The organism is Acinetobacter sp. F9, from assembly GCF_019195275.1.
GTDB lineage: Bacteria > Pseudomonadota > Gammaproteobacteria > Pseudomonadales > Moraxellaceae > Acinetobacter > Acinetobacter pseudolwoffii.
In genome coordinates, this window is the sequence record NZ_CP078068.1 from 2626393 (window position 1) to 2672399 (window position 46007).

The window sequence follows — 46007 nt, forward strand, 5'->3', positions numbered from 1 at the left end:
CTTGCTCTTCGTCAGAAACAAGCTACCAGGCAACTCACACAATAACCTAACTCAATCAGCTAAGTTCGTTTTGCTGTATCGCCTTGATGCAGCGTATTCTATACACTTTAGAAACAAGCGCAAGGGCTTTTCTCAAAAAGATTCAAAAAAGTGACTTGTACGTTTATTTTTTAATCTAAAATGTTATTTTTAGCCTTTTCTGAGAGATTTTCCAGATTTTTTGCATTAAAAGTATAACCAAATATAAATCTCTGCACTCTACCTATTAAAAAAGCATCAATACCATTTGATCCTTCATACTTTATCTTTTAATTCGTCTGTTCAGCCAACCAAGTCATAAATTTTTGACGTTCAGCTTTGGAGGCCTTTTGCCATAATTGAATGAGTTGTTGATCATTCTGCCCGACGAATTGAGTTTGAGGAGTGGCGACCGTAGCTACACTAGCTGCCTGAGCATATACAGGTGCTGGTTGATTAAGTGATGTTGCTGACTTGCTACTCATCTCGACTGTTTTGGTCAATACATTATTTGCAAACCATGTTCTCGCTGTATCTTTAGCGCCCGCTTGCTGAACAAGCAGCTGATTTTTTGCATCATATAAGCCAATGATGGGCTGATCCTGGTACTTTTTAGCTTCGTCAAAATTCTGAGGTGCATTAATTAACGCTAAACGATAGGTTTCACCATCTTTAAGCTCTGGAGTTTTTACAGTAAGCACTCCCGACTTTAAAATGTCATGTGAATTATCAGAGTGCTGAAAAAACTCATTATAGCGGACGCTGATATTATTCATTCCAGCATCCAGTTTATAAGTTGAATTAGAACGTAATAGACTTGATTTTATTTCCTGATTATTTACCGCAACGATCTTAATTTCTTCAGGTACTGTAATAGTCACCGCTGAAAAAACCGAGGTACTAAACAACAGTGCCGCTACAGTTGCCGCAATACGAAAATCCATATCATCTACTCATTTCAAGTTAATTATTAAAGTTGAGCTGCACTATGCCGCGTCGAAATGACAATTTTATGACAAAAACTTCTCTTATTTCACCTGAACTTTTAGCATTTATTTGACTAGCAATTTTAAATTATCTGCTATTAGCCAGTACAAATAAAAAAAGAAGCACAAAAGCACTTCTTTTTAGCTGAAACCCGATTTATGCAAAGGTTTTAAAACGCTCCGCATCATCCATAAAGGTTTTTTCGCCTGCAGGTGCTTCAATAGAACCAAAGACCAATTGCGCGCGAAGCTTCCAGTGCGATGGGACTTCAAAAGTTTGTGCAACTTCTTCATCAATAATTGGATTGTAATGCTGCAACGAGGCACCGATATTTTTCTCTGCCAAAGCTGTCCAGGTTGCAAACTGCGCAATGGCTGAAGAATGCTCTGACCAGACCGGGAAGTTATCGGCATAGAGTGCAAACTGTTCTTGCATCGATTTCACCACATTCTGGTCTTCATAAAACAATGCGGTGCCATAACCTGCTGCAAAACCATTAATTTTATTATTGGTTGCTTCAAATGCATCTGTCGAAACAAGATCACGCAAGGTTTCACGCACAATATGCCAGAAAGTATCATGTGATTGACCAAATAAAATTACCACACGAGAAGTTTGCGAGTTAAAAGATGATGGGCTGTGTTTAACTGCATCTTTAATGAGATTTTCAATTTCAGCCTGCTCCAGGCTCACATTTTTCCCAATGGTATAAATGCTTCGGCGCTGTTTGATTTGATCTAAAAATGCCATAAATTCACCTCTATGTATTTTGATTATTAAAAACTGATAAAGTCATACTACGTGTTTTGAGCACTTAAAACAGGTGCATTCCCATAACAATGTGTTTTATTTATAGAACAATCAGACTTAGATCTGAATAGAATATTTGTATTAGATTTCATTCGCAGCATCCATGCTGCTATACCGTCCTTCATCGGTTTTTAACTCAATACTTTAAAAAAGTGCTGATCTTGCTGTTCTAATTTTTCTTTTGCTGCCTGCTCAATCGAGCCAAAGCAAAGTTGGGCACGTAACAACCAGCTCTTTTCAATGTCAAAATGCTCGGCGACTAAAGTGTCGATCTGCGGATTATAATGCTGTAAAGATGCACCTAAACCCGAATCTGCCAATGCAGTCCATACGGCAAATTGCGCCATTCCTGATGTCTGTTCAGACCAGATCGGGAAATCTTCTGCATTGAGTGGCATTTTCTTTTGTAGTTGCTGAATCACGGCTTGATCTTCGTAAAATAAAATCGTGCCATATGCCGCGGCACACTGATTCAACTTGATCTCTGCACCTTCGTAAATATGTGTGGGCACATGCTGGCGTTGAACCTGTTTGACAAGCTCCCAAAACTTATAATGAGAATCCGCAAATAACACTACAATCCGCGTACTTTGGGAATTATAGGCTGAAGGACAACTGCGGACTGCTGCCTGAAGCATTTCACTCAGATACGCCTGACTATAATGTACGCGCTTGCCAAGTTCATAAATACTACGGCGCTTTTTCAACTGATCAACAAAAGTCAGTTTCAAATCATCATCGGATTTGTTTTTTTTCGAAAATTTAAAGTCCTTGGTTATATCACTTGTTAATACCTGACCAATTTTATTTAGCAATGCCATTTCTTCCCCCCACAAAACCCAGCTAAAACAGCTCGAATAATCCCATACAAGTATAATGGCTTTATTACGGTAGATAGATCTGGTTCATATTTTCTAGCTGATTTTTAAAGCATTCAAACCCCTCAAAAACAACAAACTCCGCACTTAGCGGAGTTTGTGTGAATTATCACGCATTATTTATTTTCAGTTTCAAACAATGCAGCAACAAAAGATTTGGCAGAGAAAGGACGCAAGTCATCAATTTTCTCACCCACACCAATAAAGCGAATCGGCACATGAGTACGACTGGCAATATTAAACAGTACGCCACCTTTGGCAGTCCCATCGAGCTTGGTAATGGTCAAACCGGTTAGGCCTACCGCCTCATCAAACATTTCGACCTGGTTAATGGCATTCTGACCTGTTCCGGCATCGACAACCAACATCACTTCATGTGGTGCAGTCGCATCAATTTTCTGCATGACACGTTTTACTTTGGTCAACTCTTGCATCAAATGACCTTTGTTATGCAAACGACCAGCTGTATCAGCAATTAATACATCTACGCCTTTGGCACGCGCACTTTCAAAAGCATCGAAAATGACTGAAGCCGAGTCTGCACCATTGCCTTGAGCCACGACCGCAATATTATTACGCTCACCCCAGATTTGCAGCTGCTCCGTTGCAGCTGCACGGAAAGTATCACCTGCCGCCAGCATGACAGTCTTGCCTTCACCTTGCAGACGTTTGGCCAGTTTGCCAATCGTGGTGGTTTTACCTACACCATTTACACCGACCACTAAAATCACATAAGGCGATTTATTCGGATCAATGTGCAGCGGTTTTACCCGGGGTGCCAATAAAGCCACCAGTTCTTCCTGAAGCGCCTTATACAGTGAATGCGAGTAGATCAAGTCACCACGTTCGGTACGCTCAGTCAGGTTAGCAATGATGGTCTTGGTGGCTTCCACACCAATATCGGCCACCAGCAGCTGCTCTTCGACTTCTTCTAATAATTCATCATCAATTTCTTTACCACCGATCAGGATATTGACCATCCCATCGGCAAGGTTTTTACGGGTTTTGGTTAAACCCTCTTTCATACGGCTAAAGAAGCCACCTTTCGCCGCAGAATCTTCATTTTCAGTTTCTGTTACGACAGGTGCAGAAACTACAGCTGCTTCGCTTGGCGTTTCTACGATAGGCACATTGACCGCAGGTAAGCTCGGTAATGTGACATCATCATCTCCGATATCAGCATCAATCAAAAATTTGTTTTGCCCATTAGATTGCTGTTGCATGCCGAATCCTTGAAAAGCATTGCGTTAAAAACCCAGATTCTACCATAACTTGCCTGCTTTGCAGCTAGCAATGCAAATGCTGGACAAACATACCAAAAAGCTACAGCTCTTGGTTGCTTTCATCTCCGCATTTATTAAAAATAACCCTAAATACAAATGCCTATTTTTGGGAGATCTAGTGTCCGCCACCTTTTTGACTGTCTCCTCTTTTTCCAGAATGATTAAACAAACACTTTATCCACTTGGTGTCCTATTGCTGGGATTAAGTATTAATCAGGCCCAAGCCCAGACTCGTAGTGAATTATCACGCACCACTTTTGAAACGACTTTAAGTAATGGATTAAAAGTCATTATTCGGGAAGACCATCGTGCGCCCATGGTGATGACCCAGATCTGGTACAAAGTCGGCAGCAGTGATGAATCTGGCAATATTCTGGGGGTCTCGCATGCACTTGAACACATGATGTTCAAAGGTACGCATAAAGTTCCAAATGACGAATTTACCCGTCTGAGCCGGATTTATGGCGGTAGCATCAACGCCGCCACCTTTACCAATTACACCAATTATTATCAGCTCTATCCTAAAGCTTATTTTCCCATGGCGCTGGAACTTGAATCTGACCGCATGAGCAATTTATTACTGCGGCAGCAGGACTTTGAGCCAGAAATTAAAGTGGTGATGGAAGAACGGCGCCAGCGTACCGATGACAACCCGCGCGCTCAGGCCTTTGAACGCTTTAAATGGATCAGTTATCCGACCAGCCATTATCGCCAACCGGTGATTGGACATATGAAAACCCTGAACAATATTCAGTTAAATGATGTCAAAAAATGGTATCGGGACTGGTATAGCCCCAATAATGCCATTCTGGTAATTGTCGGAAATGTGGAATCGGAAGCGGCTTTAGCGCAAGTGCAAAAATATTTTGGAGATATTCCTGCGCGTCCAACACCGCCACGTAATGATGTACTGGAGTTTGAGCGCTTAGGCTATCGGCATATGGAAATTAACAGCAATGTTCAGGTGCCCAATCTGTACATGACCTGGAATGTAAAATCCCTCAGTACTGCCAAAAACCCACAAGATGCGTATGCCTTGACCATTATTCGTAGCCTTTTGGACAGCGGTATATCTTCACGCCTGCAAGACCGTCTGGTGCGTGATCGTAAAATTCTGACCTCTGTCAGCGCTTCTTATGATCCTTATAATCGTGGTGACAGCCTGTTTGGCATTTCTGCCTTACCTGCGCCAGGCGTATCTTTGCAAGAGGCACAACAAGCGATTCAGGATGAAGTGGATGTACTCAAAACCACCGCCATGACCCAACAGGAAGTAGATCGTATCAGCACCCGCTTTATCTCCAGTTTGATTTATAGTCAGGATGATATTGCCGGCCAGGCCAAAATGATTGGCAATATGGAAGTCAATGGACTGAGTTATCGGCTGATGGATGAACTACCCAAGCATTTTGAAAGTGTCAGCGTTCAGGATATCCAGCGTGTCGCTAATGCCTATTTCGTCCGAGACAATCTCAGCACACTTTATCTCTCACCTGAACAAAAAGCCCAATAATGGGGATTGCAATGCGTCATCATCTTCGTCCTTTTTTACTTATTTTTATTTTAAGTTTTACTTCTGCTGTCGATGCAGAAAATTATCTGGATCCTCAACCCGATCAAAACGATAATCCGAGTCAGTTACAGTCTATCCCTCTGTTGCAAAGCCTGAAAAATCTCAATCCGCAGCGTGAATTTCAGGCACCGTATATTCACGACCTGAACAATCGCTATCAGGTACGTACGCTATTTGTTGAAACCCAAGATCTTCCAATGGTGGATATCCAGCTGACTTTTAATGCCGGCTCGGCGCGTGATCAGGAAATTACTAAAGGACTCTATGGCCTGTCCAGTATGGCAGCCAAGTTGATGCGTGAAGGCACAGACAGATATAGTGCGAATCAGGTCGCGGCAATTTTTGACCAGACTGGAGCACAATTTAGCGTACAGGCCTATCGGGACATGTTTGTGGTTCGGCTGCGTACGCTTTCAGATCCAAATAAATTGGAACCGGCACTCGGAATGATGATGGAAGTTCTAAAGAATGCGTCATTTAAACCCGCCAGTATTAATCTGGCTTTAAGCAATACCCAAGTGGGACAAAAGCAATTACAGGAAAATCCAAGCCGGCTGATGGATATTCGTTTTTATCGTACTCTATATGGTCAGCATCCTTATGCAGAGCCAATTAGTGGCACCCAAGGCAGTACCAAGAAAATTAATGCCGAATTATTAAAACAATTCCGTGATCAGTTTCTGGTGGCGCAAAATATGAATATTGCTATTACCGGTAAACTCAGCCCCAAACAGGCGCTGGAACTGTCAGAACGGATTGCCGGCAATTTAACTCAAGGTCAAAAAGCAGCTGCATTACCACCGCCTGAAATTAAATATGGTTTTGAAGTGGTGCATTTACCTTATAACTCGTCTCAGGCGCATATCACCTTTGGACATATAGGGCCATCACGCTTTACTGAAGACCGACTGGCCCTAGAAGTCGCCAACCGCATGTTTGGCGGGAGTGGATTTAATGCGGTACTGATGCAGGAACTGCGGGTCAAACGTGGTTTTAGCTACGGCGCTTATAGCTCATTCAGCTTTAGTCAGGCACCCGGAGTATTCAGCTTTAAATATTCTACACGGCAGGATCAGCTACTAGAGAGTATTCAGATTGCACATCAGGCATTTATCAATTTTGTCAGCCAACCGATTGACACTCAACGTCTGGAAGAAACCAAAGCAGGCATGCTGCGCGCCTTCCCTAACAATTACAGCAGCAATGCCACCATTAATGCCCAGTTAGGCAATATGGGCTTTTATAGTGAGCAAAATGATTATTTATCCAGTTATCCGGAACGTCTAGCCAGAATTAGCGCAAAGGATGTGCAAAATGCAATACGCAAACATTTACATCCAGACCGCCTAACGCTGGTCGTGGTCAATAAAGAACTGGATAAAGATGCCTTGAAAATGCGTTTGGAGCAGAATTTAATGGATGCCAATTTCAATTTGCCAGCAAACCCTGTGCCTAAGGCATCTCCACCGAGAGCGGTGGCAGCTGACGCGCCCGCAGAGACTCCTGCTGATAGGCCTGCATCAATTTAAGATACTGCCCACGACGGATATGCTGCTGCTCTAATAGAGCCAGTGCCAGATCCTGAGTTTGGGGCAAATTTTGCTGTTCAGAAAGTTGCCGAATCTGGGTGATTTGAGAGATGCTAAGCGGACGATAGAGAGCCAATGCGGCTAAAAATAAAATTACCACAACCATAAAAATGACAACAATATTATAAATCTGTTCCAGCTTGATTCTGCTGAACCATTGAATTAACTTTTCTGTATCTATAGACATACACTACCTCAAGTTAAAGGTAGTGTATGGTTAGGCTTATATAAGTTCAAGTCAGTAGCGCCATATTTAGCAGGGCTAAAATCCACGACTCTGCGGATTAGCTCATCATTCTGCTCAGAATAGTGGAATAGAGCACCAATGCTACAATCACCAATACCAGTGCAACAGCAAATTTACTTAACCCCGCTTCTGCTTCAGGGGGATGCAGGCGATCTTCATCTGCAATTCGAACCAACTCGCCATTATAGAGTTTATAGAACTGCTCACGCTGATTGACGTCCAGAGCACGGGTAAAGTCATACACCTCTTTACGTTGTGCCAGTCCATAATTACCTAGATGCGTATATTTACTAAATATAGCGTCATCCAGTTTCTTGCGATGCAAATGTGCAAGTTCAAGGATTTGCCCAGCAGTTGGTGGCATATCAAAATTTACACCATCTAAAGTTCTTGTCATCATGGCTTTCTCCTTATTGTTTGATCTCTATTTACAATTTATCTTAATAATATTTATAAGTGTGTATAGTTTAGTCATGTAAACTATAACTAAAGTAAACGAATAAAATCGAATGGTTGACTTTTCCATTATTTTGTAATATTAGTTTAACAATACTAAGTTATATTTGTATTTAGACTGATTAGTCTGTCCTGTAATCATAATTAAAATTAAGGAGTTTTTATATGATACAACAACTCTCTCAACACGATCTGGAACATCTGTATGCAGATGCCGTGAATACCATCCAATCCCAAATGAACTTTGTGGATGCGGTAAAACAGCTTGAAGATGCAGCTCGTGCAGGTCATGGTAAAGCAGCGCTTTTTTTAGCAGAACTTTATTATCAAGGTTTCCGTGTAGAACGGGATTCACTCAAAGCGCAGTACTGGCAGAACATGGCCACCCTGCAAGCATAATGAAACGTCACCTAGGTGGCGTTTTTTTCAGCCCTTTTTTTCGATAAATAGCAATAAATACATATTTTCTTACCAATCCTTGCAAAGCTGAAACAGTAATTACTTATAAAGTTCCTAGAATAAGGTCTGACATCCAATAGCACTTTATTCTAATGAAACCACGAAAAATTATTCAAATTGATCCGATCTGTAAAGAATCCCTTTTCAAGATCACCATGCTGAAATCTTTAAGGAATTGTGGCGAGCTATGGGGCGCATATCATAAAGGCTGGGCAATGATGCGTGATCAGGAAGACTGTATTTTCCCGTTTTGGCTAAATCCTCTCGATGCCAAAAATTATGCCCAGCAACATTGGCCTGATTATGCTCCGCGTAAAATCAATTCTGAAGATTTTGAAAATGCATTATTGCCGACCTTGTCGCGCCTGAATGTCACCCCAGCCCTGTGCAATACCAATGGCACCAGACTTAAACTGAGCACTGCACAGATGCGTCACCTATTTTTTTCACAACAAAGACTGCACATTGCGTAAATAACATGCTATTTATAAAGACTAAAACCTAAACACTTAGAGATGTTCAGGTTGAAGGCATACTCTAGGATTAATAATAAATTGACCAGTAAGGATGATGAAGCATGACCAATGTGGCACAGGTGCTGAATGAAAAAATGCATCAAGCTATTTATACCATCCGTCCAGATTCTACTGTTTTAGAGGCCATCACCTTGATGGCTGATAAAGGAATCGGGGCACTTGTGGTAACGCATGAAGATAACGTGGTAGGGATTTTGTCGGAGCGGGATTACACCCGTAAAATCGCCCTGATGCAAAGAACCTCTTTCGATACCACAGTCAATGAAATCATGACCTCTAAAGTGATTACCGTAAATACCTCGACGACTGTAGAAGACTGTTTAGCCTTAATGACTGAGCGCCATCTACGGCATCTGCCAGTGGTAGAAGATGAAAAACTGCTTGGTCTGATTTCAATCGGAGATTTGGTCAAAGCAGCAATGGATGACCAACGCAAACTGATTGATCAATTACAGCAATATATTTCAGGTTAAAAGCAGTTTAGTGTTTTTAAAAGATCTGAAACATGGCAAAAATCAAGTTTAAAGGCCCTTAATTTAAATAATAAAGTCATGACAAAGACGCAGATTTCACCTATAAAAAATCCCGGTACATGACCGGGATTTTTATATCAATATTGTCAGCGAACTTAATTTAAACCCAGTTTCTCTGCCACATAATCTGAGTCTTTATCACCACGCCCAGAAAGATTGACCACGATTTTGACTTCTTTTGGCAACTTACCCGCCTCACGAATCGCCCAAGCGACTGCATGTGAACTTTCTAATGCCGGCACAATACCTTCGACACGTGACAAGGTCATGAAAGCATCCAGACATTCCTGATCGGTCGCTGTGGTGTATTCAACCCGACCTAAGTCTTTAAGCAAACTATGCTGCGGACCCACCCCTGGATAATCCAGACCTGATGCGATCGAATGAACCGGCAAAGGTTCGCCCTGTTCATCTTCCAGAACATAACAGGCCATACCATGTAATTGACTTGGTTTACCCAAAGTTAAAGTCGCCGAATGCATATCAGTGTCCAAACCATGACCTGCCGGCTCTACACCGACCAATTTCACATCTGGTTCATTCAAAAATGCCGTGAATGCCCCCACTGCATTTGAACCACCACCCACACAGGCAACGACATAGTCAGGATTTGCACCAAAACGCTCATTGGTTTGAACCTTGATTTCATCACCAATAATGGACTGGAAATCACGCACCATCATTGGAAATGGATGTGGACCGACCACTGAACCAATCGCATAGATAAAGTTTTTTGGATCTTTTAAATATTCTTCGAAGGCACTGTCAACTGCATCTTTCAACGTTGCCGTTCCACGCGTAACGGAAATCAGCTTAGCACCCAGAATCTTCATTTTCACGACATTTGGATGTTCTTTTTCGATATCCACCTGGCCCATATGAATTTCACAGGGAATACCAACCAAGGCACAGGCCGTTGCCAATGCTACTCCATGCTGCCCCGCACCCGTTTCTGCAATGACTTTGGTTTTGCCCATGTATTTGGCCAGCAAAGCTTCACCGAGACAGTGATTGATCTTGTGTGCACCGGTATGGTTCAGATCTTCACGTTTTAAGTAAATCTGTGCGCCGCCCAATTTTTCAGACAGACGTTTGGCATGAAATAGTGGACTCGGGCGACCGACATAGTGGGCAAACAAGTCTTTCAGCTCGTTTTGAAATTCCGGAGTATGGCGAATTTCCTGATATGCAACATTAATATCATCCATCGCCTGTTTAAGATCAGGCGGAATGAACTGACCGCCATAATTACCAAAGAAACCTGCTTCATTCGGTAATGCAATACCATTAATTTGATGATCCATAGCGATCCCTGAAAACTGGATTTAAAATAGAAATTGTGACTTCATCTTAAAGCGATTTTCATTAAAGCACTAATAACAATAGATAAAGTCACTGATAGAAAAATGGAATTAACGTGCCAAATATTTGGTCATATCCTCTATGCCTTTTAAGGTCATTGGAAACATATGGTTCTCAAAGATTTGCTTAATCAAACCAATGCTATGCGTGTAATGCCAATAATTTTCTTCTTCGGGATTGAGCCATGCGGTTTTATCAAAATGCTGACGTAGACGCTGCAACCAGACCTGTCCTGCTTCATCATTCATATATTCAACCGAACCACCGACCGAGGTGATTTCATAAGGCGCCATACTGGCATCACCAACCACAATCACCCGGTAATCACGGCCATAGGTATTGAATAAATCCCAGGTATTCATGCGCGAGCTGGAACGGCGGATATTGTCTTTCCAGACATAGTCATACAGGCAGTTATGGAAATAAAAATAGTCCAGGGTTTTAAATTCGGTTTTGGCTGCGCTAAACAGCTTTTCACACTGGGCAATATGCGAGTCCATCGAACCGCCGACATCAAACAGCATCAAGACTTTAATGCGGTTACGGCGTTCAGGCACCAGCTGTACGTCTAAAATACCCTGCTTGGCGGTTTCACGAATCGTGCCATCGATATCCAGCTCTTCGGCTGCACCCTGACGCGCGAATTTACGCAAACGGCGCAGTGCCATTTGCATCTGGCGACTTCCCAGAATCTGCTCATCATCGAGGTTGCGATATTGACGCTGCTCCCAGACTTTTACCGCAGAGCGTTTCCGTCCCGGCCCACCAATACGCACCCCTTCCGGATGATCGCCATAAGCACCGAAAGGCGAAGTGCCGCCGGTACCAATCATCTTGTTGCCACCCTGATGTTTTTTATGCTGTTCGCGCAAGCGCTCTTCCAGCATTTTCATCAGTTCTTCTAATGATCCGGCTTTTTTCAGCTCTTCGCGCTGTTCAGGAGTCAAATGCTTTTCAAGCAGTTCAAGATCGAACCAGTCTTTGGGCAGCTTATGCACTTGATTCAGCAGTTCATCCAGATCAAAGCTCTGAATACCATCAAAATAGTCCTTCATGGCACGATCGAATTTGTCGAAATAGCGCTCATCCTTAACCATTACAGTTTTGGCCAGCTGATAGAACTCATCCTGATCGGCAAAGACCAGTCCAGCCGCAACCGCCTGATTCAAATCGATCAGCTCACGGGTTGAGACCGGTACGCCGTATTTGCGTAAGGTATAAAACAGTCGCACAAACATGCGTGTTTCTCCCTTAACGACGTGACATAAAGGCTAGACGTTCAAGCAACTGTACATCTTGCTCATTTTTGATCAAGGCGCCGTACAAGGGTGGAATCGCTTTGGATTTATCAGTATTGCGCAAAATATCTTCCGGCATGTCGTCAGCCATGAGCAGGCTGAGCCAGTCAATCAGCTCAGATGTTGATGGTGGTTTTTTCAAACCCGGAATCTGGCGCAATTTAAAGAAAACCTGCAAGGCTTCATTGACCAATGTGGCAGAGATATTCTCGAAATGTACATTGATGATTTCGCGCATGGTCGCTTCATCCGGAAATTCGATATAGTGGAAGAAACAACGGCGCAGGAATGCATCGGGCAATTCTTTTTCATTATTTGAGGTAATGATGACGATTGGACGCTGGGTTGCGGTAATGGTTTCCCCGGTCTCGTACACATAGAACGACATTTTATCGAGTTCATGTAGCAAGTCATTCGGAAACTCGATGTCTGCCTTATCAATTTCATCAATCAGCAAGACACAACGTTCTTCGCTGGTAAATGCTTCCCACAGTTTACCCGGCTTGATGTAGTTCTTGATGTCATAGACACGGTCATCACCAAGCTGACTATCACGCAGGCGCGACACCGCATCGTATTCATACAGGCCTTGCTGTGCTTTGGTGGTGGACTTGATATGCCAGGTGATCAGTTTTAGGCCCAGGCTTTCTGCTACCTGCTCAGCCAATAAAGTTTTCCCTGTACCAGGCTCACCTTTGACCAATAACGGCTTTTGTAAACTACGGGCAGCTTTAACCGCCAACTTTAAACTGTCAGTCGCAATGTACTGAGCTGTACCTGAAAATTGTTGATGATCAGCAGACATGATTTAACCTTATTTTTTTACTTACAACGGTGAACTTTTCTTGTGAACACGAAGATTGCCCTTGTTCGACACATAGGTCGACCAGCAATAGCCAATCACAGATCCAATCCCAATGACAAATAAAATAAGTGACGCATTAATCCAAATCAGAGCTTGCTCTTTGGTCAACACACCAAACAGCAAGCCAAAGATTGCAGGTGCGATAGAGGCATTCGGCCCCTCGGATACCGTCGGTGTCAATAGAATGGCAAAGCCTAAAATCCACAAAAAACCACCAAGCGGCTTAGGCAGCCGCTTGGTTACGCCATACCAGCACCATAAAGCAATCAGGCTGCCCAGCAGATAAACCGCAACAGCAATGCTCTGTTCAGGAATTGAGTCTAAGACAGCAACATAACCATTCATTTCACAACTCCTGAATTAACATTAAGCGCCACGCAATCCTTCTGGAGCGACTGCATTCGGATCAATCAAGCCTTCTGGCGGCATTTGCAAAAAGAAACCACGTGTAGCAATAGAATCCATCACATGCAATACATTGGCACGTGCCAGTTTACGCGATTCGCTCAGTTCAAGATGCATGACAAAAGTCGCACGTCCAAATGCGGCTTGTACGGGCTCAGACAATACGCTGAGTGGCTCGAATGTTTCAGCTTCGCTTTCATCCGCAGGACGCGCCACATACAGATACATTTCACTTTTTTTGCTGGATTTGTAGATAGACACTTGCATGTTTCAAACGACTTTTCTGGAAAAACATCCGCAAGGATACATCAAAAAAAAGACAGAAACATTAGCCACGTCTCATGCATCAGTCGTGATTTTGTATAATTGCTCTATCTTTAACCAATCCTGCAAGCGATCACTCGCTGACTTTCATCTGGGTCGATAAATAAGATTCATCCTGATGCAGCACCTGAATCAGTGGCTGGGTTAACAGTTCATAGCGCCAGCCCAGCAGATAATCCGGCAGATCCTGCTCATCCTTATGAAAGACCACATGCTGATACAAGGCATTCAGCCATTTTTTACGCATCAGCACTTCTTTTGGAATTGAGGTTTCATCGACTATATTTTGAATGATGTTATCGATCTTTTCGCCGATATCTTTGGAGGAATGACGGATTGGACGCGCCAGACGTAACGGCCAGCTTTCCGGTTCCGGCAAGAATTTCAGCAGATCCAGAATGGTTTTACCATGTTCACGAACCACATTTGAACGGATATCTTTGACTTGACTCAGCTGGAAGTTATTGCGCGGGAACTTCTCGACCAGATCAATCATACTGACATTCTTTAAGATAAAACTACGTGGCTGATTCAGTGCTTTGGCAATCTGATCGCGCCAGACCATCAATTGCTGTAATTGCATCAGCTGACGGCGTGAATGGCGATAATTCCCCACATCCTGATATAACAAGGCCGTTGGTGTATCTTCACCAATTTCCTGAGTCAAGAAACGACAGTCTTGCAAGGCAAAATCCAGTAGGTATTTCGTATCTAGCTCTTGTTTGATTTTGTCAGACAGCTTGACCAGATAATGCACATCATTGGCCGCATAAAGTAATTGTTCTGAACTTAAAGGACGTGCCAGCCAGTTAGAACGGGTCTGGTCTTTTTCGATATCGACTTCCAGCATCTGTTTGAGCGCATTCTGATAGCTGACTTGCAGACCATGCCCCAGAAAAGACATGCCGACCTGGGTATCAAACACATTGGTCAGTGATTTCTTTTGGGTATAGTGATAAAGCAGATCAATATCTTCGCTACAAGCATGAAAAATATTCTGCTGGGCGTTAAAAACTTTATTGAAGAACTCAGTCAGATCCAGGGTGGTTCCATCCAGCAAATAGACCTTGTTGTCTACATTGATCTGAAACACACCCAGTTTCGGCCACAAAGTATCGACCTTGATAAATTCGGTATCCAGCCCGTAAACAGAACTCTGATCCATCAGGTTCAGCACAGGGTATAAATCGTTTTGATGTTGAATAAATTGAAACATAAAGACTGAGTCTAAAATTAGATTCTCGATAGATCCATATTAACTGATCTATAGAATTTTTGTATAAAAAATAACGCTGATTCTGCTCTATCTAGCAAAAATACCCCTTATTTATTAGGCTCTAGATTTTAAATAATATCTTTTTTATATTAAAACTAACAAGATTTTTAAGTCTATCTTACTTCATGCGCATCCGGTTATGTACGGCCTGACTCAAGGTATGACTATCGACATATTCCAGTTCACCGCCCTGTGGTACACCTTGGGCAATTCGAGTCATCTGGATCGGCAAATGCTTGCTGGCTTCCACCAGATAATGTGCCGTGGCCTGACCTTCTACCGTCGCATTAGTAGCGAGAATGACTTCCTTCACCTGACCATTGGCCAAACGGTGCAACAAATACGGAATGCCAATTTCTTCAGGACCAATCCCATCGAGCGGTGACAAATGCCCGCCCAGTACATGGTATTTCCCTCTAAAGCTGCCACTTTGCTCAATCGCCATAACATCTGCAGGTGATTCCACCACACAGAGCAATTCATCATCACGATCTAGCGACGTACAGATATTGCACACTTCATCTTCAGTCAATGAATGACAGACTGAGCATTCATGAATGTAGTTGGTCGCCTCAGTCAACGCATGCGCCAGACCAATTGCACCTTCACGATTTTTCATGATCATATGCAATGCCATACGTTGAGCCGATTTCGGCCCAACGCTTGGCAAAATGCGTAATGCTTGAACCAGTTGATCAAAACGATCACTAAACATTGCGCATTCTTCCTTAGAACATACCTGCCAGACCCGGTGGTAAACCCATACCCGAGTTTGCTGCTTTCATTCTTTCATCAGAGACCAATTCTGCCTGACGCGCAGCATCATTCATTGCAGCAGCAATCAGATCTTCGATCATGTCTGGATCATCCTGAAGTAATTCAGGGTTGATTTCGATACGCTTCACCACATTGCGGCAAGTCATGGTGACTTTGACCAAACCACCGCCCGCTTCGGCATGCACTTCAGTTTGTGCCAGCTCTTCTTTGGCTTTTTTTACATTGTTTTCAACTTCTTTTTGCATGCGCTGAGCTTGCTGCATCAACATATTAATGTTCATAAATATCTCCGAACATAAATTTATAAAATTAGATAAGATCTAAACCACGAGTAATATCACGAATAATATCACCAATCTCTTCTAAACCAACAGAAACACGAATTAAACCTTCGCGAATACCTGCTGCTTCTTTGGCTTCAGGCGATAATTTACCGTGTGTAGTGGTTGCCGGATGGGTAATGGTTGATTTCGCATCCCCCAGGTTACCGGTGATCGAGATAAACCGGGTATTGTCAATGACTGTCCAAGCGGCTTCACGACCGCCTTTCACCTCAAAAGACACAATGCCACCAAAACCCGTCTGCTGTTTCACTGCCAGCGCATGACCGATATGCGCAGGCAGACCGGCATAATAAACCTTCTCTACCTTTGGATGCTGATCCAGAAATTCAGCCAGTTGCTGCGCACTTGCTGAATGCTCACGCATACGTAAACGTAACGTTTCTAAGCCTTTCAGGAATACCCATGCATTAAACGGGCTCATTGAAGGACCTGTGGTACGCACATAACCAAAGATTTCTTCCAGCAGTTTATGGTTTCCAACCACAGCTCCACCTAAGGCACGGCCCTGACCATCCAGATATTTAGTCGCAGAATACACCACCAGGTCTGCACCAAATTTGAGGGGTTGTTGTAACACTGGTGTACAGAAGCTATTGTCGATTGCCAGTAAAGCATCATTGGCATGGGCAATATCAGCCAATGCCTGAATGTCAGCCACTTCTGCAAGCGGGTTTGATGGAGATTCAACAAACAGTAATTTGGTTTCAGGCTGGATGGCATTTTTCCATGCATCAAGATCGGTCAAATCTACAAAATCGACACTAACCCCAAATTTTGCGACATATTTTTCAAATAGCGAAACAGTCGAACCAAAGACTGCACGTGAGCAGATGACGTGATCACCTGCTTTCAAAAAAGCCATGGTCACTGCCATAATGGCAGCCATACCTGAACTGGTAGCAACGGCGCGCTCTGCACCTTCGAGTGCCGCCAGACGTTTTTCAAACATGGCAACGGTTGGGTTGGTAAAGCGAGAATAGATATTGCCCGGTTCCTGACCTGAAAATTTCGCAGCAGCTTCGGCGGCATTTTCATAAACAAATGACGATGTTAGAAAAATGGGTTCAGCATGTTCACCCTCAAAGCTACGGGTATGACCTGTACGGATGGCTAAAGTTTCTAATTGATATGAAATATCGTCTTGCTGGCTCATCGCTCTACCTCAGCCCTAAGGCTGCCTTTTGTAAAAAATTGCCAACATTTTGAGCGCCTATGCTATTTCAGGTCAAGGCATAATAAGCAATTATTGCTTAGACTTCGATCAATCCTTCCCCGGATACGGATATTTTATTTACATGATTCAGTTAAAACAAAACTTTCAGCGCCAGCAAAAAAAATTGAAACATTTCAGTGCCCGGATGTTTAATGCCTCCTCTCTGATTCTGTCGCAAAAAACGCCTTTTGAATATATTGCCAGCACCGAGTTTTGCAAGATTCGCTATTACGCCTCACCCGAGAAGAAATATAGGGAGCCGCTGGTATTTGTCGCCCCTCTCGCCATCAATATGGATATCTATGATCTGTATCCCTATCGTTCGCTGGTCAAACATTTTCAGCATAGCGGTTTTGATGTCTATCTGGTGGAATGGAAACGTTTTAACTTTAAGCATCGTCATTTAAACTTTTTGTCTTTTATTGATGCAGCCATTCCTCAATCTATTGAAACCATCTGCAAGCATTCGGACAGTCAGTTCATTTCCCTACACGGCTGGAGTATGGCTGGGGTATTTGTCACGCTTTATACCGCCTTGCATTCGCCTGAACATGTCAAAAATTTGATGGTCGTTGGCAGCCCCATCGACAGTTATGCATCAGGACGGGTCGGCAAACTGTTTTCGACCACCAATAAACTGATTTCTAAAAATAAAAATCTGCAACAGGCCATTCATCAGGGTCATATTCCAAAGCAATATATTCATACACCCGGCATTGTAAATGCCTTGGGCTTTAAGTTACTGGATCCCATCGGCTGGCTGAAAAGCCAGAAGCAGTTTTTGCTGAATCTGGATCATGTCGAAAATGTCTATGAACATGCCACCATGGGAAATTTTCTGAATAAGATGATTGATTATCCGGGCGGGATTAATCAGGACATGGTCTTACATCTGTGGCTGCAAAATCCTTTAAAACAAGGTTCAATCACCTTAAATGGTCGTACTGTTGACCTTAAGAATATCAGCTGCTCGCTGTTGGTCGGTGCCGGCCAAACCGATCAGATTGTCACAGAACAGTCAGCTAAGCCTTTGATAGAATTGACAAGTAGCCAGGATAAGACGTTTACTCTGATTCCGGGTGGTCATCTGGGCCTGATGTCCAACCAGAAAACAGCCAATACGTTCTGGCCCAAAATGATGACCTGGCTGGCGCAGCGCTCTACACGTCTTGATGCTTAGCGCATCTGCGTCAGCATCGCCAAAAAACATTAAAATTTATTTACATATTCAGAGGATACAGCATGATTCAGTCAGTAGCATTTATCGGCTTAGGTGCCATGGGTTATCGTATGGCAGCACATTTACCCAAGCAGTTTGATACCGTCTATGTCTGGAACCGCAATTTTGACAAAGCAGAGCAACATGCTGCTGAATATGGCACCCAAGCCGTTACGCTAGAACAGGCCGTTCAGGCAGATATTATCTTTTCATGTTTGCCGACCAGTGCCGATGTAGCACAACTTCTGGAAAATTTGTCGCTTAAATCCGGCTCAGTCTGGGTCGACTGTACTAGTGGTGTACCGGATTCCGCGCAAAAACTGGCAGCACAACTGGCTGAACGTGGGGCGATCTTTCTGGATGCACCGGTCAGCGGTCAAACCATTGGCGCTGAAAATGGCACCTTGACAGTGATGGTAGGCGGCGATGTCCAAGGTTTTGAAAAAGCCCTTCCTGCGATGCAGGCTTTTGGCACACTGATTAAGCATGTCGGTGAATCTGGCGCAGGTTTTGCAGTGAAAGCTGTGAATAATATGTTAATGGCTGTAAACCTGTGTGCGGTCGCAGAAGGCTTTACTACGCTGAAAGCACATGGAGTCAACCTGAATGAAGCACTGGATTGTATTAATGCTTCAAGTGGTAAAAGCATGGTGACCGAAACCGTATTGCCGCAGCGTATTTTAAATCGCAGTTTTCCTGTAACCTTTGCCCTGCCACTCTTGGCCAAAGATACCGGCATCGCAATCGACCTGGCGCGTGAGGCTAAACTGTCTGCGCCTGTGCTATCATTAACCCAGAATCTAATTCAGGCGGCCAGTGATCTATCGGATAAAAACAGTGATTTTTCCAGTGCCGTGAAAATGTATGAATCATGGAGTAATATTACCATCGAGTAATATCTCGCCATTGAATAATGATAACAAAACCTCATATTGTGACTAGTAGGCAGGCACATATAGTGGATAACCCAGAGGAAACTCGCATGAAGAAATTTTCTGTTGCAGCATTAGTTGGCTTTGCAACTTTGTTCGGGGCTTCAACATCGGTTCTTGCATCTGAACAGGAATGCAAAAAATTGAAAAATGATCATGACGTGATTTATGCGTCTAAAGGATTCTGTTTTAAAGATCCAGAAGCAAAAGCGAAGTTCGGCAATGACAATTGCTATACAACCAAGCCAAAATTCTCGGAAAAAGAGCAACAGCGTCTTGACGTGATCAAAGATCGTCAGAAAGAATTGAACTGTAAATAATTCAATTCAATAACGCTCAAGGAATGTACTTATGACTTATGATGATCAGAATATTTTTGCACGAATTCTACGCGGTGAACTTCCTGCGATTAAAGTGTATGAAGATGACCAGGTTCTTGCATTTATGGACATCATGCCGCAAGCAGATGGTCATACTCTGGTCGTTCCGAAAGCACCAGCCATCACTTTACTAGATCTAGATCCTGAAGCTGCGGCCTATACGATTCAAATTGTACAGAAGGTTGCGAAAGCAATTGAAAAAGGTTTGGGCGTTGATGGCATTGTCCTGATGCAATTATCAGGTGCTGCTGCTGGTCAGACTGTACCGCATATTCATTTTCATCTAGTGCCGACTTCTCTGCACAACTTGGGTAAACATGCTGCCCAGATGGGTGATCAGGAAAAAATTAAAGCGCTGGCTGAAAAAATCAAAGCTGCACTTTAAGTTTAACTGAATAAAAAAATGGAGCTTCGGCTCCATTTTTTTATTCTACTTAAAGCATAAAACTTTAGAAATAAATGCGAATCATTAAGATAATAGCAACCAAATTATCTTTAAATACAAAAAATTGAATGTGTAATATTACAAAACTTACAAAATACAACATTTAACAGATTTGAAATATTTCCTTAATCTTACTGTCTTATTTGTAATCGATACTTGGCACCAATAGAGCGGTACATGTTTCAACACATGACTGAAACTTGTTTTAAGACGATGAATAAAAAGTCTTTATTGGAGCAACACATGAAAAAAACGTTATCTGCATTAGCAATTGGGGCAACAATTTTAACACCAGTCATGGCAGCTGCTGCTGACGTTAAAATTTATGGTCGTGCACACGTTTCTTTAGATTATCTGGATGATGGTAAAGACTATAATGAAGTTGCTTTATCATCAAACTCGTCACGCCTTGGCTTTAAAGCTGAACAACAATTAGAAAATGGCATGACGGCTTTTGCTCAAATCGAACAACAAATTAACTTTTCAAGCGGCTCTGACGATGAAGAAGATTCTGTTAACTTCTCAACCCGTGATACTTTTGTCGGGGTTAAAGGTGACTTCGGTCAGGTAAAAGTCGGTCGTTTTGACAGTCCATTTAAAGCAGCCCGCGGCCCTGCTAACTTCTTTGGTGACCAAGTTGGCGACTTACGTAACGTCACGCGTGCCTACAACCATCGTTTTGATGAGCGCAACCCGAATACCATTGAATATAAAACGCCTAAATTTGGTGGCGGTTTCACTGCAACAGCAGCCTTGTCTTTACATGATGGCACCATGATCAGCAATGATACGACTGAAGAGACCAATGAAAAGTCTCAAGCCTATGACCTAGGCCTAAACTACAAGGCAGGCAACTGGGATATAGCAGCCGCTTACGAGCATTATGCTGAAGATGTTAGCCGAGGAGAACGTGATGGTATCCGTTTAGCAGCTGCATATAAACTGACCCCAGAATTAAATGTGGGCGCGCTTTATCAGTTCACTTCTCTTGATGATGGCAGCGGCACCAATGCAGATGCAAATGTTTACGGAATCGGTGCGGACTATAAACTTACAGACAAAAATACCCTTAAAGGCCATGTATTCCACCGCGATGTCGATGCCAGTGAAGCCAGTTCCACCTTGCTCGCGCTGGGTCTAGAACACCGACTTGATAAACAGTTCCGTGTATATGGCAATATTGCTGCCATGTTAAATGATGACAGTGCCAACTTAACGCCATGGTCACAGGCGCGTAGTAACAAGGCAGGTTCATCTCAAGGTGTCAATGCAGCTGGTGAAACTGCACTTGGACTGTCAGTCGGCATGCGTTACGACTTCTAAGTCTAGCCACCCTCACCAAGCTTAAAAAGAACATGTTTCCAGCATGTTCTTTTTTTGGCGTGTTTTTTATCAATATAAAATGATGAGAAAGATTGTGACACTGATATTCAACCCTTATAAAACCAACCAAAATAGTTTGATTAATTTTATTCTTTATTTTAAAACCAAGCATTTTAATCAGATTAAAAAGCATTAATCCAACTAAAACAATCTACATTCAAATATATAAATATAAGCATTTTAGTCGGATTTAAAAAAACAATAAAATTACATAAAATAATAAAAAATATTTAGAATAAATTTTAACTAATAAAAATATATACCTTTTATTATCATACATTTAAAAATATATATTTATTTAAATTGTATCGTCTATTTATTTTTTAGTTACAATAGATTAATAATATACAACAAGTCACAGACAGGCTTAGTCGAATGAGCTTAGTTCCCAAAAATCTAAACCAGAGAGTGGTTAGAGAAATAACCGCTATTTTAATTATCAAGGTTATTTTACTGATGATCATTAAAAATATCTGGTTTGATGCGCCTACGATTCCTAAAAATTTTGATAACCAAGTCGCCGAGCGTATCGCCGGCAATCCTTCCCAAATCCAGGAGACACGTTGATGATTTCTGAAAGCGTGGTCGATCTCTCGCGGTTCCAGTTCGCCATGACCGCGATGTATCACTTTATTTTTGTTCCACTGACTTTAGGCCTGGCTTTTCTGCTTGCCATTATGGAAACCACCTATGTGATTTCCGGCAAAGAAATCTATAAAGACATGACCAAGTTCTGGGGAAAACTGTTTGGTATTAACTTTGCCTTAGGGGTAACCACAGGCCTGACCATGGAGTTCCAGTTCGGAACCAACTGGGCTTATTACTCGCATTATGTCGGTGATATTTTTGGTGCACCGCTGGCGATTGAAGGTTTGATGGCCTTCTTCCTTGAATCGACCTTTATTGGCTTGTTCTTCTTTGGCTGGGATCGCCTGTCCAAAGTGCAACATCTGGCAGTTACCTGGCTGGTAGCTTTAGGTTCGAACATGTCTGCGCTGTGGATTCTGATCGCCAATGGCTGGATGCAAAACCCGGTTGGTTCTGTATTCAACTACGAAACCATGCGTATGGAAATGGTGGACTTTGCCGCACTGATCTTTAACCCGGTTGCTCAGGTAAAATTCGTACATACAGTGTCTGCAGGTTATGTCACAGGTGCTATTTTTGTACTGGCCATTTCAAGTTATTACATGCTGAAAAAACGTGACTTGCCGTTTGCACGCCGTTCTTTTGCCATTGCAGCCATCTTCGGGCTTGCGTCTACACTTTCAGTGATTTTACTGGGTGATGAATCAGGTTATGAGCTGGGCGATGTCCAAAAAACCAAACTTGCGGCGATTGAAGCAGAATGGGATACGCATCCTGCACCAGCAGCATTCACCTTATTTGGGATTCCAAATGCAGAAACCCAAACCACTGACTATGCGATCAAGATTCCTTATGTGATGGGTCTGATTGCAACCCGCTCCACCACTGAACAAGTGACTGGAATTAAAGATCTGATTGCTCAGCACGAACAGCGGATCCGTAACGGTATGGTGGCGTATGAACAGTTAGAGCTGCTCCGTGCAGGAGATAAATCACCTGAGCTTAAAGCGGCTTTTGATGAATCACAAAAAGACCTCGGTTATGGCTTGCTGCTGAAAAAATACACACCAAATGTTGTTGATGCCTCTGATGAGCAAATCAAAGCAGCGGCTAAAGACACTATTCCACACGTACCAAGTCTGTTCTGGGCCTTCCGTGCCATGGTCGGTTCTGGCTTCTTGATGCTGCTTCTCTTTGTTCTGGCTACCTTTGCGGTTGCGAAACGCAATGCTGAAAACAAACCTTGGTTATTAAAATTTGCCTTATTTGCACTGCCTTTACCTTGGGTGGCTGCACAAACTGGCTGGTATGTAGCAGAAGTCGGTCGTCAGCCTTGGACGATTGGTGAAGTCTTACCAACTCATCTTTCAGCCTCCAGCTTAAGTACTGGCGATGTATGGGGTTCAATCCTGGCATTGGCAGCCTTCTACACGGTGTTATTGATTATCGAGATGTATCTGATGATCAAATTCTCACGCCTTGGTCCAAGTTCCCTGCATACCGGTAAATACCACTTTGAAAAGCTTGCAGCAGAAAAGGCAAATGGGGAGACTCAAGCATGATCGAATATGAATTACTCAAAATAATTTGGTGGGTGCTGGTCGGCGTATTGCTGATTGGCTTCGCCCTCACCGATGGCTTCGATATGGGCTCTATGGCGATCATGCCATTTGTGGGCAAAAATGATAACGAGCGCCGTGCTGCAATCAATACCATTGCCCCGCATTGGGATGGTAACCAGGTCTGGTTCATTACTGCCGGGGGGGCTTTATTTGCTGCCTGGCCAATGGTTTATGCAACAGCCTTCTCTGGCATGTACTGGGCATTATTACTGGTACTGTTTGCCTTATTCTTACGTCCGGTCGGCTTCGATTACCGCTCTAAACTGGAAAATACCAAATGGCGTACTTCCTGGGACTGGGGCTTGGCGATTGGTGGTGCAGTTCCGGCATTAGTCTTTGGTGTAGCGTTTGGTAATATGTTCCTCGGTGTGCCTTTTACCCTGGATGAAACCGTACGTTCTACCTACACAGGAAGTTTCTTTGCCCTGCTGAATCCATTTGCGATTGTGTGTGGTCTGGTCAGTTTATCGATGTTATGCGCACATGGTGGTGCATGGCTGATGCTGCGTACTGATGGCGACCTGCGTCAACGTTCTGCCAAAGCGACACAAATCATGGGTCTGGTCTACTTGGCGACTTTCCTTGCTGCGGGTGCATGGTTGTATTTTGGAAACATCCAGGGTTATAGCCTGGTGATGCCTTTTGACACCAATGGTGTTGCCAACCCATTAGCAAAAGAAGTACTGACCAATGCCAATCCGGGCTGGATGAACAACTATTCGACTTATCCAATTACAATGGCAGCTCCAATTGCCGGCATTCTAGGGGGATTCATCATTGTACTGGCTGCAGGTAAAAACAAGGCTGGCTTGAGCTTCCTGGGTTCTTCTCTGGCAGTCGTCGGTGCAATCTTAACTGCCGGTTTTGCCCTGTTCCCGTTCCTGATGCCATCTAGTTTGAATCCGACAGTCAGTCTGACCATGTGGGATGCAGTATCCAGTAAAAATACCTTAACTGTCATGACCGTTGCGGCAGGTATCTTTGTTCCACTGATCCTGATCTATACCACATGGTGTTACTACAAGATGTGGGCCGTGATTACCAACAAACATATTGAAGACAATTCACACAGCCTGTATTAAGGCTGTGCACTAAGGAGACAAAATTATGTGGTATTTTGCCTGGATTCTGGGTGTACTGATGGCGTGTTTTGCCAGTGTGATTGCCGCAATTTATATGGAACAACACCAAGACCTGGATGAGGAATAAAATATGACCGAAGCTGCGCTTGAGAAAACCGTTGTAGACAAGAAACCAAACAAATTTGCGATGATGATTTCCTGCCTGCTGGCTTTTCCTCTCGCCGCAGTGTTATTGGTTCATCCCTCTGCAATGCTGGATGCCAACGGTGAATATAGCCATAGTGCCATGATGTATATCATGATTGGTATTTCTGGAGGCTTTGTACATGGTGTCGGTTTCGTACCTCGCCACTGGTTCTGGAAATGGCTATTTAGTCCATTTTTGGCTTGGCCTTTGATGATCTGGGGCTATTACACCTGGTTCTTCAGTTAAGTTTTAAGACTAAGAAGCTCTCGATTGAGGGCTTCTTTATATCGTTTATCCATTTCTGCTTTTTGTTGTACGCTTATATCACTCTGCATTTGGAAGCAATTTCCACATTGAGCATGAATGTAATGAAGATGCTTTTCTTTACCCGCATGTCTTAACAATATTTGTAAAACCGGAACACATCCGACTTTTAGAATAATTTATCGATGGGTATGAATCGACATCACAATTCCCATACCTGCGAGCATAGAAATCACCGCCGTTCCGCCATAACTCATGAGCGGCAATGGGTCTCCAGTCACCGGCAAGATACCACTCACCATGCCCGAGTTTAAAAATACAAAGAAGAAAAAGGTCAGTCCAATAGCTCCGGCATATAAACGTCCAAAATTATGAAAACTGTTTAAGCCAATCATCAAACAACGAATAATAATCGCAGTAAATAAACTGAACAGCAGAAACACACCAATAAAACCGAATTCTTCGGCATAGGTCGACATAATAAAGTCGGTATGATGCTCGGGCAGATAACCCAAATGCGATTGGGTCCCCTCAGTATAGCCTTTGCCTGTGGAACCACCTGAACCAATCGCGATTTTGGACTGAATGATATTCCAGCCTGCACCCAATGCATCCGACTCCGGATCAAACATCGTGGTGATACGTTTCTTTTGATACTCTTGTAGTACGAACATCCATAAAACCGGTGCTGCTACAGCCAGTGCTGCGGCCGCACCAACAATCAGACGCCACGACATCCCACTTAAAAACAAGACAAAAACACCCGGAATCACCAAACCAATATTCAAGTCAGGTTGGAGTGCAACCAAAACAAATGGTATAGCCAGTAAAATTAATGCACCGACAATATGTACAAATTTGGGAGGAAATGGCTTACGTGCAAAATACCAGGCCATCATCAAAGGCATGGCAAATTTCATCACCTCACTCGGTTGCATACTCCCAATACCAGGCAAAGTAATCCAACGCGTTGCACCCAGGCGTTTTTCACCAATCACAAACACCAAGAGCAGCATGAATATGCCAAAGGCATACAGGTAGGGACTGATCGCCTGATAGACTTTCGGTGGAATCTGCGCACAGATAAACAGCAGCACAAAACCAATCCCGAAACTGATTGCCTGACGAACAACCATCCCGGAGTCTTCAGAGGTCGCGCTATACACCACCATCAAACCCAGGATTGCATTGAGAACCAGAAAGCACAACAACCAGGGATCAAGGTGCAACTTGGTCCACCGGGAGGAATCTTGCGGGTTAATACTACGTCCATCACGCAAAGAATGACGTAAAAACCGATACTGCTGTGAAGGTATCATTGGCCAAAAGGTGAAAAAGAATGATGGCAAAATTATAAGTGAAAGCTATAGGGAATAGATCGCTATAGCCAGATTTATTCTGCTTTTATTCAAATTTTATCGAATATATTTTTAAGCCTGAGCTTGTAAAATCAGCTTGGCCAGTTCCAGATCATCTGGATAGGTAATTTTAATATTATCGGAACGTCCTTGCACCACACTCACCTGCTCACCGATATGTTCCAGTGCGCTGGCTTCATCGGTAATGTTAGCACCATCCTGCAAAGCCTGTTCAATCGCCCGTTTTAATGTGCCCAGCTTGGCCATTTGCGGCGTTTGTGCCTGCCAGAGCATGGAGCGATCCACCGTTTCCTCAATATCAGAACCGGTGACTACACGCTTAAGTGTATCTCGTACCGGAATCGCCAGAATCGCAGCCCGATCCTGTGCAATTGCCGTATTGACCAACTGTTGAAGACAATCCAGACTGACACAAGGGCGTGCCGCATCATGCACCATGATCCAGTCATCTTCAGAGGCCATTGCAGATAAATAATTTAATGCATTCAGCACCGAATTCACTCGCTCTGCGCCGCCCAAACAAAAATGTGCTTTTTCCAGATCGGAAAATGGCAGAGTTTTTGCGACATTGTCCTGTGTACCAATCGCCAATACATAACCAGTCAAAGGCAATTGATTCAGACGTGCAACGGTATGTTCAAGAACAGTTCGTTGTTGAAGCGTCTGATATTGCTTGAGTTCTGTTTTAGAAAAACGGCTACCTGAACCTGCAGCAGGAAGAATGACCCATAATTTACGGGGTATTTGTTGGCTCAGGTGACTCATTGGTTCGCAGATCTACTTTAGAATTTGGATTAAGATAGATGGGTTTATATTGAGTACTGATCGTGCTCATTTGAATAAAAGTTTCACGTGGCTTAATCAGGCCAAGATCTAAACGCGCATGTTCTTCGATGGCTTCAATACCATTCTTTAAATCGTAGACTTCTGCCGCCAGAACGCGATTACGTTCTTTCAGCTCATCATTCAATTCCATTTGCTGCTGGATTTTCTGGGTCAGCTGCTGATGATCATGATAACCACCTTCACCAAACCAGTATAAATATTGAAACCCTGCGATCAAAATGATCGCAAGGCCCAACAGTACTTTACTCGCAGTCGAGTCGAATACATTTAACATTGACATAAGTCGCTTAGTTCAAACCTTTAAACTCAGCTTTACCGCGATATGCAGCATTAGTCAATTCTTCAATACGAAGTAACTGATTATATTTCGCTACACGGTCAGAACGGCAAAGTGAACCGGTTTTGATTTGACCTGCTGCTGTACCTACTGCAAGATCCGCAATGGTTGAATCTTCAGTTTCACCTGAACGGTGTGAAATCACAGTAGAGTAACCATTTTCTTTGGCAAGATAGATCGCATCTAAAGTTTCAGTCAAGGTACCGATCTGGTTATATTTGATCAGGATCGAGTTACCTACTTTTTCGTTGATACCACGTTGCAGGATTTTAGGATTCGTTACGAACAGGTCATCACCTACCAACTGGATCTTGTCGCCAAGAATCGAAGTCAGGTAAGACCAGCCTTCCCAATCCGACTCATCCAAACCATCTTCAATTGAAATAATTGGGTATTGGTTTACAAGGCCAGCCAAATAGTCAGAGAACTGGTTGCTGGTGAACGCTTTGTTGCCTTCGCCCGCAAGAATGTACTGACCATTTTTGTAGAATTCTGAAGATGCACAATCCAGCGCCAGCATAATGTCAGAACCTGCTTTGTAGCCAGTTTGACCAATTGCTTCAAGAATAACCGTGATTGCTTCTTCGTTAGAACGAAGGTTTGGTGCGAAACCACCTTCATCACCCACAGCAGTGTTTAAACCTTTTTTGTTTAATACTGATTTAAGTGAATGGAAAATTTCAGCACCGGCACGTAGCGCTTCAGAGAATGAAGTGAAGCCTACAGGTTCAATCATAAACTCTTGGATATCAACGTTGTTGTCTGCATGTGAACCACCATTGATGATGTTCATCATTGGTACAGGCATGGTCAAAATCGAGTTGTTGCGAAGGTCTGCAATATATTGAAAAAGAGGAATTTTCTTTTCATCAGCAGCAGCGCGTGCAGCAGCCAAAGATACAGCTAAAGTTGCGTTTGCACCCAGTTTTTCTTTGTTTTCAGTACCGTCTAAAGCAATCATCGTGTTATCGATGTCTTTTTGTTCGAATACAGATTTACCAAGCAAAGCATCACGGATTAAGGTGTTTACATTATTTACCGCAGTTTTAACACCTTTACCTAAGTAACGTGCTTTATCGCCATCACGAAGTTCTAAAGCTTCACGAGAACCAGTTGAAGCACCAGATGGTGCACATGCACGGCCAACTACGCCAGATGCTAAGATTACGTCTGCTTCGATGGTAGGGTTACCACGAGAGTCCAAAATTTCACGTGCACGAATGTCAACGATTTGGCTCATGAACTATTCCTCAGTTGATTAATATGAGCTGCCTTTAGGGCAGCGCAAGAGTGATAAACTCAGTGTGTATCTAACTTTTCGAAACCTTTGACCAAGGTATCCAATTCTTTTAGCTGTGCCAAGAAAGGCTCAAGTTGAGACATGCGCAATGCACATGGGCCATCACACTTGGCTTTCTCTGGATCAGGATGTGCTTCCAGGAACAAACCTGCAAGACCGGTTGCCATACCTGCACGCGCCAATGTGGTAATCTGGGCGCGGCGTCCGCCAGCAGAATCGGCACGGCCACCTGGAGTTTGCAAGGCATGCGTCACATCAAAGAACACAGGCACATTCATTTCTTTCATGATATCGAAGCCCAGCATGTCTACAACCAGATTGTTATAGCCAAATGCTGAACCACGCTCACAAATGATCAGTTTGTCATTTCCTGCTTCCAGACACTTATGCAAAATATGACGCATTTCGTGTGGTGCAAGGAATTGTGCTTTTTTGATGTTGATGATGGCATCGGTTTTTGCCATGGCTTCCACCAGATCCGTCTGACGACTCAAGAAAGCCGGCAGCTGGATAATGTCCGCCACTTCTGCAACAGGCGCCGCCTGGTACGGCTCGTGTACATCAGTGATGATTGGCACATTAAAGTGTTTTTTAATGTCAGCTAACCACTCGAGACCTTTGTCGAGGCCTGGGCCACGGAACGAGTTCAAGCTTGAACGGTTGGCTTTATCAAAGCTGGCCTTGAACACATAGGGAATACCCAAACGTGTACAAATATCGACATAAGTCTCAGCGATCTCAAAAGCCAAGTCTTTAGATTCAAGTACATTCATTCCGCCGAATAATACAAATGGCAAATGATTTGCCATTTGTATATCGCCCAAACGTACAATTTCTTGTGGTTTTAATTGCGACATTTAAACTTCCTAGTTGTGTCCTACACACCGATTATTGAGTTTTTTGGTACTGCTTTTTCGCAGCATCAATGAAACCGGCAAATAATGGATGACCTTCACGTGGTGAGCTGGTAAATTCCGGGTGGAATTGTACCGCAATAAACCAAGGATGTTGAGGAATTTCAACTGTTTCTACCAGATGCTGTACCGGTGAATAACCAGAAATCTTCATGCCTTTTTCTTCAAGCAATGGGATATAACGGTTGTTCATTTCGTAACGGTGACGGTGACGCTCAATGATTTCTTCAGAACCATAGATTTCAGCTGTTTTTGTGCCTGCAACCAGTTCAGATTTTTGAGCCCCTAGACGCATGGTGCCACCCAAATCAGAGTCAGCAGAACGTTGCTGAACTTCACCGCGCTCATCTAACCATTCAGTGATCAAGCCAATCAATGGAGATTTGGTCGAACGGTTAAATTCAGTCGACGTTGCATCGCTAATGCCCACAACATTACGTGCATATTCGATTACAGCCAACTGCATACCTAAGCAAATACCAAGGAAAGGTACACCGTTTTCACGTGCGAATTGAATCGCCTGCATTTTGCCTTCAGTACCACGTTCACCAAAACCACCTGGAACCAGAATCGCATCGGCATCTTTCAATACTTCGTTCACGTCCTGGCTTTCAAGTTCTTCTGCATTGACATAGTCAATTTGGACTTTAACGCGGTTTTTCACCCCGGCATGTAAAAGTGCTTCGTTCACAGATTTATACGCATCTGGAAGTTCTACATATTTACCGACCATCGCTACACGAACGGTGTATTCTGGGTTCAATAATGCTTCTACCACGTTATCCCAATCGGTTAAATCCGCTTCAGGAAGGTCGTTATAACCAAAACGTTCGCAGATTAAATCATCAACATTCTGTTCGTAGAAAGTACGTGGAATCTGATAGATCGAACGTGCATCTTTACATACCACAACGGCACGTGCTTCAACGTTGGTAAATAATGCAATTTTACGGATAGTATCTGCATCTACATCGTACTCGGTACGGCAGATGAGAATGTCTGGCTGAATACCAATCGACAGAAGTTCTTTAACAGAGTGCTGTGTTGGTTTGGTTTTTAATTCTGCTGCAGACTTAATGTATGGGAGTAACGTTAAGTGCATTAACATGGTACGTTTATGACCAAGTTCAACCATTAGCTGACGTACAGATTCCATGAATGGGAGAGATTCAATGTCACCTACTGTACCGCCGATCTCTACAATCGCAACATCATAGCCTTCGCCTGCACGCAGGACACGCTCTTTGATATTGTCAGTAATGTGTGGAATAACTTGCACAGTACCACCCAGATAGTCACCACGGCGTTCTTTGTTCAGAACATCTTGGTAAACACGACCTGATGTGAAGTTATTCAGTTTGGTCATTTTCGCACGACGCAAGAAACGTTCGTAGTAACCCAAATCTAAGTCTGTTTCAGCACCGTCTTCTGTAACAAAAACTTCACCATGTTGGAATGGGCTCATCGTCCCTGGATCGACATTAATGTATGGATCCATTTTTACCATGGTCACTTTTAAACCACGAGCTTCTAAAAGTGCAGCAACAGAAGCAGCTGAAATACCTTTACCTAGTGATGAAACTACACCACCAGTAACGAAAATAAAATGGGTCATTGGGTTTCTCGTACAATCGAGCCTAAATCGGCCTGCAATGTTGCGCAATTTTACTTTACCTTGTACCTAGAAAGCAAAGTCAATCCGCATCAATTCAAAGAACAATAAACAATTGACTATTCTAACAGCAATTCCAATAAAAAATTACTGTAAGTTCATATGATTTCTATCTTGTAATTTGCTGCTATAATAGTGTAATCCCCTCCACACTTTTCTGTTTGATGCAATGATGATGAAGAAATTTTTACTCTGTACCGTAATCCTGACTGGCCTGAGCTTGACTGCGTGTGTAAAAAAAGAAGCACCTAAAGAAGAAGAACAAGTTGAGGTTAATCCAGCACCTGAAGTTGTAACGCCTGAACCAGCACAATTTGAACCGCTTGAGCCGGTAGAAGAAGCGGTAATTGAAGAAGTTCCAGAGACAACTGTGGAAATTCAACGTGAACAGACAGCTAACACGACGACTGAAATTCGTCGTGAAGTGAAGAAGCCTGAACCTGTTGAAGCTACACCAGCTCCAACAAGAACGCCGTCAGAAAACAATCCAGCTCCAGAGCCTTCAAAACCTGCAGCAACGCCTAAATCAAACTCTGATTCAAACAAATCTGAAGAAGACGCTGTGGCTGATGCCATTGCAGCAGCGATGCCAGCGCTTGATTAATCAAGAGAATTCATCAAAAAAACCCAGCTTTTGCTGGGTTTTTTTATTACTCTTTTTTAAGCAGATGTCGGTGCAGAATTACGAGACAAGTGCATCAAATAGTCTGCCATTAATCGCGTAGCCCACGATTCTGTTTGCATCAGACCTTGATAAAATCCGCAATGACTGCCTTTTTTGGTGGTAATCACCATGATATTCGACATTGCCCGAATTTTTTCTTTATAAGGTTCCAGATTCTGGATATGACACACCGGATCATCTTCCGCATTTAAAATCATTAATGGAACTTTAATGTTTTCAAATACATAAATTGGATTCGTGGCCTTACTATAACTCTCATAGTCTGAAAAACCGGCCAGTTGATAATAACGCTGTTCAAACTCCGATAAGTCTTTTACCTCCAGCAATTGCTTCCAGGAAGGATAAATTTGCCAGGTTTCCTGATAAGGATGAATAAAGCGTTTGATTAGTTTTTTGGCCATGACTTTGCTATAAAACGGATGTACATGGGCAAATCCGGTTTCGGTGTTATAGCCTGGACATAAGGCAAAAGCCGCTTTTAACGGTGTTTGTGATCCCTCTTCTCCGAGATAACGCACCAGCAAGCCTGTACCCGCAGAAGATCCGACCCCATACAGCTCAGACTGAGGAAATCTATCCTGTATATACAGCAGTTGTTCACGTAGATCTTGGGTCGAGCCGAACAGGTTCATTTTAGCTACAGGCATGGGCAGGTCTGCATGCCCACGGCGCAAACACAAGGCCACTCGCCAACCGGTATGTTTATGCAGATCCTGTACCAGTTCACGCATCGACTCTGGAGAGCCGGTGATGGTATGTAATAAGACAATGGTCGGTGTATTTGCTGGCAAATCCAGCCCATACCAGGCAATACCGGTAATCCCGCCATCCGACATTTTTAGCTGTTCAAGTACATCATATTTAAGTTTAATCGTATGTTTTTTAATAAGATCCAAATATAGAATATGTGCGTGTGCATTGGCTAACCACGGCGTAGGACGATATTTTTGTTGCAGCTGCGGTAAGCGTTCAATGAGTCCTGAAAAAACACCATTTGGATGGTAATACAGGGTCGGTTCATCTGCGCCACTGAAGCGATCCAGATATTCACTGGACAGCTGACCCAATTTTTTAAGCAACATTTTCATCTGTCATCCTCTCTAGTTCGACTAGCTGTGATTTACAAACTTCATGCCGACTTGAATCAATAATTCGAATTAAGTTTTAACTTGGAATGACTGCATCCGTTGGCCCATTTGTACCGCTAAGGCTTCAAGTCCAGACTTAGGCCGGATCATCACTTCAAAATCAATGATCTGACCTTCTTCATTAAACTGAATCATGTCAACTCCCTTGAGTTTTTTATCGCTTACCTGAGCAGAAAACTCAAGTACGACATTGTTACCATCTTCACTTATAAATTCACGGTGATAAGTGAAGTTTTCAAAGACTTGGATCACATTGCTCAGAATAAAAAAGACCACCTGTTTGCCAGGATAAGGATGAAAAGCCACAGGTGAGCGAAATACAACATCCTCAGCAAGTAACTCATTCAAGATCGACATATCGCGGGTTGCTAACATCTCGTGCCAACGATCAATGGATTTTTTTGTAGTTTCGATGCTCATTTGAGGTTCCTTTTTTGTTTTGATATTTTAAATACAGAGCGCTCCCCCTTTATTAAAGGTGAGAAGTACTGCTTCACAAGGGAGATTCTTTCTTATAAATCCTCTCCTTTAATAAAGGAGAGGAAAAAAAGCAGGTTTTAATATTTTTAGATCACCGCTGCCAATTCAGCCCCCTGACGAATGGCACGTTTAGCATCTAACTCACCCGCTTCTTTGGCGCCACCAATCAGGTGTACACTTTTACCAGCAGATTTTAACTCATCAAACATGGCGGTATAAGATTCCTGACCAGCACAAATAATGACATTATCCACTTCCAACACCATTTGCTTATCATTGACGGTGATATGCAAGCCCTGATCATCAATCCTGTCATAGCTGGCACCCGCAATCATTTTCACGTCACGATGTTTAAGCCCTGTGCGGTGAATCCAGCCCGTGGTTTTACCCAGACTAGAACCCACAGAAGCAGCTTTTCGTTGCAATAAGTAAATTTCACGGGATGATTTTTCCAGAACTGGAGTTTTTAAACCACCGACCTGATCATATTTGGTATCGATGCCCCATTCATCATAGAATTTTTCTGGATTGATACTGCCACTTTCCCCTTCATGGCTCAGAAGTTCCGCGGTATCAAAACCAATACCCCCCGCACCAATAATCGCCACACGCTGTCCCACAGCTTTACGCTCTTTTAACACCTCGAGATAAGATAAGACTTTTGGATGATCAATCCCCGGAATATCCAGTTGACGCGGGGTTACCCCTGTTGCCACGACAATCTCATCAAATGCTGACGCTTCAAGTTCTGCAAAACTGGCAGTATGATTTAACTTTAACTTGATGCGTGGCTGCAACTCGATTTGACGTTTAAAGTAGCGCAAGGTTTCATAAAATTCTTCCTTGCCCGGAATGGTTTTGGCAATATTAAATTGTCCCCCAATCTGTGCAGCCGCATCAAATACCGTGACCTGATGACCACGATTCGCTGCATAGACTGCAAAACTTAAACCGGCAGGACCTGCCCCAATCACGGCAATATTTTTCGCTTCGCCAACGTCTTTGAAGATGAGTTCGGTTTCATAACAGGCCCGTGGATTGACCAGACAGGTGGCAATTTTCATCGAGAAAATATGATCCAGACAGGCCTGATTACAACCGATACACGTATTGATCTCATCGCTACGACCCTGTTCAGCTTTAAGCACAAACTCAGAGTCAGCCAGCATTGGACGCGCCATGGAAATCATATCGGCATCACCAGAAGCCAGTACATACTCAGCCATCTCAGGTGTATTGATGCGGTTAGAAGTAATGAGAGGAACTTTTACCAGACCTTTGAGCTTGCGGGTAACCCAGGTAAAGGCTGCACGAGGAACCTTGGTGGCAATTGTCGGAATACGTGCTTCATGCCAGCCGATGCCGGTATTGATAATCGTGGCACCGGCTTTTTCAATGGCTTTAGCCAGTTGTACCACTTCATCTAAAGTTGAGCCACCTTCCACCAGATCCAGCATAGACAGACGATAGATAATAATAAAGTTTTCACCGACCATTTCACGGGTACGGCGCACGATCTCGATCGGGAAACGAATGCGGTTTTCATAGCTGCCACCCCATTCATCATCACGATGATTGGTTCGCGCTGCAATAAACTCGTTAATCAAATAACCTTCCGACCCCATAATTTCTACGCCATCATAACCGGCATACTGTGCCAGCTTGGCACAATTGGCGAAGTCATCAATAGTTTGCTGAACCTCAGCTGAACTCAAGGCATGCGGCTTGACCGGGTTAATGGGTGCCTGAATCGGAGAGGGTGCAACATTTTCTGCCTGATAGGAATAACGGCCCGTGTGCAAAATTTGCAGGGCAATTTTCCCGCCTGCATCATGCACCGCTTGGGTAATCACTTTATGCTTTTCAGCTTCTTCGACACTGTCAAGCTTGGAGCCGCCCTGAAACGTCACCCCATGATCATTGGGTGAAATACCACCCGTCACGATTAAGGCCACGCCACCTTTGGCACGCTCTGCATAAAAAGCTGCCATCCGCTCATATCCGCCGGGTGCTTCTTCAAGCCCCACGTGCATTGACCCCATCAACACCCGGTTTTTGAGTGTGGTAAACCCTAAATCAAGCGGGGCAAGTAAATTCGGATATTTAGACATTTCAACTCCTTAGCGTGCTGATGTGCTGGCTATTTTTATTCAGCTGATCAGATATTGCATTTATCGATCAGAATTATGCAACTTGTTGCACTAATATATAAATCAGAATTGATTTTTATGCAACATGTTGCATAATAATCCCGAGTCATTTTTTTGAGACGTTTATGTCTTTATCGCATGTGCTACTGACCAGCCTGATTGAAAAACCCAGTACCGGAATAGAACTGGCGCGGCGCTTTGACCGCTCAATGGGATTCTTCTGGAATGCGACCCACCAGCAAATCTATCGAGAGCTAAATGCCATGTCAAAACAGGGCTGGATTTCAACACTCGAAGAAGAAGATGCACATTCACGTAAAAAAACCTATCAGGTTGAACTGCCCGGTCGTGAAGAATTGGCTCACTGGATGATACAGCAAAGTCCACCGGCACAGTTGCGCGAAGAATTGATGGTACGCTTACGTGCCGAAGCGCAGCTTGGTGGCAACAACACATTAGCGGAACTGGAACGGCATTTAGTCCTGCACAAAGAAAAACTCAACACCTATCAGCAAATTTTTGCCAAAGACTTTGCCCAAGCTGATGAAAATGATCGCACCCTGTATATTCATAAAATGATTTTACAACTCGGCATTGATCAAGAACTTGGCTGGATTCACTGGCTGGAAACCGTTATTCCGCGACTCAAACAGTTTAAATAAACTATCGGGATAAAAATAAGGAGAATATTCATGCCCTTTTATCGCATGCCAGACGGCGAACAGCTGTTTGTACGTGAATACGGTCAGGGTCAACCGGTTTTAGTGTTGTCTGGTCTGGGCATGTTGAGCTGGCAATGGGCGGCCTTTTTATATCCGCATAAAAACAGGTTTCGTTTTATTATTCCAGAATGGCGTGGTTTCGGTGCATCCAAAGACTGTAAAATTCCAGCAAATCTGGATGCAATTAACTGTCATTGGCAGGATGTGCGCTCAGTGGTAGATCAGCTCAAGTTCGATCGAGTCATAGTCATTGCCTACTCTATGGGGGCAACCACACTTATGCATGGTCTGCACTCTGATCATTTTTCTAAACGGATCACGGCTTATTTGCATATTGATCAGACACCCAAAATACCGGTAGATGATACTTGGGCTTTTGGTCTGTTTGGATCAAAACATGACGAATTTAGGGAGATTTTGCAGCAACTGTCTGTTCTCCTCGCTGCACATCCGCAAATTCAATTTATTCGCGATCTAGATCAAACGGTACGCCAACAGATTGGCGCATTGTGGCTGCGCTTTATCCAGCTGCAAAACAGTCATCCCTATAGTCTTAAAGTATTTGAGTTTTTACTGCATCAACCTCGCTTTCAAAGTTTATTACTGCCATCCAGCCGTATGGACTATATGGCGTGGTATATCAACAATTATCTGTATCATCGAGAAGATTACCGTGAAGCATTAACCAAACTTCAATGTCCGGTGACTTTCTTTAGCGGCGCGCAATCCCGGCTCTATCCTTTTGAAGGACAGAGCCTGATTGCAGAAAGCCTGCCTCAAGCCAAACAGGTGATTTTTAAAAAATCCGGTCATACGCCCTTGCTGACTGAACCGCTAAAATTTTCCAGAGAACTCGGTGTCTTCTTGAAAGAGAATTCACAATCGAGTACTTCGGCAGTTTAAATATTCAGGAGAAAAATAATGAAAAAACTGGTGGTCTTTTCAGGTGCGGGTATGAGCGCAGAAAGTGGCATCAATACCTTCCGTGACAGCGATGGTCTTTGGGAACAGTATCGGATTGAAGATGTCGCCACTCCGCAGGCCTGGGCCAGAGATCCGCAACTGGTACAGCGCTTTTACAATGCACGCCGAAAAAATATTCTGGAGGCAGAGCCAAATACTGCACATCTCCAGATTGCGCAACTGCAACAAGATTATGATGTGCATGTCATTACCCAGAATATCGATGATCTGCATGAACGTGCCGGCAGCAGCAAAGTGATTCATCTTCATGGCAATATCCGACTGGCCAAAACCTCAGGTCCAGATGCACAAAGTACGACCGAATTCTATCCGGTTGAAGAAACTGATTTAGATTTAAACAAGCACTTTTGCACAGCAGGTTATCCACTGCGTCCACACGTGGTCTGGTTTGGCGAAGCCGTTCCTGCCTATGCAGAAGCCCAAAATTGTGTACAAGATGCCGATATTTTTGTGGTGATTGGCACCAGTCTGCAAGTTTATCCAGTGGCGGGATTGATTCATGACATTCCGGTATCTTGCCAGGCCTATTATATTGACCCCAGAGCAGACCAACAACAATTGCCGGTACAATTTCACAAGATCACCCAAACGGCTACTGACGGTGTGCAACAGTTGATTCAGCTCCTAGAAAAATAATTTCATCACAAGACATATGCTGTGTCATGTTCGATGATGATTATTCAGGTATTTAGAAAACGTAGCGACACTTAATCATATTGGTTACAGCCTAAATACTATCTAACTCTTACTGTCTATAGCATACACCTCGTGATTTTCTAAAGTGAAATAGCCGTATCTAAGGCGCCACACTTAAACCAAATTTTTTCAAATTTGGATATTCATAGGGGGCATCTTCAGCTGGATAACGTAATGACTCGAGCCCATAAATTTGTGCAATATTCCATAAAATACTTTCACCCGCAGGTAGAGTTTGTGGCTGAATTTTATAAATTGAATCCTGATAAGCGCTATCACTATCAACAAATTTCCAGCCCTGTTGCTTAAACAAATCAATAATGTCTTCTAGCCAAGCCGCATTAATGGCTCTTACATGAAGTAAAAGCACATGCTTGGGGGAACGTCCTAATGTTTGTTGTGCTAAATTATCGTAATACTGTGCTCGATCAAGCAAATGAAACAGATAGGCTTGTTTTAATTTATTCAGGTTTTCTTGATCTTGTGCTTGCTGATACTGCAAAAACAGTTGATTGTAATACCAATCACTCGCATCGATGCTAACAGTTCCCGATTGATAATGATGGGTTATCAGCCATTGTCGTACTCCTTCCCTTTTTTCTAGCGTATTTCCCTCTTTAAGAAATGGAAATCGGTAACGTGGTACAAATCCGGGTAATGTAGAAAATATTTGATGTCCTTGCTCTATGTCTTTTAAATAATTTTTCAAGCTAATGTCATCTTTATTTAGGTTAAGATGTAAATTTCCATGATTGCCTATTCGATGCCCCTGTTTCCCCCACTCTGAAATCATCTGCAACCCTTTTTCTGTGCCAATTTTACTGACGCTTGGATAGACAATAGCCAAAATTCGCTTTTGTTTTAGGGTATTTAGAATGTCATTATTGATATGACAAGCATCTGGGTTATTGGCTGGGTCTAGTCCATCATCGAAACTGAGGGCGATCTGTTGAGCAAAAGCCACATGAGAAACACAGAGACATAGGCTTAAGACAATTTTTTTAATCATAAATGAGTGCTAGAGCTTAGAAAATAAATACCTTTTAACCTAGCATAATTATTCAAACTGAATGAACTTTACATCGACGGCTAATACGAAATTTATTTATTATCTAAGCTTATATATTGAATGGCAATTTTTTTAATGAATCACCACTTAGCTGTGGTGTAATGAGATTCCAGACATTATAAATGAGCGCCTATGTATCACATTATCGAGTGTGTTGGCTTTTAAATTTTAGTAACTTCAATATTTTTTTAATTGACAGAACGTAACAATCAATTTTTAATCAGCAGATTGTTGCATAAATGGAATTTTGGAATGCTGACTGATCTTGATGATTTTTACTGCTTTGCACAGGTGGTGGAACATGGCGGCTTTAGCGCAGCCGAACGTGCAACAGACATCCCTAAATCCAAGCTTAGCCGTCGTGTCCATAACTTGGAAGAACGTCTAGGTGTCCGCCTGATTCAACGCAGCTCGCGTCATTTTGCGGTCACCGATATTGGCATGAACGTTTACCGCCATGCACAAGTCATGTTAAATGCAGCACAGGCAGCACATGATCTGGTCGATCATCTTAGTACCGAACCGCGTGGTACGATTAAAGTCAGTTTGCCGGTTTTAATTGCCCAGAATGAAATCGCCAAAATCCTGCCAAACTTCCTCAAGCAATATCCAGAAATTAAAGTTCAGATGATGATCACCAATCGCCGGGTCGATATCATTAATGAAGGCTGTGATCTGGCACTGCGGGTACGCTCCAGTCTGGATGACGATCCGAATCTGGTCATCCGTCAGTTTGAAAAAATTGAACAGCATCTGTTTGCAAGTCAAGGTTATCTCAATCAGTTTGGTGAGCTAAAAACCCCCGAGCAACTGGCTGAACATAAGATTCTGACTATGGCAGAAGATCATACCGAACAATTTCTGACCTTACAAAACGAGCAGCAGGAACAAAAGAAAATTCGGGTCAGTCCAACTGTATTGGGTTCAGACCTCAATATGTTGGCGCAACTTGCGGCTTCAAGCTGCGGGGTGACCTTATTGCCAGATAACGTGGTAGAGCAGTATGTGGCACGTGGCGAACTGGTACGGGTTTTACCTGACTGGAAAGCACCGCATGGTATTTTTCATGCGGTTTATCCCTCACGTCGCGGTCTGCTGCCTGCAGTCCGGGTATTTATTGACTATCTGGTCGCAGAATTAAACCATAGCTAATAAAAATATGGACAAAAAAATAGCTCATTCTTGGGGAAAAATGAGCTAGAGAAACAGGTCACTACAGCACAGTGAATAAAAAAGGAAACGTTGTAACTGATTCTCAGTCTAACCAGACTTCTATTTTCAAACCATTGTTTTGCTGTAGTGTTTTGTATATTTTCGTCAGCAAAAACGATGAACTTGTAAATTTGGCAAGTCAAAAGTTTTTAACAGAAATCCCGTCAAAATTTTAAATTTCCGGATAATCACCCGTGCCTTCAGGCCATGGAGAGAGTAATTCAAATCCGGTTTCGGTCACATAAACCATATGTTCCCATTGTGCAGACCACGATTTATCCGTGGTAACCACAGTCCAGCCATCTTTTAGTTCTTTGACACGGGCTTTACCCATATTTACCATCGGCTCAATGGTAAAGACCATACCCGGCACCAGCTTGATGCCTTGACCCGGCTGTCCATAATGCAGAATATTCGGTTGTTCGTGATAAACCTTGCCGATGCCATGACCGCAATACTCACGCACAATCGAATAGCCTTCACGCTGTGCAACGGTTTGAATTGCATAACCAATATCGCCTAAGGTAGCTCCCGGCTTCACTGCATGAATCCCGGCCAGCATCGCTGCATAGGTGGTATTGACCAGACGTCTGGCTTCTGGAGATGGCGTTCCCACATAATACATCCGGCTGGTATCACCGAAATAACCATCTTTGATGATCGCCACATCAATATTGATAATATCACCATCCTGCAACACGGTTTTTGAGGATGGAATACCGTGACAGACTACTTCATTCGGCGAAATGCAGGTGGTCTTGGTATAACCATAATAGCCAATATTGGCCGGTGTTACTTTTAGAGTATTGATAATAAAATCATGACAGAGATCATCCAGATATTCGGTCGTGACACCTGGCTTGACATGCTCCCCGATCATCGCTAAAACTTCTGCGGCCAAACGCCCAGATATCCGCAATTTTTCTACATCTTGCTCAGTTTTAAGACTAATCGCTGGAGCTCGCATATATCTATCCTCACTATGAATATCTGAATTATAGTCCCTTTTTTATTACATATGTCACAGTTAGTAGATTTCATCACCGCAATTTTTCTGGAAATCAGAATTTCAACTGTTGCTTATTCATACAAACAATAATTTGAGAATTTTAAAGAAAATTCAGATCAATCCATATAGTGGGCTTAGATCATCTATTTTTTAGCTGATTATCAATCAGATATTTCTACCAAAATTTGAATGAATGGTTATCTGAGCAGCAAAATCAATAGATTCAAGGCCTGTCGCCTTAAAATAAACTCCAAAAAGCTGGACATATACACTAAAATCGCTTTCTTTTGGTCGATTGATCTCCCTTTATGACAAGTCTGCGTACCCGGGATATTGTCGCCCTAGGTTTTATGACCTTTGCACTGTTTATTGGTGCGGGCAACATTATCTTCCCTCCGATTGTGGCTCAACAAGCCGGTGAACATGTATGGCTCGCTGCTTTAGGTTTCCTTATTACTGCAGTCGGCTTACCTGTAATCACCATTATTGCGTTGTCGCGTGTTGAAGGTTCTATTCAGGCACTCAGTTCCCCACTTGGTAAAGCAGCCAGTATTTTACTGACTGTGGTGTGTTACTTAGCTGTTGGCCCTTTATTTGCAACACCGCGTACTGCAACCGTTTCTTATGAAATTGGTTTTTCTTCTTACTTTGGTGATGAATCGAGCAGCCTGCTCATGTACAGCATCATCTATTTTTCTATAGTCACTGTGGTGTCTTTATATCCAAACAAGATTCTGGATACAGTTGGCTATTTCCTGTCACCGCTTAAAATTATTTCTTTGATCATTTTGGGTGTGGCAGCCGTAATGATTCCTGCCAGCAATCCACCGGCAGCGATCAATAATTACGTTACCAGTCCGGTGACTGAAGGCATCGTCAATGGTTATTTGACCATGGACACTTTAGGTGCTTTGGTTTTCGGGATCGTGATTGTAAAAGCGATTACTTCACGTGGTGTAACCGATAAAAAACTGATTACCAAATATGCGGTGAATGCCGGCATTATTTCCGGTATCGGTTTAACACTGGTGTATTTAAGTCTGTTTAAACTCGGACTCGGTAGCCACGAAATTGCACCGAATGCAGCCAATGGTGCCATTATCCTGCATGCCTATGTACAACATGCCTTTGGTGATATGGGTGCTTATTTCCTGTCTGGCATGATTTTTATTGCCTGTATGGTGACTGCGATTGGCCTGACCTGCGCCTGTGCCGAATATTTCTCCAGTTTGACTAAAATCCCATACAAGATTTTTGTATTTATTCTGGTCGGTTTCTCACTGATTATTTCAAATCTGGGTTTAACCAAACTGATTGCCGTTTCGGTGCCCGTATTGAGCGCGATTTATCCACCTGCAATTAATGTGATTTTATTGAGCTTCTGCGCTAGCTTCTTCAAAAAACCGTCTCATGTGATTGCACCAGTGACGCTAGTGGCCTTTATCTTCGGTATTTTTGATGGAATAAAAGTTGCTGGTTTTGAATTGCCTGCCGTACTACAAAATTTGCCGCTCTCAGAACAGAATCTGGCCTGGTTTATTCCATCCATGATTGTATTGCTGATTGCAGCTGTGATTGATCGTATTAGAAACTAATCTTTCTAGGCTGTCTGATAAAGATCGTATTTTTACCCAAAATCCGGTTTTAGCGTGATCAATAATTGTCAGGTTTTACCCAAACGGACTTTTATTGTTTCTTACAGACAATATCAAATCATCGCTGTGTGTCTATTTACTCGTGCTTTTTCCAGAAAATGTGATTCATAATTAGGCTCGAATGATCCTATTTTTAATATAAATATAAATAATTTTTTGAATTTTAGCTTTTAGATACATGTTGTTGCTGACTTAAACCATCTTGCCCCCTGACTTATACACAGTCTTACATTCTATTGATTAACACTACATATCTTTGGCGTAGAATTTGCATTTTCTATCTGCTCACATCAAACAATTGCTAGCTATTGTTTTCATGACGATATGGAGGTGTAATCTGAATATATAATGCTTTACTAATCAATTGATTATGTATTTTTACGACTAAAGAAGGCCATTTTGACCCTGAAAGTGCAGCCCGATGGTTGCAAAGGCTGATATTAAACAGTACAACTGTATGTTCAATTCTGACTAACTTAATCTGCTTTAGTCTTCAATAACATAAATAAATGGGAGGGATGGAGATGTTATCATTACATTTCAACAAGCAAGTCTTCATTGACGCTCTTAAAGCCAACGACACCAATCTGGTGACATTTATATGCACCACTTTTGCACTTATGCTGACTTTAACCGTCCATTGCTTAATTCAAGGTAATTTAAAACTTGAATACTTTGGTTATGCGCTGATCGTCTCAGCTGCTTTCTTCCTATGGGCTGCCATAGACCAGAAATACCGATAATCAAATTTTAAATTAGCCCAGATGGATGATGTGGCCAGTCATCCATCTGGTAAAAAAACCAAAATATTACTTTTAAGAATAATTAAAATAGCCCACCAAATGCGCCATAGAGTAAAATCCCCGTTCCTCCAAGTTCTGCAATAATTAATCCCAGCATTGCCAAGCTCATCAGACTGCCAGGTAGATGAAACCGACCCAGTTGATGCGGTTGCTTAAACTGATTGGTGGTATCTTGCAGGAAACCATGCAGCATATAAGCTGCAATCGAAAAACTAAAAAATACGATATTCACCAGTACGCAGATCAAATTCATGGCACTGGATAAATCGGAATAATATGCCAGAACTGCCAGAATTAGCGTCGCTGGTGCATATAGCAGACTGCTACGATGGGCAATATCGACATAATAATGTGCGCGTGACTGTGGTGATTGACGGATCTGCCAATACTTCCAGACCCCGGTAAACATCCCAATCCACAAGAATATTCCACTAAAAATAATGGCGATTTTAACGGCCAGTGCAAGTTCCATTGATAGCATAAGCTCATTCCATATCTATTATTTTACTGACTTTTAAGTCATGCTTTGCGCAAGCATCCCTTCAAAAACTCTATAAAGTTAAAGCTTCATCAGGAAGCTAAAATCATAGTGTATCGTATGTCTGAATTTGAAACATTGACTCTACAGTGCCAGGATGGCTATCACTTAAGTGCACGCTTTTATGCGGCTTCTTCAGAATCTGAAAAACGTCCGGTATTGGTCTGTCCTGCCACAGGTATTACCCAACAGTTTTATCATCATTTCTGCATCTGGTTGCAAGCTCAGGGCTATGCGGTACTGGTCTTTGACTTTCGGGGAATTGGTGAGTCACTCGCAGGCCCTTTAAAACAGTCCAAAGCCAGCATTGTGCAATGGGGTCAACTGGATATTCCCGCCGCGATTGATGCTTTATTAGCACGTACTCATGCAGAAAAAGTGATTTTGCTGGGGCATAGTGCTGGTGGTCAGCTTCTGGGGATCGTACCGAATTATGACAAAGTTGCAAAAGTGGTGGCTGTTGCTGGCTCAACCGGACATGTCAAAGGACTTAAAGGTAAAACCAAACTGCTGGCGCCGGTCATGTTCAATCTCATTTTCCCACTGGCCCGTATGAGCAAAGGATATGCTCCGACTCAAGCCATTGGCATGGGCGAAAATCTGCCTAAAGATGTGGCGCGTGAATGGGCACAGTTCTGTAGCAAACCGGGCTATGTCATGAATGCAATGGGTAAAACCATATTGCCACGCTCAGATTTTCATGCTCAAATCACCTGCCCGATTATTTCGATCTGGTCATCGGATGATGAAATTGCAACAGAAGCAAATGTAAAAGATTTACTGCGTTTATACCCCAATGCAGATACTCAGATGATTAAGCTTCAACCTAAAAGATATGCGCATAAAGCCATTGGCCATATGCTGATGTTTAAAAAATCACATGAGAATTTATGGCCGGTGATTGAACAACAATTGACGGTTTAAATCAGATTTAGATGGTTATTTGCAAGCTGCTATGTTCTAATACACTCAGTTTGAGATGAGCCTCTTACAGTATATGGGCTTGACCTATATACGACTAGCCCCTAACCATGGGGCTTTTTAATGTCTAAATAAAATAAAAACCATCTATC

50 protein-coding genes are annotated in these 46007 nt (G+C 42.9%); 23 read left to right on the forward strand and 27 right to left on the reverse strand.

Features of this window, described 5'->3' with window-relative positions:
• Positions 1–308: 308 nt before the first annotated feature.
• The 4 genes from KT990_RS12485 to ftsY all read right to left on the reverse strand — a co-directional run bounded on the left by KT990_RS12485 (position 309) and on the right by ftsY (position 3916).
• The gene (locus tag KT990_RS12485; protein WP_180040113.1) at positions 309–962 is read right to left on the reverse strand and encodes a DUF2057 domain-containing protein; all 654 of its coding nucleotides are present in this window, start codon (positions 960–962) and stop codon (positions 309–311) included.
• 199 nt (positions 963–1161) lie between these two features.
• The gene (locus tag KT990_RS12490) at positions 1162–1755 is read right to left on the reverse strand and encodes a nitroreductase family protein (RefSeq protein ID WP_005097059.1); all 594 of its coding nucleotides are present in this window, start codon (positions 1753–1755) and stop codon (positions 1162–1164) included.
• Positions 1756–1946: 191 nt separating this feature from the next.
• Complete coding sequence (locus KT990_RS12495) at positions 1947–2636, reverse strand: nitroreductase family protein (protein ID WP_180072859.1); 690 nt, start codon at positions 2634–2636, stop codon at positions 1947–1949.
• Between the two features lie 173 nt (positions 2637–2809).
• Complete coding sequence (gene ftsY, locus KT990_RS12500; RefSeq protein ID WP_005097061.1) at positions 2810–3916, reverse strand: signal recognition particle-docking protein FtsY; 1107 nt, start codon at positions 3914–3916, stop codon at positions 2810–2812.
• Between the two features lie 178 nt (positions 3917–4094).
• Between ftsY and KT990_RS12505 the strand changes: the two genes are divergently transcribed.
• Positions 4095–5489, forward strand: coding sequence for a M16 family metallopeptidase (locus KT990_RS12505; protein ID WP_218208877.1), 1395 nt, complete (start codon positions 4095–4097; stop codon positions 5487–5489).
• 11 nt (positions 5490–5500) lie between these two features.
• A complete protein-coding gene (locus KT990_RS12510; RefSeq protein WP_005097064.1) occupies positions 5501–7078 on the forward strand; it encodes a M16 family metallopeptidase in 1578 nt (525 codons plus the stop codon).
• Here KT990_RS12510 and KT990_RS12515 read toward each other — a convergent pair.
• Complete coding sequence (locus KT990_RS12515; RefSeq protein WP_005097067.1) at positions 7002–7325, reverse strand: hypothetical protein; 324 nt, start codon at positions 7323–7325, stop codon at positions 7002–7004. The genes KT990_RS12510 and KT990_RS12515 overlap by 77 nt on opposite strands.
• A 97-nt stretch (positions 7326–7422) precedes the next feature.
• On the reverse strand, positions 7423–7782 hold the full coding sequence (locus KT990_RS12520) for a hypothetical protein (protein ID WP_035337940.1): 360 nt from the start codon (positions 7780–7782) through the stop codon (positions 7423–7425).
• Between the two features lie 224 nt (positions 7783–8006).
• Here KT990_RS12520 and KT990_RS12525 point away from each other — a divergent pair, with 224 nt between their 5' ends.
• The 3 genes from KT990_RS12525 to KT990_RS12535 all read left to right on the forward strand — a co-directional run bounded on the left by KT990_RS12525 (position 8007) and on the right by KT990_RS12535 (position 9309).
• The gene (locus KT990_RS12525) at positions 8007–8240 is read left to right on the forward strand and encodes a hypothetical protein (protein WP_005097069.1); all 234 of its coding nucleotides are present in this window, start codon (positions 8007–8009) and stop codon (positions 8238–8240) included.
• 152 nt (positions 8241–8392) lie between these two features.
• Positions 8393–8773, forward strand: coding sequence for a DUF2750 domain-containing protein (locus KT990_RS12530; RefSeq protein WP_005097070.1), 381 nt, complete (start codon positions 8393–8395; stop codon positions 8771–8773).
• 104 nt (positions 8774–8877) lie between these two features.
• The gene (locus KT990_RS12535; protein WP_005097071.1) at positions 8878–9309 is read left to right on the forward strand and encodes a CBS domain-containing protein; all 432 of its coding nucleotides are present in this window, start codon (positions 8878–8880) and stop codon (positions 9307–9309) included.
• 155 nt (positions 9310–9464) lie between these two features.
• Here KT990_RS12535 and trpB read toward each other — a convergent pair whose 3' ends face one another.
• The 9 genes from trpB to KT990_RS12580 all read right to left on the reverse strand — a co-directional run bounded on the left by trpB (position 9465) and on the right by KT990_RS12580 (position 17173).
• Positions 9465–10673 carry a tryptophan synthase subunit beta gene (gene trpB, locus KT990_RS12540; protein ID WP_180049031.1) on the reverse strand — a complete coding sequence of 403 codons (1209 nt, stop codon included), beginning with the start codon at positions 10671–10673 and terminating at the stop codon, positions 9465–9467.
• A 108-nt stretch (positions 10674–10781) separates the two neighbouring features.
• Complete coding sequence (locus tag KT990_RS12545; RefSeq protein ID WP_218208878.1) at positions 10782–11969, reverse strand: vWA domain-containing protein; 1188 nt, start codon at positions 11967–11969, stop codon at positions 10782–10784.
• A gap of 13 nt (positions 11970–11982) precedes the next feature.
• On the reverse strand, positions 11983–12834 hold the full coding sequence (locus KT990_RS12550; protein WP_218208879.1) for an AAA family ATPase: 852 nt from the start codon (positions 12832–12834) through the stop codon (positions 11983–11985).
• A 21-nt stretch (positions 12835–12855) separates the two neighbouring features.
• Positions 12856–13239 (reverse strand): hypothetical protein, encoded by a 384-nt coding sequence (locus tag KT990_RS12555; RefSeq protein WP_074383190.1) that lies wholly within the window; start codon positions 13237–13239, stop codon positions 12856–12858.
• Positions 13240–13260: 21 nt separating this feature from the next.
• Positions 13261–13566 (reverse strand): YcgL domain-containing protein, encoded by a 306-nt coding sequence (locus KT990_RS12560; RefSeq protein ID WP_005097076.1) that lies wholly within the window; start codon positions 13564–13566, stop codon positions 13261–13263.
• Positions 13567–13696: 130 nt separating this feature from the next.
• Entirely contained in the window at positions 13697–14839 is a 1143-nt protein-coding gene (locus KT990_RS12565) for a ribonuclease D (protein ID WP_218208880.1), read from the reverse strand.
• Between the two features lie 178 nt (positions 14840–15017).
• Positions 15018–15614, reverse strand: coding sequence for a recombination mediator RecR (recR, locus tag KT990_RS12570; protein WP_004278698.1), 597 nt, complete (start codon positions 15612–15614; stop codon positions 15018–15020).
• A 13-nt stretch (positions 15615–15627) separates the two neighbouring features.
• The gene (locus tag KT990_RS12575; protein WP_004731251.1) at positions 15628–15957 is read right to left on the reverse strand and encodes a YbaB/EbfC family nucleoid-associated protein; all 330 of its coding nucleotides are present in this window, start codon (positions 15955–15957) and stop codon (positions 15628–15630) included.
• Between the two features lie 28 nt (positions 15958–15985).
• On the reverse strand, positions 15986–17173 hold the full coding sequence (locus tag KT990_RS12580) for an O-succinylhomoserine sulfhydrylase (RefSeq protein WP_074383193.1): 1188 nt from the start codon (positions 17171–17173) through the stop codon (positions 15986–15988).
• 142 nt (positions 17174–17315) lie between these two features.
• On the opposite strand from KT990_RS12580, the gene KT990_RS12585 reads away from it, so the two are divergent.
• The 10 genes from KT990_RS12585 (at position 17316) to KT990_RS12630 (ending at position 25317) form a co-directional block, all read left to right on the forward strand.
• Positions 17316–18413, forward strand: coding sequence for an alpha/beta fold hydrolase (locus KT990_RS12585; protein WP_074383194.1), 1098 nt, complete (start codon positions 17316–17318; stop codon positions 18411–18413).
• Positions 18414–18475: 62 nt separating this feature from the next.
• The gene (locus KT990_RS12590) at positions 18476–19348 is read left to right on the forward strand and encodes an NAD(P)-dependent oxidoreductase (protein WP_100329572.1); all 873 of its coding nucleotides are present in this window, start codon (positions 18476–18478) and stop codon (positions 19346–19348) included.
• 86 nt (positions 19349–19434) lie between these two features.
• Positions 19435–19704 (forward strand): YARHG domain-containing protein, encoded by a 270-nt coding sequence (locus KT990_RS12595; protein WP_074383196.1) that lies wholly within the window; start codon positions 19435–19437, stop codon positions 19702–19704.
• Positions 19705–19735: 31 nt separating this feature from the next.
• Positions 19736–20149, forward strand: a complete 414-nt coding sequence (locus tag KT990_RS12600; protein WP_005170623.1) for an HIT family protein — start codon at positions 19736–19738, stop codon at positions 20147–20149.
• A 303-nt stretch (positions 20150–20452) separates the two neighbouring features.
• Entirely contained in the window at positions 20453–21532 is a 1080-nt protein-coding gene (locus KT990_RS12605; protein ID WP_100357030.1) for a porin, read from the forward strand.
• Positions 21533–21967: 435 nt separating this feature from the next.
• Positions 21968–22159, forward strand: a complete 192-nt coding sequence (gene cydP, locus KT990_RS12610) for a cytochrome oxidase putative small subunit CydP (RefSeq protein ID WP_004645265.1) — start codon at positions 21968–21970, stop codon at positions 22157–22159.
• The gene (locus KT990_RS12615) at positions 22159–23742 is read left to right on the forward strand and encodes a cytochrome ubiquinol oxidase subunit I (RefSeq protein ID WP_074383198.1); all 1584 of its coding nucleotides are present in this window, start codon (positions 22159–22161) and stop codon (positions 23740–23742) included. Before cydP ends, KT990_RS12615 begins: the two co-directional genes overlap by 1 nt.
• Positions 23739–24884, forward strand: a complete 1146-nt coding sequence (cydB, locus tag KT990_RS12620; RefSeq protein WP_100535320.1) for a cytochrome d ubiquinol oxidase subunit II — start codon at positions 23739–23741, stop codon at positions 24882–24884. The genes KT990_RS12615 and cydB overlap by 4 nt, the downstream gene beginning before the upstream one ends.
• A gap of 25 nt (positions 24885–24909) precedes the next feature.
• Entirely contained in the window at positions 24910–25011 is a 102-nt protein-coding gene (gene cydX, locus KT990_RS12625; RefSeq protein ID WP_004278713.1) for a cytochrome bd-I oxidase subunit CydX, read from the forward strand.
• A gap of 3 nt (positions 25012–25014) precedes the next feature.
• Entirely contained in the window at positions 25015–25317 is a 303-nt protein-coding gene (locus KT990_RS12630; RefSeq protein WP_005170606.1) for a cyd operon YbgE family protein, read from the forward strand.
• Between the two features lie 197 nt (positions 25318–25514).
• On the opposite strand, the gene rodA is transcribed toward KT990_RS12630, so the two are convergent.
• From rodA to KT990_RS12660, 6 genes are all read right to left on the reverse strand, one after another.
• Positions 25515–26654 carry a rod shape-determining protein RodA gene (gene rodA / locus KT990_RS12635; RefSeq protein ID WP_005170604.1) on the reverse strand — a complete coding sequence of 380 codons (1140 nt, stop codon included), beginning with the start codon at positions 26652–26654 and terminating at the stop codon, positions 25515–25517.
• 111 nt (positions 26655–26765) lie between these two features.
• Positions 26766–27479: a 2-C-methyl-D-erythritol 4-phosphate cytidylyltransferase gene (gene ispD, locus KT990_RS12640; protein ID WP_005097091.1), complete on the reverse strand. Its 714-nt coding sequence runs from the start codon at positions 27477–27479 to the stop codon at positions 26766–26768.
• Positions 27448–27840, reverse strand: a complete 393-nt coding sequence (locus tag KT990_RS12645) for a septum formation initiator family protein (protein WP_005097092.1) — start codon at positions 27838–27840, stop codon at positions 27448–27450. The genes ispD and KT990_RS12645 overlap by 32 nt, the downstream gene beginning before the upstream one ends.
• Positions 27841–27847: 7 nt before the next feature.
• Complete coding sequence (gene eno / locus KT990_RS12650) at positions 27848–29137, reverse strand: phosphopyruvate hydratase (protein WP_005097093.1); 1290 nt, start codon at positions 29135–29137, stop codon at positions 27848–27850.
• A gap of 59 nt (positions 29138–29196) precedes the next feature.
• Complete coding sequence (gene kdsA / locus KT990_RS12655; protein ID WP_005106657.1) at positions 29197–30054, reverse strand: 3-deoxy-8-phosphooctulonate synthase; 858 nt, start codon at positions 30052–30054, stop codon at positions 29197–29199.
• Positions 30055–30085: 31 nt separating this feature from the next.
• Positions 30086–31726 (reverse strand): CTP synthase, encoded by a 1641-nt coding sequence (locus KT990_RS12660; protein ID WP_005097095.1) that lies wholly within the window; start codon positions 31724–31726, stop codon positions 30086–30088.
• Positions 31727–31952: 226 nt separating this feature from the next.
• On the opposite strand from KT990_RS12660, the gene KT990_RS12665 reads away from it, so the two are divergent.
• Positions 31953–32387 carry a hypothetical protein gene (locus KT990_RS12665; protein WP_005097096.1) on the forward strand — a complete coding sequence of 145 codons (435 nt, stop codon included), beginning with the start codon at positions 31953–31955 and terminating at the stop codon, positions 32385–32387.
• 56 nt (positions 32388–32443) lie between these two features.
• On the opposite strand, the gene KT990_RS12670 is transcribed toward KT990_RS12665, so the two are convergent.
• The 3 genes from KT990_RS12670 to KT990_RS12680 all read right to left on the reverse strand — a co-directional run bounded on the left by KT990_RS12670 (position 32444) and on the right by KT990_RS12680 (position 36207).
• A complete protein-coding gene (locus KT990_RS12670; protein ID WP_005097097.1) occupies positions 32444–33556 on the reverse strand; it encodes a YheT family hydrolase in 1113 nt (370 codons plus the stop codon).
• A gap of 69 nt (positions 33557–33625) precedes the next feature.
• Positions 33626–34036 carry a nuclear transport factor 2 family protein gene (locus KT990_RS12675; RefSeq protein ID WP_005097098.1) on the reverse strand — a complete coding sequence of 137 codons (411 nt, stop codon included), beginning with the start codon at positions 34034–34036 and terminating at the stop codon, positions 33626–33628.
• Positions 34037–34182: 146 nt separating this feature from the next.
• Positions 34183–36207: an NADPH-dependent 2,4-dienoyl-CoA reductase gene (locus KT990_RS12680; RefSeq protein ID WP_005097099.1), complete on the reverse strand. Its 2025-nt coding sequence runs from the start codon at positions 36205–36207 to the stop codon at positions 34183–34185.
• Between the two features lie 164 nt (positions 36208–36371).
• Between KT990_RS12680 and KT990_RS12685 the strand changes: the two genes are divergently transcribed.
• From KT990_RS12685 to KT990_RS12695, 3 genes are read left to right on the forward strand one after another with little or no spacing between them, the layout of a single operon-like run.
• Positions 36372–36908 carry a PadR family transcriptional regulator gene (locus tag KT990_RS12685; RefSeq protein ID WP_100329579.1) on the forward strand — a complete coding sequence of 179 codons (537 nt, stop codon included), beginning with the start codon at positions 36372–36374 and terminating at the stop codon, positions 36906–36908.
• Positions 36909–36938: 30 nt separating this feature from the next.
• Positions 36939–37871, forward strand: coding sequence for an alpha/beta fold hydrolase (locus tag KT990_RS12690; RefSeq protein ID WP_218208881.1), 933 nt, complete (start codon positions 36939–36941; stop codon positions 37869–37871).
• A gap of 18 nt (positions 37872–37889) precedes the next feature.
• On the forward strand, positions 37890–38588 hold the full coding sequence (locus KT990_RS12695; protein ID WP_100357034.1) for an SIR2 family NAD-dependent protein deacylase: 699 nt from the start codon (positions 37890–37892) through the stop codon (positions 38586–38588).
• Between the two features lie 160 nt (positions 38589–38748).
• Here KT990_RS12695 and KT990_RS12700 read toward each other — a convergent pair whose 3' ends face one another.
• Complete coding sequence (locus KT990_RS12700) at positions 38749–39657, reverse strand: polysaccharide deacetylase family protein (RefSeq protein ID WP_218208882.1); 909 nt, start codon at positions 39655–39657, stop codon at positions 38749–38751.
• Between the two features lie 312 nt (positions 39658–39969).
• Here KT990_RS12700 and KT990_RS12705 point away from each other — a divergent pair, with 312 nt between their 5' ends.
• A complete protein-coding gene (locus tag KT990_RS12705) occupies positions 39970–40869 on the forward strand; it encodes a LysR substrate-binding domain-containing protein (protein WP_159138302.1) in 900 nt (299 codons plus the stop codon).
• A gap of 232 nt (positions 40870–41101) precedes the next feature.
• On the opposite strand, the gene map is transcribed toward KT990_RS12705, so the two are convergent.
• Entirely contained in the window at positions 41102–41896 is a 795-nt protein-coding gene (gene map / locus KT990_RS12710; protein ID WP_074383204.1) for a type I methionyl aminopeptidase, read from the reverse strand.
• A 350-nt stretch (positions 41897–42246) separates the two neighbouring features.
• Between map and brnQ the strand changes: the two genes are divergently transcribed.
• Both brnQ and KT990_RS12720 read left to right on the forward strand, forming a co-directional pair.
• Positions 42247–43533, forward strand: a complete 1287-nt coding sequence (gene brnQ / locus KT990_RS12715; protein ID WP_100355332.1) for a branched-chain amino acid transport system II carrier protein — start codon at positions 42247–42249, stop codon at positions 43531–43533.
• Positions 43534–44117: 584 nt separating this feature from the next.
• Positions 44118–44336 carry a hypothetical protein gene (locus tag KT990_RS12720; protein ID WP_005097112.1) on the forward strand — a complete coding sequence of 73 codons (219 nt, stop codon included), beginning with the start codon at positions 44118–44120 and terminating at the stop codon, positions 44334–44336.
• 82 nt (positions 44337–44418) lie between these two features.
• Here the strand turns inward: KT990_RS12720 and KT990_RS12725 are convergent, their stop codons facing one another.
• Positions 44419–44877, reverse strand: a complete 459-nt coding sequence (locus KT990_RS12725) for a hypothetical protein (RefSeq protein WP_005097113.1) — start codon at positions 44875–44877, stop codon at positions 44419–44421.
• Positions 44878–44994: 117 nt separating this feature from the next.
• On the opposite strand from KT990_RS12725, the gene KT990_RS12730 reads away from it, so the two are divergent.
• Entirely contained in the window at positions 44995–45858 is an 864-nt protein-coding gene (locus tag KT990_RS12730; protein WP_218208883.1) for an alpha/beta fold hydrolase, read from the forward strand.
• Positions 45859–46007: the final 149 nt, after the last annotated feature.

Excerpts from the sequence above, each read along its gene's own strand:
- KT990_RS12485 (WP_180040113.1), bottom strand. The coding sequence starts at position 962 with ATGGATTTTCGTATTGCGGCAACTGTAGCGGCACTGTTGTTTAGTACC.
- KT990_RS12490 (WP_005097059.1), bottom strand. The coding sequence starts at position 1,755 with ATGGCATTTTTAGATCAAATCAAACAGCGCCGAAGCATTTATACCATT.
- KT990_RS12495 (WP_180072859.1), bottom strand. The coding sequence starts at position 2,636 with ATGGCATTGCTAAATAAAATTGGTCAGGTATTAACAAGTGATATAACC.
- ftsY (WP_005097061.1), bottom strand. The coding sequence starts at position 3,916 with ATGCAACAGCAATCTAATGGGCAAAACAAATTTTTGATTGATGCTGAT.
- KT990_RS12510 (WP_005097064.1), top strand. The coding sequence starts at position 5,501 with ATGCGTCATCATCTTCGTCCTTTTTTACTTATTTTTATTTTAAGTTTT.
- KT990_RS12515 (WP_005097067.1), bottom strand. The coding sequence starts at position 7,325 with ATGTCTATAGATACAGAAAAGTTAATTCAATGGTTCAGCAGAATCAAG.
- KT990_RS12520 (WP_035337940.1), bottom strand. The coding sequence starts at position 7,782 with ATGACAAGAACTTTAGATGGTGTAAATTTTGATATGCCACCAACTGCT.
- KT990_RS12525 (WP_005097069.1), top strand. The coding sequence starts at position 8,007 with ATGATACAACAACTCTCTCAACACGATCTGGAACATCTGTATGCAGAT.
- KT990_RS12530 (WP_005097070.1), top strand. The coding sequence starts at position 8,393 with ATGAAACCACGAAAAATTATTCAAATTGATCCGATCTGTAAAGAATCC.
- KT990_RS12535 (WP_005097071.1), top strand. The coding sequence starts at position 8,878 with ATGACCAATGTGGCACAGGTGCTGAATGAAAAAATGCATCAAGCTATT.
- trpB (WP_180049031.1), bottom strand. The coding sequence starts at position 10,673 with ATGGATCATCAAATTAATGGTATTGCATTACCGAATGAAGCAGGTTTC.
- KT990_RS12545 (WP_218208878.1), bottom strand. The coding sequence starts at position 11,969 with ATGTTTGTGCGACTGTTTTATACCTTACGCAAATACGGCGTACCGGTC.
- KT990_RS12550 (WP_218208879.1), bottom strand. The coding sequence starts at position 12,834 with ATGTCTGCTGATCATCAACAATTTTCAGGTACAGCTCAGTACATTGCG.
- KT990_RS12555 (WP_074383190.1), bottom strand. The coding sequence starts at position 13,239 with ATGAATGGTTATGTTGCTGTCTTAGACTCAATTCCTGAACAGAGCATT.
- KT990_RS12560 (WP_005097076.1), bottom strand. The coding sequence starts at position 13,566 with ATGCAAGTGTCTATCTACAAATCCAGCAAAAAAAGTGAAATGTATCTG.
- KT990_RS12565 (WP_218208880.1), bottom strand. The coding sequence starts at position 14,839 with ATGTTTCAATTTATTCAACATCAAAACGATTTATACCCTGTGCTGAAC.
- recR (WP_004278698.1), bottom strand. The coding sequence starts at position 15,614 with ATGTTTAGTGATCGTTTTGATCAACTGGTTCAAGCATTACGCATTTTG.
- KT990_RS12575 (WP_004731251.1), bottom strand. The coding sequence starts at position 15,957 with ATGAACATTAATATGTTGATGCAGCAAGCTCAGCGCATGCAAAAAGAA.
- KT990_RS12580 (WP_074383193.1), bottom strand. The coding sequence starts at position 17,173 with ATGAGCCAGCAAGACGATATTTCATATCAATTAGAAACTTTAGCCATC.
- KT990_RS12585 (WP_074383194.1), top strand. The coding sequence starts at position 17,316 with ATGATTCAGTTAAAACAAAACTTTCAGCGCCAGCAAAAAAAATTGAAA.
- KT990_RS12590 (WP_100329572.1), top strand. The coding sequence starts at position 18,476 with ATGATTCAGTCAGTAGCATTTATCGGCTTAGGTGCCATGGGTTATCGT.
- KT990_RS12595 (WP_074383196.1), top strand. The coding sequence starts at position 19,435 with ATGAAGAAATTTTCTGTTGCAGCATTAGTTGGCTTTGCAACTTTGTTC.
- KT990_RS12600 (WP_005170623.1), top strand. The coding sequence starts at position 19,736 with ATGACTTATGATGATCAGAATATTTTTGCACGAATTCTACGCGGTGAA.
- KT990_RS12605 (WP_100357030.1), top strand. The coding sequence starts at position 20,453 with ATGAAAAAAACGTTATCTGCATTAGCAATTGGGGCAACAATTTTAACA.
- cydP (WP_004645265.1), top strand. The coding sequence starts at position 21,968 with ATGAGCTTAGTTCCCAAAAATCTAAACCAGAGAGTGGTTAGAGAAATA.
- KT990_RS12615 (WP_074383198.1), top strand. The coding sequence starts at position 22,159 with ATGATTTCTGAAAGCGTGGTCGATCTCTCGCGGTTCCAGTTCGCCATG.
- cydB (WP_100535320.1), top strand. The coding sequence starts at position 23,739 with ATGATCGAATATGAATTACTCAAAATAATTTGGTGGGTGCTGGTCGGC.
- cydX (WP_004278713.1), top strand. The coding sequence starts at position 24,910 with ATGTGGTATTTTGCCTGGATTCTGGGTGTACTGATGGCGTGTTTTGCC.
- KT990_RS12630 (WP_005170606.1), top strand. The coding sequence starts at position 25,015 with ATGACCGAAGCTGCGCTTGAGAAAACCGTTGTAGACAAGAAACCAAAC.
- rodA (WP_005170604.1), bottom strand. The coding sequence starts at position 26,654 with ATGATACCTTCACAGCAGTATCGGTTTTTACGTCATTCTTTGCGTGAT.
- ispD (WP_005097091.1), bottom strand. The coding sequence starts at position 27,479 with ATGAGTCACCTGAGCCAACAAATACCCCGTAAATTATGGGTCATTCTT.
- KT990_RS12645 (WP_005097092.1), bottom strand. The coding sequence starts at position 27,840 with ATGTCAATGTTAAATGTATTCGACTCGACTGCGAGTAAAGTACTGTTG.
- eno (WP_005097093.1), bottom strand. The coding sequence starts at position 29,137 with ATGAGCCAAATCGTTGACATTCGTGCACGTGAAATTTTGGACTCTCGT.
- kdsA (WP_005106657.1), bottom strand. The coding sequence starts at position 30,054 with ATGTCGCAATTAAAACCACAAGAAATTGTACGTTTGGGCGATATACAA.
- KT990_RS12660 (WP_005097095.1), bottom strand. The coding sequence starts at position 31,726 with ATGACCCATTTTATTTTCGTTACTGGTGGTGTAGTTTCATCACTAGGT.
- KT990_RS12665 (WP_005097096.1), top strand. The coding sequence starts at position 31,953 with ATGATGATGAAGAAATTTTTACTCTGTACCGTAATCCTGACTGGCCTG.
- KT990_RS12670 (WP_005097097.1), bottom strand. The coding sequence starts at position 33,556 with ATGAAAATGTTGCTTAAAAAATTGGGTCAGCTGTCCAGTGAATATCTG.
- KT990_RS12675 (WP_005097098.1), bottom strand. The coding sequence starts at position 34,036 with ATGAGCATCGAAACTACAAAAAAATCCATTGATCGTTGGCACGAGATG.
- KT990_RS12680 (WP_005097099.1), bottom strand. The coding sequence starts at position 36,207 with ATGTCTAAATATCCGAATTTACTTGCCCCGCTTGATTTAGGGTTTACC.
- KT990_RS12685 (WP_100329579.1), top strand. The coding sequence starts at position 36,372 with ATGTCTTTATCGCATGTGCTACTGACCAGCCTGATTGAAAAACCCAGT.
- KT990_RS12690 (WP_218208881.1), top strand. The coding sequence starts at position 36,939 with ATGCCCTTTTATCGCATGCCAGACGGCGAACAGCTGTTTGTACGTGAA.
- KT990_RS12695 (WP_100357034.1), top strand. The coding sequence starts at position 37,890 with ATGAAAAAACTGGTGGTCTTTTCAGGTGCGGGTATGAGCGCAGAAAGT.
- KT990_RS12700 (WP_218208882.1), bottom strand. The coding sequence starts at position 39,657 with ATGATTAAAAAAATTGTCTTAAGCCTATGTCTCTGTGTTTCTCATGTG.
- KT990_RS12705 (WP_159138302.1), top strand. The coding sequence starts at position 39,970 with ATGCTGACTGATCTTGATGATTTTTACTGCTTTGCACAGGTGGTGGAA.
- map (WP_074383204.1), bottom strand. The coding sequence starts at position 41,896 with ATGCGAGCTCCAGCGATTAGTCTTAAAACTGAGCAAGATGTAGAAAAA.
- brnQ (WP_100355332.1), top strand. The coding sequence starts at position 42,247 with ATGACAAGTCTGCGTACCCGGGATATTGTCGCCCTAGGTTTTATGACC.
- KT990_RS12720 (WP_005097112.1), top strand. The coding sequence starts at position 44,118 with ATGTTATCATTACATTTCAACAAGCAAGTCTTCATTGACGCTCTTAAA.
- KT990_RS12725 (WP_005097113.1), bottom strand. The coding sequence starts at position 44,877 with ATGCTATCAATGGAACTTGCACTGGCCGTTAAAATCGCCATTATTTTT.
- KT990_RS12730 (WP_218208883.1), top strand. The coding sequence starts at position 44,995 with ATGTCTGAATTTGAAACATTGACTCTACAGTGCCAGGATGGCTATCAC.